Source organism: Stenotrophomonas thermophila, from assembly GCF_001499715.1.
Classification (GTDB): Bacteria; Pseudomonadota; Gammaproteobacteria; order Xanthomonadales; family Xanthomonadaceae; genus Stenotrophomonas; species Stenotrophomonas hibiscicola.
Genome location: NZ_CVIW01000001.1, coordinates 1 through 56,357, shown reverse-complemented (window position 1 = coordinate 56,357; position 56,357 = coordinate 1). Strand labels below are relative to the sequence as shown.

The 56,357-nt window shown below is 67.0% G+C and carries 48 protein-coding genes, 1 tRNA gene and 4 pseudogenes (1 of these 53 running past the window's edge); 30 read left to right on the top strand and 23 right to left on the bottom strand.

Features of this window, described 5'->3' with window-relative positions; translation table 11 throughout:
• The 4 genes and pseudogenes from BN1263_RS20980 to BN1263_RS00245 all read right to left on the bottom strand — a co-directional run.
• Window positions 1–465 carry the 5' portion of a pilin gene (locus BN1263_RS20980; RefSeq protein WP_021203235.1) on the bottom strand. 288 nt of this gene lie to the left of the window's left edge, so the window shows 465 of its 753 coding nt (coding positions 1–465); the start codon lies at window positions 463–465; the stop codon falls past the left edge of the window.
• Window positions 466–504: 39 nt separating this feature from the next.
• Window positions 505–978, bottom strand: coding sequence for a DUF494 family protein (locus BN1263_RS00255; protein WP_005411195.1), 474 nt, complete (start codon window positions 976–978; stop codon window positions 505–507).
• Between the two features lie 43 nt (window positions 979–1,021).
• Window positions 1,022–2,148: pseudogene (gene dprA / locus BN1263_RS00250) on the bottom strand (DNA-processing protein DprA).
• Window positions 2,149–2,314: 166 nt separating this feature from the next.
• Window positions 2,315–3,448, bottom strand: a complete 1,134-nt coding sequence (locus BN1263_RS00245; protein WP_058978742.1) for a LysM peptidoglycan-binding domain-containing protein — start codon at window positions 3,446–3,448, stop codon at window positions 2,315–2,317.
• Window positions 3,449–3,574: 126 nt separating this feature from the next.
• Here BN1263_RS00245 and def point away from each other — a divergent pair, with 126 nt between their 5' ends.
• The 5 genes from def to BN1263_RS00220 all read left to right on the top strand — a co-directional run bounded on the left by def (window position 3,575) and on the right by BN1263_RS00220 (window position 9,607).
• A complete protein-coding gene (gene def / locus BN1263_RS00240) occupies window positions 3,575–4,087 on the top strand; it encodes a peptide deformylase (protein WP_058978741.1) in 513 nt (170 codons plus the stop codon).
• Between the two features lie 120 nt (window positions 4,088–4,207).
• On the top strand, window positions 4,208–5,131 hold the full coding sequence (gene fmt, locus BN1263_RS00235; protein ID WP_010481179.1) for a methionyl-tRNA formyltransferase: 924 nt from the start codon (window positions 4,208–4,210) through the stop codon (window positions 5,129–5,131).
• Window positions 5,132–5,134: 3 nt separating this feature from the next.
• Window positions 5,135–6,466 carry a 16S rRNA (cytosine(967)-C(5))-methyltransferase RsmB gene (gene rsmB, locus BN1263_RS00230; protein ID WP_019660778.1) on the top strand — a complete coding sequence of 444 codons (1,332 nt, stop codon included), beginning with the start codon at window positions 5,135–5,137 and terminating at the stop codon, window positions 6,464–6,466.
• Window positions 6,467–6,489: 23 nt separating this feature from the next.
• On the top strand, window positions 6,490–8,199 hold the full coding sequence (locus tag BN1263_RS00225) for an ArnT family glycosyltransferase (protein ID WP_058978739.1): 1,710 nt from the start codon (window positions 6,490–6,492) through the stop codon (window positions 8,197–8,199).
• Between the two features lie 151 nt (window positions 8,200–8,350).
• Window positions 8,351–9,607 carry an O-antigen ligase family protein gene (locus tag BN1263_RS00220; protein ID WP_058978737.1) on the top strand — a complete coding sequence of 419 codons (1,257 nt, stop codon included), beginning with the start codon at window positions 8,351–8,353 and terminating at the stop codon, window positions 9,605–9,607.
• Window positions 9,608–9,637: 30 nt separating this feature from the next.
• On the opposite strand, the gene BN1263_RS00215 is transcribed toward BN1263_RS00220, so the two are convergent.
• Window positions 9,638–10,444, bottom strand: coding sequence for a glycosyltransferase family 2 protein (locus tag BN1263_RS00215; protein WP_021203241.1), 807 nt, complete (start codon window positions 10,442–10,444; stop codon window positions 9,638–9,640).
• Here BN1263_RS00215 and BN1263_RS00210 point away from each other — a divergent pair.
• The gene (locus BN1263_RS00210; protein WP_058978735.1) at window positions 10,443–11,501 is read left to right on the top strand and encodes a CDP-glycerol glycerophosphotransferase family protein; all 1,059 of its coding nucleotides are present in this window, start codon (window positions 10,443–10,445) and stop codon (window positions 11,499–11,501) included. The genes BN1263_RS00215 and BN1263_RS00210 overlap by 2 nt on opposite strands.
• 130 nt (window positions 11,502–11,631) lie before the next feature.
• Here BN1263_RS00210 and BN1263_RS00205 read toward each other — a convergent pair whose 3' ends face one another.
• From BN1263_RS00205 to BN1263_RS00190, 4 genes are all read right to left on the bottom strand, one after another.
• Window positions 11,632–13,170: a PH domain-containing protein gene (locus tag BN1263_RS00205; protein WP_058978733.1), complete on the bottom strand. Its 1,539-nt coding sequence runs from the start codon at window positions 13,168–13,170 to the stop codon at window positions 11,632–11,634.
• Window positions 13,167–13,667, bottom strand: coding sequence for a PH domain-containing protein (locus BN1263_RS00200; RefSeq protein ID WP_058978731.1), 501 nt, complete (start codon window positions 13,665–13,667; stop codon window positions 13,167–13,169). The genes BN1263_RS00205 and BN1263_RS00200 overlap by 4 nt, the downstream gene beginning before the upstream one ends.
• Before the next feature lie 75 nt (window positions 13,668–13,742).
• Window positions 13,743–14,879: a GTP cyclohydrolase II RibA gene (gene ribA / locus BN1263_RS00195; protein WP_019660771.1), complete on the bottom strand. Its 1,137-nt coding sequence runs from the start codon at window positions 14,877–14,879 to the stop codon at window positions 13,743–13,745.
• A gap of 65 nt (window positions 14,880–14,944) precedes the next feature.
• Window positions 14,945–15,865, bottom strand: coding sequence for a lauroyl acyltransferase (locus BN1263_RS00190; protein ID WP_058978729.1), 921 nt, complete (start codon window positions 15,863–15,865; stop codon window positions 14,945–14,947).
• 60 nt (window positions 15,866–15,925) lie between these two features.
• On the opposite strand from BN1263_RS00190, the gene dtd reads away from it, so the two are divergent.
• From dtd to BN1263_RS00170, 4 genes are all read left to right on the top strand, one after another.
• On the top strand, window positions 15,926–16,366 hold the full coding sequence (dtd, locus tag BN1263_RS00185) for a D-aminoacyl-tRNA deacylase (RefSeq protein WP_019660769.1): 441 nt from the start codon (window positions 15,926–15,928) through the stop codon (window positions 16,364–16,366).
• Window positions 16,367–16,457: 91 nt separating this feature from the next.
• Complete coding sequence (gene rpoD, locus BN1263_RS00180) at window positions 16,458–18,311, top strand: RNA polymerase sigma factor RpoD (RefSeq protein WP_019660768.1); 1,854 nt, start codon at window positions 16,458–16,460, stop codon at window positions 18,309–18,311.
• Between the two features lie 283 nt (window positions 18,312–18,594).
• Window positions 18,595–19,968 carry a type II toxin-antitoxin system HipA family toxin YjjJ gene (yjjJ, locus tag BN1263_RS00175; RefSeq protein WP_260832859.1) on the top strand — a complete coding sequence of 458 codons (1,374 nt, stop codon included), beginning with the start codon at window positions 18,595–18,597 and terminating at the stop codon, window positions 19,966–19,968.
• Between the two features lie 124 nt (window positions 19,969–20,092).
• A tRNA-Ile gene (locus BN1263_RS00170) sits at window positions 20,093–20,168 on the top strand.
• Window positions 20,169–20,276: 108 nt separating this feature from the next.
• Here BN1263_RS00170 and BN1263_RS20640 read toward each other — a convergent pair.
• Together BN1263_RS20640 and BN1263_RS20325 are read right to left on the bottom strand one after the other, a co-directional pair.
• Window positions 20,277–20,789 (bottom strand): hypothetical protein, encoded by a 513-nt coding sequence (locus BN1263_RS20640; RefSeq protein WP_155030172.1) that lies wholly within the window; start codon window positions 20,787–20,789, stop codon window positions 20,277–20,279.
• The gene (locus tag BN1263_RS20325; protein ID WP_019660765.1) at window positions 20,786–21,313 is read right to left on the bottom strand and encodes a hypothetical protein; all 528 of its coding nucleotides are present in this window, start codon (window positions 21,311–21,313) and stop codon (window positions 20,786–20,788) included. Before BN1263_RS20325 ends, BN1263_RS20640 begins: the two co-directional genes overlap by 4 nt.
• 808 nt (window positions 21,314–22,121) lie before the next feature.
• Between BN1263_RS20325 and BN1263_RS00155 the strand changes: the two genes are divergently transcribed.
• Entirely contained in the window at window positions 22,122–23,774 is a 1,653-nt protein-coding gene (locus tag BN1263_RS00155) for a serine hydrolase domain-containing protein (protein WP_260832858.1), read from the top strand.
• An 18-nt stretch (window positions 23,775–23,792) separates the two neighbouring features.
• On the opposite strand, the gene BN1263_RS00150 is transcribed toward BN1263_RS00155, so the two are convergent.
• On the bottom strand, window positions 23,793–24,185 hold the full coding sequence (locus BN1263_RS00150) for a DoxX family protein (protein ID WP_019660763.1): 393 nt from the start codon (window positions 24,183–24,185) through the stop codon (window positions 23,793–23,795).
• A gap of 118 nt (window positions 24,186–24,303) precedes the next feature.
• On the opposite strand from BN1263_RS00150, the gene BN1263_RS00145 reads away from it, so the two are divergent.
• Window positions 24,304–24,723 (top strand): H-NS histone family protein, encoded by a 420-nt coding sequence (locus tag BN1263_RS00145; RefSeq protein WP_021204106.1) that lies wholly within the window; start codon window positions 24,304–24,306, stop codon window positions 24,721–24,723.
• Window positions 24,724–24,772: 49 nt separating this feature from the next.
• Window positions 24,773–25,176 (top strand): annotated as a pseudogene (locus BN1263_RS20975) (hypothetical protein).
• A 23-nt stretch (window positions 25,177–25,199) separates the two neighbouring features.
• Here BN1263_RS20975 and BN1263_RS00135 read toward each other — a convergent pair.
• Window positions 25,200–25,841, bottom strand: coding sequence for a glutathione S-transferase family protein (locus BN1263_RS00135; RefSeq protein ID WP_058978725.1), 642 nt, complete (start codon window positions 25,839–25,841; stop codon window positions 25,200–25,202).
• A gap of 472 nt (window positions 25,842–26,313) precedes the next feature.
• On the opposite strand from BN1263_RS00135, the gene BN1263_RS00130 reads away from it, so the two are divergent.
• A complete protein-coding gene (locus tag BN1263_RS00130) occupies window positions 26,314–26,766 on the top strand; it encodes a PA2169 family four-helix-bundle protein (RefSeq protein ID WP_005419568.1) in 453 nt (150 codons plus the stop codon).
• A 252-nt stretch (window positions 26,767–27,018) separates the two neighbouring features.
• Complete coding sequence (cml, locus tag BN1263_RS00125) at window positions 27,019–28,206, top strand: CmlA/FloR family chloramphenicol efflux MFS transporter (protein WP_058978723.1); 1,188 nt, start codon at window positions 27,019–27,021, stop codon at window positions 28,204–28,206.
• A 64-nt stretch (window positions 28,207–28,270) separates the two neighbouring features.
• Here cml and BN1263_RS00120 read toward each other — a convergent pair whose 3' ends face one another.
• Complete coding sequence (locus tag BN1263_RS00120) at window positions 28,271–31,663, bottom strand: autotransporter domain-containing protein (RefSeq protein WP_058978721.1); 3,393 nt, start codon at window positions 31,661–31,663, stop codon at window positions 28,271–28,273.
• Window positions 31,664–31,852: 189 nt separating this feature from the next.
• Between BN1263_RS00120 and BN1263_RS00115 the strand changes: the two genes are divergently transcribed.
• The gene (locus BN1263_RS00115) at window positions 31,853–32,053 is read left to right on the top strand and encodes a hypothetical protein (protein ID WP_058979285.1); all 201 of its coding nucleotides are present in this window, start codon (window positions 31,853–31,855) and stop codon (window positions 32,051–32,053) included.
• Window positions 32,054–32,157: 104 nt separating this feature from the next.
• Window positions 32,158–32,508: a VOC family protein gene (locus tag BN1263_RS00110; protein WP_058978719.1), complete on the top strand. Its 351-nt coding sequence runs from the start codon at window positions 32,158–32,160 to the stop codon at window positions 32,506–32,508.
• A 259-nt stretch (window positions 32,509–32,767) separates the two neighbouring features.
• Here BN1263_RS00110 and BN1263_RS00105 read toward each other — a convergent pair whose 3' ends face one another.
• Together BN1263_RS00105 and BN1263_RS00100 are read right to left on the bottom strand one after the other, a co-directional pair.
• Entirely contained in the window at window positions 32,768–33,064 is a 297-nt protein-coding gene (locus BN1263_RS00105; RefSeq protein WP_058978718.1) for a KGG domain-containing protein, read from the bottom strand.
• A gap of 196 nt (window positions 33,065–33,260) precedes the next feature.
• Window positions 33,261–33,725 carry a MarR family winged helix-turn-helix transcriptional regulator gene (locus BN1263_RS00100; protein ID WP_058979283.1) on the bottom strand — a complete coding sequence of 155 codons (465 nt, stop codon included), beginning with the start codon at window positions 33,723–33,725 and terminating at the stop codon, window positions 33,261–33,263.
• 52 nt (window positions 33,726–33,777) lie between these two features.
• Here BN1263_RS00100 and BN1263_RS00095 point away from each other — a divergent pair, with 52 nt between their 5' ends.
• From BN1263_RS00095 to BN1263_RS00085, 3 genes are all read left to right on the top strand, one after another.
• Window positions 33,778–34,689: a S41 family peptidase gene (locus BN1263_RS00095; protein ID WP_058978716.1), complete on the top strand. Its 912-nt coding sequence runs from the start codon at window positions 33,778–33,780 to the stop codon at window positions 34,687–34,689.
• 98 nt (window positions 34,690–34,787) lie between these two features.
• Complete coding sequence (locus BN1263_RS00090) at window positions 34,788–35,681, top strand: NAD-dependent epimerase/dehydratase family protein (RefSeq protein WP_058978714.1); 894 nt, start codon at window positions 34,788–34,790, stop codon at window positions 35,679–35,681.
• A gap of 213 nt (window positions 35,682–35,894) precedes the next feature.
• Window positions 35,895–38,426, top strand: coding sequence for a methyl-accepting chemotaxis protein (locus BN1263_RS00085; protein ID WP_058978712.1), 2,532 nt, complete (start codon window positions 35,895–35,897; stop codon window positions 38,424–38,426).
• Between the two features lie 78 nt (window positions 38,427–38,504).
• On the opposite strand, the gene BN1263_RS00080 is transcribed toward BN1263_RS00085, so the two are convergent.
• A complete protein-coding gene (locus BN1263_RS00080) occupies window positions 38,505–38,891 on the bottom strand; it encodes a DUF2628 domain-containing protein (RefSeq protein WP_019660750.1) in 387 nt (128 codons plus the stop codon).
• Between the two features lie 214 nt (window positions 38,892–39,105).
• Between BN1263_RS00080 and BN1263_RS20635 the strand changes: the two genes are divergently transcribed.
• Window positions 39,106–39,276, top strand: coding sequence for a hypothetical protein (locus BN1263_RS20635; protein ID WP_186008938.1), 171 nt, complete (start codon window positions 39,106–39,108; stop codon window positions 39,274–39,276).
• A 57-nt stretch (window positions 39,277–39,333) separates the two neighbouring features.
• Here the strand turns inward: BN1263_RS20635 and BN1263_RS00075 are convergent, their stop codons facing one another.
• Window positions 39,334–41,376, bottom strand: coding sequence for a TonB-dependent receptor domain-containing protein (locus BN1263_RS00075; RefSeq protein WP_058978709.1), 2,043 nt, complete (start codon window positions 41,374–41,376; stop codon window positions 39,334–39,336).
• A gap of 494 nt (window positions 41,377–41,870) precedes the next feature.
• Here BN1263_RS00075 and mdoH point away from each other — a divergent pair, with 494 nt between their 5' ends.
• From mdoH to hemC, 5 genes are all read left to right on the top strand, one after another.
• A complete protein-coding gene (gene mdoH / locus BN1263_RS00070; protein WP_058978707.1) occupies window positions 41,871–43,796 on the top strand; it encodes a glucans biosynthesis glucosyltransferase MdoH in 1,926 nt (641 codons plus the stop codon).
• Window positions 43,797–43,846: 50 nt separating this feature from the next.
• Window positions 43,847–44,506 (top strand): alpha/beta hydrolase, encoded by a 660-nt coding sequence (locus tag BN1263_RS00065; RefSeq protein WP_080398746.1) that lies wholly within the window; start codon window positions 43,847–43,849, stop codon window positions 44,504–44,506.
• A 3-nt stretch (window positions 44,507–44,509) separates the two neighbouring features.
• Window positions 44,510–45,553 (top strand): sensor histidine kinase, encoded by a 1,044-nt coding sequence (locus BN1263_RS00060; RefSeq protein ID WP_058978703.1) that lies wholly within the window; start codon window positions 44,510–44,512, stop codon window positions 45,551–45,553.
• A 10-nt stretch (window positions 45,554–45,563) separates the two neighbouring features.
• Window positions 45,564–46,295: a LytR/AlgR family response regulator transcription factor gene (locus BN1263_RS00055; protein WP_058978702.1), complete on the top strand. Its 732-nt coding sequence runs from the start codon at window positions 45,564–45,566 to the stop codon at window positions 46,293–46,295.
• 591 nt (window positions 46,296–46,886) lie between these two features.
• The gene (gene hemC, locus BN1263_RS00050; RefSeq protein ID WP_058978700.1) at window positions 46,887–47,798 is read left to right on the top strand and encodes a hydroxymethylbilane synthase; all 912 of its coding nucleotides are present in this window, start codon (window positions 46,887–46,889) and stop codon (window positions 47,796–47,798) included.
• A gap of 81 nt (window positions 47,799–47,879) precedes the next feature.
• Here the strand turns inward: hemC and BN1263_RS00045 are convergent, their stop codons facing one another.
• Both BN1263_RS00045 and BN1263_RS00040 read right to left on the bottom strand, forming a co-directional pair.
• A complete protein-coding gene (locus tag BN1263_RS00045) occupies window positions 47,880–48,656 on the bottom strand; it encodes a DUF481 domain-containing protein (RefSeq protein ID WP_019660743.1) in 777 nt (258 codons plus the stop codon).
• Window positions 48,657–48,763: 107 nt separating this feature from the next.
• On the bottom strand, window positions 48,764–49,366 hold the full coding sequence (locus tag BN1263_RS00040; protein ID WP_058978697.1) for a LolA-like protein: 603 nt from the start codon (window positions 49,364–49,366) through the stop codon (window positions 48,764–48,766).
• Between the two features lie 80 nt (window positions 49,367–49,446).
• On the opposite strand from BN1263_RS00040, the gene BN1263_RS00035 reads away from it, so the two are divergent.
• Together BN1263_RS00035 and BN1263_RS00030 are read left to right on the top strand one after the other, a co-directional pair.
• A complete protein-coding gene (locus BN1263_RS00035) occupies window positions 49,447–50,418 on the top strand; it encodes a helix-turn-helix transcriptional regulator (RefSeq protein ID WP_058978695.1) in 972 nt (323 codons plus the stop codon).
• 26 nt (window positions 50,419–50,444) lie between these two features.
• A complete protein-coding gene (locus BN1263_RS00030) occupies window positions 50,445–51,239 on the top strand; it encodes a MetQ/NlpA family ABC transporter substrate-binding protein (RefSeq protein WP_058978693.1) in 795 nt (264 codons plus the stop codon).
• A gap of 96 nt (window positions 51,240–51,335) precedes the next feature.
• On the opposite strand, the pseudogene glpK reads toward BN1263_RS00030, so the two are convergent.
• The 3 genes and pseudogenes from glpK to BN1263_RS00015 all read right to left on the bottom strand — a co-directional run bounded on the left by glpK (window position 51,336) and on the right by BN1263_RS00015 (window position 55,254).
• Window positions 51,336–52,834: pseudogene (glpK, locus tag BN1263_RS00025) on the bottom strand (glycerol kinase GlpK).
• Window positions 52,835–52,937: 103 nt separating this feature from the next.
• A pseudogene (glpD, locus tag BN1263_RS00020) lies at window positions 52,938–54,424 on the bottom strand (glycerol-3-phosphate dehydrogenase).
• Between the two features lie 194 nt (window positions 54,425–54,618).
• The gene (locus BN1263_RS00015; RefSeq protein ID WP_019660737.1) at window positions 54,619–55,254 is read right to left on the bottom strand and encodes an OmpW/AlkL family protein; all 636 of its coding nucleotides are present in this window, start codon (window positions 55,252–55,254) and stop codon (window positions 54,619–54,621) included.
• A gap of 186 nt (window positions 55,255–55,440) precedes the next feature.
• Here BN1263_RS00015 and BN1263_RS00010 point away from each other — a divergent pair, with 186 nt between their 5' ends.
• Complete coding sequence (locus BN1263_RS00010; protein ID WP_058978691.1) at window positions 55,441–55,956, top strand: DNA-deoxyinosine glycosylase; 516 nt, start codon at window positions 55,441–55,443, stop codon at window positions 55,954–55,956.
• 167 nt (window positions 55,957–56,123) lie between these two features.
• Window positions 56,124–56,357: biotin/lipoyl-containing protein (locus BN1263_RS00005; protein WP_080398745.1), on the top strand; the 234-nt coding region annotated here is incomplete at its 3' end.

Sequence of the window (56,357 nt, the reverse complement as noted above, 5' to 3'; positions counted from 1 at the left end):
CAGTGCGGTCACTGCGCCGGCGACCTTGGCGCGAAGGGTGTAGTCGTTGTAGGCGGGCAGCGCGATGGCGGCCAGGATGGCCACGATCGGTACCAGCACCAGCAGCAGGCCGCCGCCGATGATGGCGGTCAGGGCGCAGCCGGACAGCTTCTTCTTCGGCGTCGGCAGGGCGCTGGCCGCTGCGCTGGTGGCGTAGGGCGTGGACGGTGGCAGCACCGGTGGCTGCGGCGGAGGCGGTGCTGCCGGCTCCGGTTCGGGTTCCACGGGCGGTGCAGCGGCGTCCAGCGCCGGCACGATCAGGCCGAGCTCGTCGACCACGGTGCGCAACGGCTGCCATTGCGGCAGGCCGTCGCGCCAGACCAGGGTGTCCAGGGAGATCTGGTTGTTGCGGAACAACTCGACCAACTGTTCCGCCGGCAGCGGGCCTTGCTGCCGGTTGCCTTCTGCATGGAACCACTCGCTCACGGGGACGCTCCTGAATGCGCTATGCCCCCAAGTGTACGGTCAGTGCAGGGGTTCTGGCTCGTCCATGAACATCTGCGTCTCCATCCAGGCATACGCCGCCTCGGAGCCGGGCTGGTTGAACAGCACCATCAGCACGACCCACTTCAGGTCGTCCAGGTCCAGTTCGTCCTGGTCCAGGGCCATTGCCCGGTCCAGCACCAGCTCGCGCTGGTCGGCATCGAGGATGCCGTGCTGTTCCAGGTACAGCAGGAACCCGCGGCATTCCACGTCCAGCTTGTCCAGCTCGGGGCCGTGGTACACGCGCACGGGGCCATCGACCCGAGCCTGGGCCACGCTCGGCCGCTGCGCGGCCAGGGCATCGAGCCAGTCGAACGCCTTGTTGATCTCGGTTGGGCTGAAACCGGCCTGGATCAGGCCGTTCTGAAGCGAATCGCGGTCACGGATCAGGTCCGCATCTTCGCTGAAATAGTGTTCAAACAGGTACAGCAGTACATCCAGGATGCTCTCTTTCATTGCCCCTCGGCCTGCGTCGCGCGACGCTGTGGAGGTGAAGAAACTAGGGAGTTCGACAGTAGCGGCCGTGTACGCACACCACGATTCCCGCCAGTTCCATGGCCAGCAGCATGGAGGACACCTGGGGCGCCGTCAATCCACAGCGTGTGATCAGTGAATCCATACTGCTTGGGTTGTGCTCCAGCGCCCGCCACAAGCACTGGTAGTCAGGGTCGTCGGCCCAGTGCGCCGGCAGGCGTGCAGGCGGTGCCTGTTCAGTGGGGGTGGCCAGCCGTGATTGCAAGCCCGGCAGCTGCTGGCGGAGGGCGGGGGCCAGCAGTTCGAGGACCTCCTCCGGGCGCTCGACCAGTGCGGCACCCTCGCGGATCAGCCTGTGGCAGCCCGCAGCGCGCGGATTGAGCACCGAGCCGGGCAGGGCGCAGACCTCGCGGCCGGCCTCGGCGGCCAGGCGTGCGGTGATCAGGGCACCCGAGCGTTGGGCGGCCTCGACCACCACCGTGGCCAGGGCCAGCCCGGCTACCAGCCGGTTGCGGGCAGGAAAGTGGCCGGGGCGTGCGGGCGTGCCGGGCAGGTACTCGCTGAGCACCACGCCTTCGGCGGCGATTCGCGCCTGCAGCCGGGCGTGGCTGTCCGGATAGGCGCGGTCCGGTCCGGTGCCGATCACCGCCACGGTGCAGCCCCCCGCGTCCAGCGTGGCCTGGTGGGCGGCGGCATCGATGCCCGCCGCCAGGCCGCTGGTCACCGCCAGCCCGGCGTCGACGAAGCAGCCGGCAAACCGGGCTGCCAGCGCGCGTCCGCCCGGCGTTGGCGAGCGGCTGCCGACCAGCGCAACCGATGGGCGCCAGGCCCGGCCGGGGTCGCCGGCGATGAACAGCGCAAGGGGGGGATTGGGGACATCCAGCAGGGGCGGGGGAAGGCCGGATCGGTGAAGGCCAGCAGGTGCTGGTTGTCGTCTTCCAGCCAGCGCCGTGCCACGGCCAAGGCCCGGGCGTCGGGGCGGTCCAGTGCGGCGCACTGCTCTGGCGTGCAACCGTGCGCGCGCCAGTTCGCGGCACCCTGCGCGATCGCGATTTCCGCCCTGCCTGCGGCCTGCAGCAGGGCCCGCCGTGGTGCCAGCGCGCCGCCTGCCATCAACAGGCGCAGCAGCGCCTCGTCAGCTTGGTTGGTCATCCTCCCACTATCGAGCGCATGCAACAAAGGCGCCCTAGGGCGCCTTCGCATGTGGCTGTCAGACTTTGCCGGAGACCGCTCCTGTAGAGTCGACTGTCAGTCGACTACCGCGCGCAGCGCGGGCGCTTTCGGGGGGCGGTGAAGAGCAGTCGACTAACAGTCGACTCTACCGCGCATCCGGGTGCAGTGCGTTGTATCCCACGCGCACCGGCTTCACGCCCTGCATCACCAGTGCGTAGCTGACGTTGTCGAAGGTACGGAACACCATGGCGTGTGCGGCGTATTCGTCCGGCAGCGAGACGCGGCCGGCGCCGGTGCTGAGCGAATCATCCATGCGCGAGGAGTTCGGGTACTTCATGCGGTGCGCCACGTGGCGGCCCGGGCGCCACAGCGAGAACACGGTGCCGTTGTCCACGCCCTGCGCGCGGCCTGCGGAGATCGCGATCACGTCGCGCGGCCCACCAGCGGTGAACATGTCGGCAACGGCCAGCACGCGCACGTCGACGCCCTCGACACCGGCGGCCGGGACATGGGGGATGAACTGCAGGTCGTAGGGCCTGGCCTCGACCGGGACCAGGCGGTCGCCCGCACGTACCTCGCGGCCGCCCTCGTTCTTGTCCAGCACCAGGGTGGACGCCTCCACCTTGCCGCCGGCGACATGGGTGATGGTGCCGGTGGCGACCTGGGCCAGCTCATAGCCGAGCACGCCGCGGCGGTGGTTGGGGGCGTTGTAGGCCCGCCACAGGTTGCCGCTGCCCGGGGTGACGTCGCCGTTGGCGGTCAGGTCCTCGGTCGGCTTGGGCTGGGCATAGCGCACGGTCGGGCGGACCACGGCCCAGCGCTGGCCCAGCTGGGCGTCGGCCAGGCGTACGTACACCGCGCTGCCGCTGGTGACGCGCAGGCGTTCTTCCTCCAGGCCGGCCACGTAGGGCAGTTGCTCGATGCTGTCGACCACGCTCAGCTGCTTCAGGAACGGCTCGACCTGGGCCAGCGGAATGGCATCGATCGGGGCTTCCTGGCGCGGGCCGGGCTTGGCAGCGACGGTCACCCGGTCCAGATAGGCCAGGCTGAGCACGTCACCGGGATAGATCAGGTGCGGATTGGCGATCTGCGGATTGGCCTGCCAGATCTCCGGCCACAGCCACGGCTTCTGCAGGAAACGTGCGGCGATATCCCACAACGTATCCCCTTTTCGGACCACATAGGTGTCCGGGTGCCCGCCATTCACTTCCACGGCGGTAGCATAGGCAGCCACGGTCAGCATCGCCGCGGCGACGACCGTACGAAAACGAAGCAACATAGGTGTGAAGCCCTGATTCCCCAACAGGTCCGCGCACTATAGTCCAGAAACCGGGGCGCAAGGCAAGCGTTGGAGCTAGAATCTGCGACGTATGCCGGCGTGCCGGCCCCCTATCCGGAAACAGCCATGGCCCTTCTCCCCATTCTCGAGTTCCCCGATCCGCGCCTGCGTACCAAGGCTGCGTTGATCGAAGCCGCCGAAGTCACCACGCCGGCCTTCCAGGAACTGATCGACAACATGTTCCAGACCATGTACGACGCCCCGGGCATCGGCCTGGCCGCCACCCAGGTGGACGTGCACAAGCGCTTCATGGTCATCGACGTCAGCGAAGAAAAGAATGAACCGCATGTGTTCATCAACCCGGAGATCGTCGCCAAGGACGGGGGCCGGGTGTACCAGGAAGGCTGCCTGTCGGTTCCGGGCATCTTCGCTGACGTCACCCGTGCCGATACCATCACCGTGAAATACCTGGACCGCAACGGCCAGGAACAGCAGATGGAAGCCGGCGAAGTGCTGGCCACCTGCATCCAGCATGAGATGGATCACCTGGACGGCAAGCTGTTCATCGACTATCTGTCGCCGCTCAAGCGCGAGATGGTGCGCAAGAAGCTGGCCAAGCAGCGCAAGCACGTGGCGTGATCGCCAATCCGGGCCACCCTTCGGGTGGCCCGCGCCTGCGCGGCACGCGCGGGCTGTACGGCGCCGGCCGACGGCGCCGTTTTCTTTCCTGCACGAATCCATCCTGCAAGTGGGGTAGCCATGAGGATTGTCTTTGCCGGTACGCCGGAATTCGCGGTGTCATCGCTGCGCGCGGCTGCGCGCCATCATGAGGTCGTGGCCGTCTACACCCAGCCTGATCGTCCGGCCGGCCGTGGCCGTGGCCTGGCGCCGTCGCCGGTCAAGCTGGAAGCCGTGGCCCGTGGCATTCCGGTCTACCAGCCGGAGTCGCTGAAGGACGCGGCCGCCCAGCAGCAGCTGCGCGACCTGCAGCCGGATCTGATGGTGGTAGTGGCCTATGGCCTGATCCTGCCCAAGGCGGTGCTGGCCATTCCGACCCACGGCTGCTGGAACGTGCATGCCTCGCTGCTGCCGCGCTGGCGCGGTGCCGCGCCGATCCAGCGCGCGATCCAGGCCGGCGACGCCAAGACCGGCGTCTGCCTGATGCAGATGGAGGCCGGCCTGGACACCGGCCCGGTGCTGCTGCACCAGGAACTGCCGATCGCGGCCACCGATACCGGTGGCCAGCTGCATGACAAGCTGGCCGAGCTGGGCGCACAGGTGCTGTCCGATGGCCTGGGCCTGCTGCGTGCCGGCATCAAGCCGATCGCGCGGCCGCAGCCGGAGCAGGGCGTGACCTACGCGCACAAGCTGGACAAGGCCGAAGCGAAGCTGGATTGGGCGCAGGACGCCGGCGCGCTGGCGCGTACCGTGCGCGCGTTCAATCCGTGGCCGATCGCCGAGGCGACGCTGGCCGGTGAACGCGTGCGCATCCATGGTGCGGTGGCGCTGGAGGCGGACCACGGCCAAGCACCGGGCACCGTACTGGCCGCCAGCCGCGATGGCATCGACATCGCCTGTGGCCAGGGCGCGCTGCGCCTGCGAGTGCTGCAGCGGGAAGGTGGCAAGGCGATTACTGCGGCCGACTACCTCAACGCCCGCCGCGATCTGCGCGTGGGGGCATAAGCGGTGTCGAAGCAGAACGATTTCTCCGTCGCCAAGGCGGCGCCGGGCGCGGCCACGCGCATGCTGGCCGCACGTGTGCTGGCACAGGTGTTCACCCGTGGCCGTTCGCTGAAGGCCGAGTTGGCCTGGGCGCTGCCGAAGCTGGCCGACAGCCGCGACCGCGCGCTGCTGGAAGCCCTGTGTTTTGCCGTCCTGCGTCGTCGCAGCACCTATGACGCGGCGCTGCAGTCGTGGATGCAGAAGCCGCTGTCGGCGCGTGATGCCGACCTGCGCACGCTGCTGATGGTCGGGTTCGCCCAACTGGACGTGCTGGCGTTGCCGGCGCACGCGGCGTTGTCGGCCACGGTCGATGCCGCGCGTGCCCTGGGTCGTGAGCGCCAGGCGGGCCTGGTCAATGCGATCCTGCGCCGCGCGCAGCGCGAAGGTTTCCCGGAACAGCCCGCGCGCGATGCCTTCCCGGCGTGGCTGGCCGATGCCGTCGAGCGCGACTGGCCGGCCCAGGCCGAGGCGATCTTTGCCGCCAGCCTGCAGCCGGCGCCGTTGTGGTTGCGCGCCAACCGCCAGCAGGGCGGCCGCGACAAGGCACTGGCGACGCTGGCCGAAGCTGGCATTACCGCGCAAGCCAGTCCGCTCAGCGCCGACGCGTTGCGCCTGGCCTCGCCGGTTGCCGTGAATCAGCTGCCCGGCTTCGCCGAAGGCGCCATCTCGGTGCAGGACCTGTCGGCGCAGTGTGCGGCCGACGCGCTGGCCCCGGCGGCCGGTGCCCGCGTTCTGGACGCCTGTGCGGCCCCCGGTGGCAAGTCGGCGCACCTGCTGGAGCGCGACCCCGGCCTGCGCCTGCTGGCGCTGGATATCGACGTGCGCCGCCTGGCCCGTGCACGTGACACCTACGTTCGCACTGGCGTGGGCGAGCATGCGCAGACCCTGGCTGCCGATGCCAGTGATCCGGGTGCCTGGTGGGATGGCGTGCCGTTCGACGCGATCCTGCTCGATGCCCCGTGCTCGGCCACCGGCGTGATCCGGCGGCAGCCGGATGTGATGTTCCACCGACGTGCCGAGGATATCGATGCGCTGGTCGGTGTGCAGGCCCGCCTGCTGGAGGCCTGCTGGTCGATGCTGCGTCCGGGCGGCGTGCTGCTGTATGCCACCTGCTCGATCCTGCGTGCGGAGAACATCGACCAGGTGCGGGCGTTCCTGAAATGGCACCCGGACGCGGTGGCAGAGCCGCTGGATGACCGATTCGGCCTGGACTGCGAGGGAATCGCGCGCCAGCGACTGCCGGGTGACAGCGATGCTGACGGATTCTTTTACGCGCGTCTGCTAAAAACAGCCTGACCCCCGCTGACGTTCCGAGTCCCATGCTGAATTCCCGCGCGTCGCGCGAGACGTGGTTGTTCGTGGCGATGGCCCTGCTGCTGCTGGGGGCCGGGCTGGGCCTTCGTGATCCGTGGCCATCGGACGAGCCGCGCTTTGCGCTGGTGGCCAAGCAGATGGTCGACAGCGGCCACTGGCTGTTCCCGCACCGCGGTACCGAGTTGTATTCGGACAAGCCGCCGATGCTGATGTGGTGGCAGGCTACGCTGTACGGCCTGGTCGGGCAGTGGCGCGTGGCCTTCCTGCTGCCGTCGCTGCTGGCGGCACTGGGTACGCTGTGGTGCGTGGTCGACCTCGGGCGGCGGCTGTGGACACGGCGGGTGGGGCTTTACGCCGGCTGGGCGCTGCTGTTCGCGCTGCAGTTCACCTTCCAGGCGAAGAAGGCGCAGATCGATCCACTGCTGCTGCTGTTCATCACCCTGGCCAACTACGGCCTGCTGCGCCACCTGTTGCTGGGACCAGGCTGGCGCTGGTGGTGGCTGGGCTGGTTCTTCGCTGGCATCGGCGTGATCACCAAGGGCGTGGGCATGCTGGCGCTGCTGATGATCGTGCCGGCGGTGATCGCTGCGGTACTGCAATGGCCACGGGTGGCACTGCACGCGCGCGATGCCCGCTTCTGGCTGGCGCCGCTGGCCTTCCTGCTGGCGGTGTCGTTGTGGCTGGCGCCGATGCTGCTGGCCGGTTTTGCCACCGGTTCGGACGAATACCGCGCGTACATGGACGACATCCTGTTCCAGCAGACGGCGCGTCGCTATACGCACTCGTGGGACCACCACCAGCCCTGGTGGTACTTCCTGGCGATCATGCCGTCGATGTGGATTCCCGCGTTCCTGCTGCTGCCGTGGGCGCTTCCGGCTTGGTTGCGGCGGCTGCGCCGGCGCGATCCGCGCTATCTGCTGCCGCTGTCCTGGTGGTTGATGGTGGTGCTGTTCTTCTCGATCCCCGACGGCAAGCGCGATGTCTACATCCTGCCGGCGCTGCCGATGTTCTGCCTGGCGCTGGCGCCGTTGCTGCCGGGGCTGCTGAAGCGGCGCGATGTGCAGGCCGTGGTGGGAGTGTTCACCGGCCTGCTGTCACTGGGCCTGGTCCTGGCTGGCGCGATGGCGGTGCTGGGCGACCCGGCCTTCGAGCTGCGCCTGACCCACAGCCGCGGACTGGCGCCCGGCGCCGTCGACGCGCTGGCCTGGACGATCCTGGCGATGGGCGTGTGGGGCGCATTGAGCCTGCTGGCCTGCGGTCGTCGCCGGCATCTGGCGCTGGTGTCGACCCTGGCGATGGTCTGGGTGCTGTACAGCCTGGTCGGCTACCCGCTGCTGAACGATTCCAGTTCCGCCCGCGGCCTGATGCGCACGGTTGGTACACGGCTGGGCCCGGATGCCGAGCTTGGGCTGGTGGCCTGGAAGGAGCAGCATCTGCTGCTGGCCGACCGCCCCGCAGCGACCTTCGGTTTCGAGTCGGACTGGGACGAGCAGCTGATTGCGGCCACGCGCTGGCAGCGGCTTGCGCCCGAACGCCGTTGGTTGCTGGTCCACGAGTACGCAATGCTGTCGTGCGTCGACCGCAGCCGCTCTGAACTGGCCGGCGTAGCCAACCGGCGGCGCTGGTGGCTGGTGCCGGCGGCGGCGGTGAAGGTGCCCTGCGTGGTCACCGCAGCGGAGCGGGAACGTGAACGGCGTCTGCAGGAACATGGCTAGTCCCCCCTTCCTGCTTGTCCAGTCTGCCCAAGCGGGGCCAAAGGCAGTAAAACAGCAGGCCGGGATGGCCTGCACCGCCCCTTCCCGTTCTTTCCAGCCGATTGCAGCGATACTTCCCGACGTGCCAGCTTCACCGGACAACCTGAACCTCATGGCCGGCGATCCGCTGGGCGTTCCCGCCGGCGGACGTCAGCGGGTGGCGCATGGGCTGGCCCAACTGGGCCTGTTCTGCCTGCCGGCACTGGTGCTGACCTTGCCCATCAACCTGTTGCCGTATGGCCTGCTGCTACTGCTGAGCACGCTGCTGGCGCCGGAGCTGCTGTGGCGCGCGCGCGGGATGGCCGGCCAGCCGGTGAAATTGCTGGCCTGGCTGATGCTGGCGGTGCTGGCGCTCGGCCTAATGTCGGTAGTGTTGTTCGAGCAGGGCCTGCGTGACGTCGACAACCGGTCGCGGTTCGTGGTGATCCCGTGGATCGCGCTGTGGGTCTGCGCGCTGCGTCCCGACGTGCGGTGGCTCTGGTACGGATCATTGACCGGCCTGCTCGCCGCCTTCGCGATGTCACTGTGGCAGGTGCTGGGTGGCGCCCCGCGCGCACAGTTGTTCACCAACGCCATCGTGCTGGCCGACATCGTGATGGTTTTGATGGTGCTGCTGGTGTTCTGTCGCCCGTCGCGGCGCTGGTCGCTGGTGATCCTCGGCATGGCGGCCGGCTGCGGCACCATCGTGCTGACCGGCAGCCGCGGTGTGTTCGCCGCCTTGCTGGCGCTGCTGGTGGTGCTGACGTTGAGCCTGCGCTGGCGCACCGGCGCGGCGCGCCTGTCGGTGCTCGCAGGCATGCTGGCGATCGGTGCGACCCTGCTGCTGTCGGTACCGGAACTGCGCCACCAGGTCCGCCTGAGCGAGCTGCACAGTGACGTGCAGCGGATGGAGTTGGGCGACAGTGATTCTTCCGCCGGTGCCCGCGTGGAACGCCTGCAGGTGGCCTGGGAGACCTTCCTCGACCACCCGCTGGTGGGTGTTGGCATCGGTCATTTCGACAGCGCGATGCTGCGCGTGCCGGTCTGCCGTGAGAACCCGGAAGAGTTGCGTTGCCACCTGGGGCATGCGCACAACGATGTTGCCGAATGGGCAGCGACCCAGGGCGTACCGGGCCTGCTGCTGTTGCTGGCGGTGTATGGCATCCCGCTCTGGTTGTTCGTGCGCCTGCATCGCCGCAGCGGACGGTCGACCTTCCGGGGGCCGGCCGCAGCCGGCATCATGCTGGTGATCACCTACGCACTGTGCGGCCTGACCCAGTCGATGTTCGCGCACCAGATGACAGCCAGTTTCTACGTGACCCTGGTCGGCCTGCTGACCGGCCTGTCGATCGTCGAGGGCGCGCGCCACCGGGCAATCACCGGGGCGTGATCCAGCGGCGCCCCGGACAGGGCCGGGCGATCAGGGGTTCGGCGGGTCAGCCACGGCCTGGCCGTTGCCCAGCATCCACAGCATGATGGTTTTCTGCCGCACGTAGTTGGCGCGTACGTAGGCATAGACCAGTCCATGCCAGCCGTCGCGGAAGCCGCCACGGAACAGGAAGCCGCGCCAGAACCGCCAGGCCGGCGCCAGCACCAGCTTGCCCAGCGTGGCCCGCTTGCCGCGTGCGAACTCGTGCTCGGCCATCATCCGCGCGTATTTCTCGGTCTTGGCCAGCTGCTGCTGCAATGAGCGGTAGGGATAGTGGACCAGGTCGCCGCGCAGGGTACCGACGCTGCCGTCGACGCTGGCAGCCTCGTGGATCTCGCGCTTGCCGCGCCAGCCGCCCTGGCGGCGGTCGAACAGGCGCAACACTCGGTCCGGGTAGGCGTTGCCATGGCGCAGGAACCTGCCGAAATACTCCGACAGGCGGGCGAAACGGTAGCCGGCATGGCCGCTGAAGCCACTGTCGCGGGCCTGTTCGATGGCCGCGCGCAGTTCCGGACTGATCCGTTCGTCGGCATCCAGGCACAGTACCCAGTCGTGGCGGGCCTGCTCGACGCAGAATGCCTTCTGGCTGCGGAAACCGTCGAACCGGCGCTGCAGAACACGGGCGCCGGCAGCTTCGGCGATGGCGACGGTGGCATCGGTGGAGTACGAGTCCACCACCACGATCTCATCGCAGAACGCCAGCGAGGCCAGGCAGTCGCCGATGCGCCCGGCCTCGTTGAACGCGATAATGCACGCCGAAATGCGAGGCCGTTCGATGGGAGCGGTCGTGGAGGACATGATGGCCGGGTACCTGTTGTTTGCGACGGAGCGCTATGCGCTGCCTATTCTCGCCCCGTTGGCGCAGGCCTTGCACGCGTCCGGGCAGGAGGTAGCAGCCTGGTTCGAGGATGGCGCGGCCGGCAGCAGCCTGCCGGGGGTGCCCAATCTGGGCCTGAAACAGGCCCTGGCAATGCGTCCGCGGGCGGTATTCAGCGCGGCCAACTGGGTGCCGACGTTCCTTTCGGGGGCCAAGGTGCAGCTGTTCCACGGCTTCAACGTGGAAAAGCGGGACAGTGCGCGCGGCCACTTCCGGGTGCGCGGCATGTTCGACCTGTACTGCACGCAGGGGCCGGCCACCACCGCGCCGTTTCGTGAGATCGCGGCCCTGCAGGGCCACTTCGCGGTGGCCGAGACGGGCTGGCCGAAGCTGGATCCGCTGTTCCGCGACGATGGTGGCGAGAGCGCCGCGCTGCGCGCCGCCGCTGGAGGACGCCCGGTGATCCTGTTCGGTTCGACCTTCACCGAGCGGCTGAGTGCGGCACCGCACCTGCATGCGCAGATCGCCGCCGATATCGCTGCCGGTGGGCGCTACTGGCTGCTGACCCTGCATCCCAAATGTCCGCCGGAACTGTTCGAGCGCTACCGCGCGCTGGCCGGTGCCAATGCCCGCTTCATCGAGCCGGAGCAGGTGATGTCCGCGCAGCGCGCCGCCGACGTGCTGGTGTCGGATACCTCGTCGATCGTTTCGGAGTTCATCGTGCAGCACAAGCCGGTGGTGACCTTCCGCAACCGCGTGCCCAAGCCACACATGATCGACTTCAATAATCCTGCGCAGCTGCAGGCGATGCTGACGCGTGCGATGCACCCGGACGCGGCGCTGCAGGCGGAGATCGTGCGCTATGCCGACGCCATCCACCCGTACCGCGATGGCTTGTCCAGTGAGCGCGTGATCACGGCGACCGAGGATTTCCTGTCTGGTGAAATGGGCGCGCTGCGGCGCAAGCCGTTCGGCAGCTGGATGCGTGATCTGCAGATCCGCAGGGACCTGGGCTATTGGGGCCCGTCGCAGCGGTAAGCCGAGCATTGGCTCGGCTCTAGAGTAGATCCATGCCGTACGTGGATGCGCGCCTCCGCTCGCGGTAGTGCCGGCCGCTGGCCGGCAAGCTCGGGGATGTCTGCGGTTGCCGGCCAGCGACCGGCACTACCTACCAGCGCAGCTTGCGCCGCGCCAGCGCCGCAGCCAGCTGATCCATCACCTGCTGCGCCTGTGCCTGCGGCAGATGGTGCAGGGTCAATGCCACATCGCCATGCGCGCCGGCAGTATCCAGCTGCAGGCTGCTGGTGCCCATCAGCTTGTCCAGCGGCGAGCGCAGCAGGCGCAGGCCCTGTACCTTGTCCAGTTCGGCCCAGCGCCACCAGCGCTTCCACCAACCGCCACGCACTGCCACGTAGTGCTCGTCCAGGTGCCAGGCCATGCGTGCCATCTGCCGATGAGCGACCAGCAGCGCCACCGGCAGCCACGCCAGCACCAGCAGGCCCCATGGCCCCCAGCGCCAGTACGCGGCTGCGGCCAGCAGGGGTACCAGCAGCAGCGTTCCCAGGCACAGCCGCCACCAGCCACGCTGCGGAATGGAGTGCCATTGCGTCGGCGGCCACTGCAGCTGAGGCAACAGGTGCTGCACCAGCTGCTCGCAGCGCGTCGCCTGGGCCAGTGGTGCCAGCTCGCGCAGGGCGCGGTCCTCATCGCGCGCAGGGCCACCGGCAGCGCTGTCGATGCGCAGCTGGCGCAGGCCGAACCAGCGATGCAGGGTGGTTTCTCGCAGCGTCCAGGCCTGGATGCGGCGACGCGCGACACTGCTGCGGGTGCGGCTGAGCAGGCCGGCGGAGACGGTCAGGCGGCGATCCTGCTCGCTGAGGGTAAAGCCGTGATAGCGCAGCAGGGTCAGTACCACCGACAGCACGCGCAGCGCCAGCCAGCCCAGCAGCAGTGCGGCGGCCAGCAGCAGGAAAGCGCCTGCTACGCCGGGGTGCAGGTGGCTGGCGTAACCGAAAGCCTCGCGGCCACCACGTTGGATGGCTTCGTCCATCACCGGCCGCGGCACGGTCTGGAACAGCACGCCGAAGGCGGCAACCGCCAGTGCCCAGCCCCGATTGGAGAGCAGGCCCATGCGCATCACGTCCCAGCTGGACAGGCGCAGCAGGACGTGTTCGGTGTCGGCCACGGTGACCGCAGGCGCGGGGACAGCGTCGGCGGCCTGCGGTGCCTGCCCGCGCTGGCGCACGAGACGTTCCAGCGCCAGCGCCTGGTCCAGCTTCAGCACTCGCATTTCCGCTTCCGGGCGCACGCCGCCGGCCGACTCCAGGCGCAGCTCGGCCACGCCGAACAGCCGGTGCAGCGGATTCTGCCGCACTTCCACGTTGTGGATGCGGGCGAACGGAATCTCGCGCCGGTTGCGCGCAAGCAGACCGCTGCGCACGGTGATCGCATCGCTGCCGATGCGGTAACGGTAGCTGAGGTACTGCAGCACCGAGACCAAGACCAGCGCGGCGATCGCCGACAGTGGGATCAACTGCGCCCACATCGGATCGCGGTCGCCGCGCTGACCGAATACCAGCAGTGCGACCAGCGGCAGGAAGTAGTGGCGCAGCTGCATCAGCAGCACGAACAGCCATGACCACGGGTGCAGGCGGTGGTCCTCGCCACTGGCGCGCAGTGCTGCAGGCAGAGGCGGTGGCAGGCTCACAGGGCGTCAGCGTCCTGGTCGAGCTGGTGCGAAAGGGTGTCGCGCAGGCGCTCGGCGTCGGTTTCATCCAGGCCGCTCACGGTCACCGCGCTCATGCGGGTGCCGGCGGTATGCACGATCAGCGTGGCAAGTCCTGCACGGCGTTCCAGCGGGCCCCTGCGCAGGTCCAGGTGTTGTACGCGCGAAATGGGAATACGGGTTTCCAGCTGCCACATCAGGTCTCGCCGCAGGCCCAGGCCCTGTGCGTCCAGCCGCCAACGGGTGCGGACCAGGCGGCGGTGGCTGAGCCATGCGCCACATGCAGCCCCTGCCAGCAGCCCGAGGGCGGCGACCCACGCGCCGCCGGTTAGATCGAAGAACCACCATGCAGCCGCCAGCGGCAGGCCTGGCACAAACAGGCCGCCGAAAGCGCCTTCCAATGCCGCCAGCCGCGCGGCGCGGCGCGGCAGCGACTGCCACGCGTCGGCGGGCGGAGCGGTCAGGGAGATGTCGGTCACGCGGGCTCCGTCAGGTGGCAGGGCGAGCGGTGGCGGCGGTAGCCGCACCGCGCAGACGGTAGCAGGTCGGCTGCGTTACTGGGCAGCCTGGATCAGCGCATCCACGTCCAGCAGATGTCCTGCGCGATCGGCCTTGGTGCGCAGGTAGTGCTCGTTCTCGGCGGTGATCTCGCCGGTGACCGGAATGCAGTCCAGTACCTCGATGCCGGCATTGCGCAGGCGCTGTGCCTTGGTCGGGTTGTTGCTGAGCAGCGCCACGCGCGAAATGCCAAGGCCGTGCAGCATGGCCACCGCACTGCCGTAGCGGCGCTCGTCGGCGCCGAAGCCGAGCTGCGCATCGGCGTCGATGGTGTCCAGGCCGTCGTGCTGGTAGCCGTAGGCACGCATCTTGGCTGCGATGCCGGTGCCACGGCCTTCCTGGTCCAGGTACAGCAACACGCCGCCGCCCAGCTCCTTCAGCTTGCGCAGGCCGCGCCGCAGCTGGTCACCACAGTCGCACTTGAGCGAACCGAACAGGTCGCCGGTCAGGCATGAGGAGTGCACGCGCACCGGTACCACCGCCGACAGGTCCGGTTCGCCGACGATGATCGCGACCTGGTCGCGCTGGGCCACGCCGCCGCGGAACACCGCGAAGGTGGTCATGCCGACGTCGCGCAGCGGCACCGGCGAACGCGCCACCAGTTCGTAGTCGTGGGCCGCATGTGCTGCGCCTTCGGCCAGGTCGCACAGGGCCACCTCGGCGGCACCCTCGAAGGTGCGGTCATCAACGTCCAGGCGTACCGCCACCATCGCCGGCAGCAACAGGCCCAGGCGGGCCAGCTCCACCGCGCCGGCATCGAAGGCATCGCCCGCCGTCCAGCCGTCGGGCATCGGGCCCGGCTCGCGCAGGTAGCCCAGCGAGGGGAGGGCATCGAAGGCAACGCCGGCCAGCGGCAGGCGTGCGCCTTGCGGGGCCTCCACGCCGAGCACGCGGGCGCGGGTGGCGGTCAGGAACAGGTAATGCCGCTCGCGGGCGGCATTGGCGAAGGCAGCGAAGCTGCTGGCCGTGGCGCTGTCCAGCGCGATCACCGCCAGGCGCTGGCCGTGGCCATCGTGGAGCAGCACCGGGCGACCGGCGCGCAGTTCGGCCACCGCGCGCTCACAGCGGATCGCGGCCGGATCGCCGAACAGGGAAGAAGCAGCAGGCATGGCAGGACCGGGGGAGGCGGACATCGCAGTCTCTATGGGGGCGACGGCGTCGTATTCAACGTGGTGCGGCCAGTGGTCGCAGGCGGCCGTCAGTGGGGGTGTTCCTCAGTTGCGTACGGGTCTTCCTCGCCGCTGCCCGGCGGCCGCAACGTATAGCGCTTGTAGGTCCACTGGTACTGCGCCGGGTCGCGGCGGGCGATGCGCTCGATGCCGGCGTTGAGCGCGGTGGCGGCCACCTGCGGGTCCGGGTCGGCCACGGCCGGGTCGGTCGGTTCGATGTGCAGGGCGAATTGCATGTCCGGCCCGATGCGCTCGCACCAGCCGTACAGCACGGTGGCGCCGGTGCGCTCGGCCAGCCGGTTGACCAGGGTCATGGTCAGCGCCTGCACGCCGAAGAACGGCACGAACACGCCGTCGCCGGCCTTGGGCTGCTGGTCGGGCAGGATGCCGGTGGCACCGCCGTCCTTGAGCACCTTGAACAGCTGGCGTACGGCCGGGCCCTCTGCGCGCACCTGCTGCACGTTCTGGCCGCCGCGCACCAGCTGCAGGAAGGCGTCGCTGGCCTCGTCTTCAGGCGGCTTGTAGACGATGGCGATGTGCCCGCGCGAGGCCAGCCACTGGTTCAGCAGCTCCCAGTTGCCGAAGTGCGGGGCGGCCACGATCACGCCCTTGCCGCTGGCCAGGGCTGCGTCATACAGGGCCTCGCCGTGGCGCTGCTTCAGATGCAGGCGCAGGTTGTCGGCCGGCCTCTGGCTCCACAGCCGCAGGGTCTCGATGGCCTGCAGCGCGGTCGAGCGCAGCAGATCGCGATGCAGGCGGTCCCGCGCGGCACTGTCCAGGTCGGGGTAGGCCAGTTCGAGGTTGCGCCGGGTGACACGGCTCTCACGGGCATTGAGACGGATCCAGGCCCACGCCAGGGTGCGCGCGAACGCCCGCAGCAGCGGCCAGGGCAGGCGGGCGAACAGGGTGGTGGCGCGGTGGACCAGCCGGGCTTTGCGTTGCGGATTCATTGGCGCCAGTTTAGCCAAGGGCGCTGCTATCGTGGCCGGCCCTGTTCATTGGAAGCCCAGATGCTCGTCCTGATCCAGCGTGTCAGCCAGGCTGCTGTCCATGTAGATGATGAAACCGTGGGCCAGATCGGACCAGGCCTGCTGGCGCTGGTGGGCATGGAGCCGGGCGATACCGAGGCCCAGCTGCGACGGATGGCCGAGCGCCTGCTGGGCTACCGGGTGTTCGCCGACGAGGCCGGGAAAATGAACCGGTCGCTGCGTGACACCGGCGGCGGCCTGTTGCTGGTCAGCCAGTTCACCCTGGCCGCTGACACCCGTTCGGGCATGCGGCCGAGCTTCACCAGCGCCGCAGCGCCGGAGGAGGCTGAACGCGGGTTCAATCAATTTGTCGAGATCTGCCGTGAAAATCACGCGCCAGGGGTGGAAACAGGCCGGTTTGGTGCCCATATGGTCGTCAGCCTGGTCAATGACGGTCCTGTGACCTTCCTTCTCCGGCCCTGAGCCTGCGGGACCACCGCCCGGCAGGCGGGGCCCCGGGCTGGTATAATGCTACGTTCCCTATTTCCTACCCAGCCGGTGGCGCGAGCACTACATGGCCAACGAACGTCCTGCCCAATCCGAAATCAAGCAACTGATCAGCAAGGGCCTGGAACAGGGCTACCTGACCTACGCCGAAGTCAATGACCATCTGCCGGACGACATGGTCGACCCGGAACAGATCGAAGACATCATCGGCATGATCAACGGCATGGGCATCGATGTCCATGAAGTTGCGCCGGATGTGGAAACCCTGCTTCTCAACGACGGCAACACCGGCAACCGCGAAGTCGATGACACCGCGGCCGAAGAAGCTGCCGCCGCGCTGAGCGCGCTCGACACCGAAGGTGGCCGTACCACCGACCCGGTGCGCATGTACATGCGCGAAATGGGCACCGTCGAGCTGCTGACCCGCGAAGGCGAAATCGCCATTGCCAAGCGCATCGAGGAAGGCCTCTCCCAGGTCCAGGCCGCGCTCGGCCAGTTCCCGGTGTCGGTCGAGTCGCTGCTGAACGACTACGAAGCCCACAAGGAAGGCAAGAAGCGCCTGGCCGAAGTGATCGTCGGGTTCAATGATCTGGTCGACGAAGAGCCGGCGCCGCCGGCGGTCGCTGCCGATGACAGCAGCGATGCCGACGCCGAAGGCGACGAGGACGAGGACGATGATGTCGAGGGTGGCGAGGAAGAAGCCGCACCGACCGGTCCGGACCCGGAGGAAGTCGCCGCGCGCATGCAGGCGCTGAGCGATGCCTTCAATGCATTCAAGAAAGCCGCGACCAAGGGCGACAAGAAGAACCTGCCGCGCCTGCGCGAAGAGATGTCGGCGGTGTTCGTCACCCTGAAGCTGCCGCTGCCGCTGACCGACGTGCTGACCAAGCAGCTGCGCGACACCATGGCCGACATCAAGTCGCATGAGCGCCGTGTGCTGAACCTGGCCACCGTCACCGCGCGCATGCCGCGCAAGGACTTCATCCGTTCCTGGGAAGGCAACCAGACCAACCTGGAATGGGTGGAAGACGCACTGAAGCGCAAGCAGAAGTGGTCGTCGGCCCTGCGCGAAGTGAAGGACCAGATCATTGCCGAACAGCAGGCGACGATCGACATCGAGAAGCTGACCCAGCTGGACCTGGAAGAGCTGAAGGAAATCAGCCGTGCCATGGCCTACGGTGAAGCCAAGGCGCGCAAGGCCAAGAAGGAAATGGTCGAGGCCAACCTGCGCCTGGTGATCTCGATTGCCAAGAAGTACACCAACCGCGGCCTGCAGTTCCTGGACCTGATCCAGGAAGGCAACATCGGCCTGATGAAGGCGGTGGACAAGTTCGAATACCGCCGCGGCTACAAGTTCTCGACCTACGCCACCTGGTGGATCCGCCAGGCGATCACCCGCTCGATCGCCGACCAGGCGCGCACCATCCGTATCCCGGTGCACATGATCGAGACGATCAACAAGTTGAACCGCATTTCCCGCCAGATGCTCCAGCAGTACGGCCGCGAGGCCACGCCGGAGGAGCTGGCCAAGGAAATGGACATGCCGGAAGACAAGATCCGCAAGGTGATGAAGATCGCCAAGGAGCCGATCTCGATGGAAACCCCGATCGGTGACGACGAGGATTCCCATCTGGGCGACTTCATCGAGGACACCAACGTGGAGTCCCCGATCGAGAACACCACCAACATCAACTTGTCTGAAACCGTGCGCGACGTGCTGGCCGGCCTCACCCCGAGGGAAGCCAAGGTGCTGCGCATGCGCTTCGGCATCGACATGAACACCGACCACACGCTGGAAGAGGTCGGCAAGCAGTTCGACGTGACCCGCGAGCGCATCCGCCAGATCGAAGCGAAGGCCCTGCGCAAGCTGCGTCACCCGAGCCGCTCGGAGCAGTTGCGCAGCTTCCTGGATATCGATTGATATCCGGCGATGGCTGATGTGTTGAGAGAAACCCCGCTTCGGCGGGGTTTTTCTTTGCCCACCACATCCCTGTAACGCCCAGCCTTGCTCGGCTGAGCCATATAATTACGTAACAAATAATGCAACAAAGATCCGCGTCGAAGCTGGCTCTTCGTGAATATGTCCATTATTTTCAAGCTCATAGATGCAAGATCGTGCTTGCAGTCCCGTTTTTTTGATGCTAATTACGTAACAGGCTTCGTATTACGTAATGCACATGCCACGCGCTCAACGCCTACAGGTATTGGATCTGATCGCTCAGCTGGCCCCCGGCCAGCCGCTACCAGCCGCGGCGCTGGCCGAGCGTCTGGGGGTGGACCGGATGGCGCTCAGCCGGCTGGTGGCCGCCAGTGGCCCGCAGGTGGTGCGCATGGGCAGAACGCGGGCAACCGCCTATGCGCTGCGGCGGCCCACCCGGGCAGGCAGCGAATGGCCGCTGTACCGGCTGCGCGAAGATGCGACGCTGGAGGAGCTGGGGCGGGTAATTGCGCTGGTAGGAGGCGGCTTCCATGTCGACGCCGGGCCTGACTGCCCGAACCTGCGACGCGCGCCCGAAGGTGACATTGCTGCCTTCTTTCCTGACTTACCGTGGTACCTGGATGACCTGCGACCGCAGGGATTTCTTGGTCGCAGCTTCGCCCATGGCCGTGGGCAGGCGCTCGGCCTGCCGAAGGACCTCAAGGGCTGGCAACCGGACGATGTGTTGATGGCCCTGGTAACCGCTGGCGGGACTGAAGCGGGCGATCTGCTGCTCGGTATCGCCGCCGTGGAGGCGGCGATGGAGACGTTGCAGGCGCCGATCGATCGGGTTGCGGCCGACGATCGTCTTGCACAGTATCGCGAGCGGGCGCGTGCTGCGCTGGACGGAGAGGACGTGGGCTCCTCGCCGGGTGGCGAGCAACCCAAGTTCACCGCCACCGTGGAGGTCCACGGCAGGCGCCGCTCGGTGCTGGTCAAGTTCGCGCAGCCCGATGAAGGCGCCGCCGCCCAGCGCTGGAGCGATCTGCTGGTCTGCGAACATCTGGCGCTTGAGGCCCTGCGCCAGTCCGGACAAGCCGCGCCGTCCAGTGAACTGCTGCAGTCGCCCACGCACACCTTCCTGGAAATCGAGCGCTTCGACCGCACGCCCGATCTGCTGGGGCGGCGAGGCCTGGTCTCGCTGCTGTCGCTATCGTCCGCGTTCACCGGCGAGGTCACCCCAGCGTGGCCGGTTGCAGGCGCCGAACTGCGTGATCAAGGCTGGCTGACGGCCGACACCGTGCAGGCGATGGGCCGACGCCACGCGTTCGGGCGGCTGATCGGCAACAGCGACATGCACCACGGCAACATCGCCTTCCACTTCGTTGATCGCGGCCCGCTGCCGTTGGCACCGGTCTACGACATGCTGCCGATGTCGCTGGCGCCGTCAAAGCTGGGCGTGTTGCGCGCGGACGAGCCGCTGTCGCCGGTCGCACCGCTGGGCAGTGGTGATCTGCAACATCTGCGCTGGGCGGCACCGGTGGCTGAAGCATTCTGGCAGTGCGTGGCTGTTGACGGGCGGATCCAGTCGCCAGCAATGCGGTCATTGGCGGGGGCGAACGCCGAGCGGGTGCGGGAGATGGGCGCGCGGTTTGGGTGAGCCAGCTGTTGCGCAAGCCTGGGCGCGCGGCGTTGCGCAGCGATGGCTGAGGGTTTTTCAGTGTGTCTTGGCGCCGGCGGGTAGCCGGTTGAGCGCAGGCTCCACTACACTGTGGCGCTGCGCCGGGCCTATAGCTCAACGGTTAGAGCAGGGGACTCATAATCCCTTGGTTCCAGGTTCGAATCCTGGTGGGCCCACCAATTGAACGTCCAGCAAAGTCCAGTGACGGCGCCCCGATGGCGTCTGGCTGGTGCGTCAGGGGCGCCAAGGGCAGCACCTTGCGGCGATGCCCTTTCATTGTGGTGCCCTCAGGATCGTGGCAGATTCTCGATAGGACCAACGCGACCGGGCGGGGGCGGCTGACAGTTGCCGAAGCACCCGCCACCACCAGGGAACCAGCCGCCGATCCCGCCACCACCGCCAGTGCTGCCACCACCACCACCGCCAGACGGGGGTGTCGAGGCGAAGCTGTCCTCGGTGCCACCTGACTCTTCTGCCGACTTCCCGCACGGCTTGCTGACGGTGATCATGCTTGAGCCGGTCATCATCATGATTTTTGTTTTGTACATGACGTTGCCGACGAAGGACGTGTTGCGCCATGCATCCGCACCGAACGTCCTTTCAGCGGTCTCATCCAGCTTCTTCAGGAATGCCCGGTTGGGCGCATCTGCGGATGAGGCACCGGCTTGCTTGGCCGCCGCGATATCCTTCAGGTCGACCGATATCGAGAACGGGAGCATTGGAAGAACGGTGCAGGCCAGAGCAACACCGGTAACGGTGAAAGCAGCGGTGGCCAGGACGAATTTACTTGCAGGTTTCATTGCCATCCTTGCGAGTTGTCAACGGGGAACGGGCGGTAATCGGGAACGAACGGGACGCCGGTTCGTTCCTGGTAGAGCTGGTTGAACGTGGCATTCAGACGAAGCGCTTCGGCCTCCCCCTGCATCCGCTCTTCGATAGTGAGCGGTGCAGAGAACATGATTTCCCTGCCAAGCGCGGCGGAAGGGTCTGCGCGCATCTCCAGGACGCGCGAAACCGCGTATGCGTTGATGTTTCCCGCTCGACCGGTGGATGCGAAATGAGTCGCAAGCAGTTGCAGTGCAAAGTAGTTGCCGTCCACTGCGGACGACATCATCCGGTCCAAGGCGGTTCGATCGGGCAGCTTTCGCGAGTCCAGCATGGTGCGCGCAAGCTTGTCGCCGCCGTGGGCGGCTTGTTCCAGCAACGCATCGGGCGCGCTGGAATAGGAAGCCCACTGCGCGGTATTCGGATAGCCGTGTTCATCCAGCCAGCGTTGCTCCTCGCGGCTACGCCCATCAAATGGATCATCGTCCTTGGGTTCCATTCCATCGCGATTCTGCGGAACACCAGGAAACAGCATGCTCGTGCTGTTGGCAGGCCGTAACGCGGGTGACGCAGCCGAGGGTGTCGGCGCAGAAGGATCCTTGCGCTGCCCGCCCGCCTGTTCAACATTCGGTGCCGTTTGCGAGGACTGTGGCGTGGGGCGAAGGAGGAGAAGGGCCGCCACCGCTCCCGTGGCGAGTACGGCAACGACGAGTGCTGCAGCGAATTTCTGCGATGAACTTCTGTATTCCATGAGGGTGGTGCAGTTTCCTTGCGATTAACACTGGGTCGGGTAGGCGACGCAACAACGTTGGAGCTGCTCGCGCAACTGAAACGGAGTGCATGCAAGTCCCCAGAGATGGACTCGATCGTCTTGTGCACATCTGCATCGCCCGCAGAGAACGGAAAAGTGGTGCAGCCTCCCCCGGTCCGCCTTGGTTCGTATTCAGTCCTTGTTTACGTTCTGGTCCGTCGCGCGCTTCGGACCCGGTGCCGGGCGACCCGTTGCACATCACCGACTACTGGTCACGACCAGAGCTCCGGGAACCGCCACAGGCCTATTGGAGCGAGTGCCGCGCCTTTGTTGCGGCGCAGGGAGTCCGCTTGCCGCTCTCTCCGGGCTGAGGCCTGCGCAGCCGGCGAAGGTTTCAGCACTGTCGATCACCGCACTCTGTGCCGAATGACACATGCCCCGCCATTTCTGCTGGCGGGAAGATGGCGGCATCCCGAAGTGGAGTGATCTGATGCCTGGTACGCTCAGTCGTCGCGCCTTCCTGGCCAACGCTGCTGCCGTTCCGGCGGCCACGCTCATGCCCACCGGCGTTGCTGCGGTGGCGCAGCCAACCGTCACCACCGGGAGCCTGATCGACGCGGAACGCGGCGTGATCCGCTCGGCCATGGACGGCAGCGGCATCGGTGCCGCTGCCGTCTGCCTGGTCGAAGGCGGACAGGTGCGCTGGACTGAAGGCTTCGGTCACGTATCAGGCCAGGGCAGCGCGGCCGTAGACGCCAGCACGATGTTCAGCATCCAGTCCACCTCGAAGAATTTCGCGGCGGTGGCGGTGCTGTTGGCCGTGCAGGACGGCATCCTTGATCTGGACGCGCCCATTACCCGCTATCTGCCGTCGTTCACGGTGCGCAGCCGCTTCGAGCATGATCCACAGGAGCGCATCAGCCTGCGCCTGCTGCTCGCCAATCGCGCGGGATTCACGCACGAGGCGCCACTGGGCAACAACTACGAACCGGTGTCGCCGGGCTTTGATGCGCACGTCCGCAGCATCTCGCAGACATGGCTGCGCTTTCCAGTGGGTACGCGCTATCGCTACTCCAACCTGGGCTTCGACCTTGCCGGTCATGTCATTGAGCAGGTTGCGGGCATCAGCTATCCGGCCTGGCTGCAGCGCCGGATCTTCGAGCCGCTGGGAATGCACGACAGTACGGCCGATGCCTCGATCTACCTGGCAAGCAAGGGGCGGGCACTGGGAACCCAGGAAGGCCATGCGCAGGTACCGCCGGTGACGCCGCTGGTGGTGTCGGGAGGCGTCTGGACCAGTGCCGCCGACATGGCGAAGTATCTTGGCTTCCTGCTCGGTGGCGGTCGATCCGGTGCGCAGCAACTGCTCGAGCCTCACCTTTGGGACGAGATGCATGGTTTCGGCCTGGGCGGTGACTACGGGCTCGGTGTCATGCGCAGCGAACGCCTCTACGGCAGTACATCGGTGAGGCTGCTGCACCACCGCGGCGGGGGCTTCGGATTCGGGTGCGTGTTCACCTACTGCAGGCAGGCAAACGCTGGATTTGCCGCGATGTTCAATCGCGCGACGTCTGCGGGGTACGGCATTGGCGAGCGTCTGCTCGATCAGCTGTTGTCGGCGCGTTTCGGGCCTCGTCAGCCGCGTGTGCCCCTGTCTTCCCTGGCGCCGATCAGGTTGAACCAGGACCAGGTGCAGCGGATGGCGGGGAGCTGGATCGGGCGCAGCGGCAAGGCGAAGATCGTGGTTGCCGGAAGCGGTGAACTGCAACTGCATCGTGGGGCGCAAGCTGTGGGCGGCCGTTTTGCGGCCATCGACGGCGACCAACTGTTCACCGTGGACACCGATGGAGAAGTTGCGACGTACCGCTACCATGCGGCGACGGACATGCTGCCAGCGCACCTGGAATGCAGCAACGGCGAGGACGGCCTGGACCAGAACGATCCCATCGATGGGCCCACCGGGCCGCAGGCGCCCCATTGGCAACCCTGGCTGGGGCGCTATCGCATCGACCAGTGGGGAAAACCGTCGATGTCCGTTGTGCTGGAGCAGCGACAGGGCTGGCTGTACATCGATGGCATCCGCCTGGTCACCGAAGTGGAGCCAGGCTTGTTGTTCACCAGCGATGGCGAAGCGGTGGATTTCCGCAGCTCCCAGCCGACATGGCGAAACCTGCGTCTGCAGCGCGTCCCGCCCGTGGGCCAGGGGTGATGGCGGCATGCCGCCTGCTTATCCGCGCCGCCCACGCCCATCAATGCTGTAGCGCCCGGCTCCGGTGCAGGCCAGCAGCAGGAAGCCACCGGCCAGGCCCAGGTTCTTCAGGAACATGATCTGCTGGGTCTGATCGGCGAAGTTGTGGTGGAAGATGAAAGCGGTGACCAGGCTGAAACCTGCCAGTACGACCGCCACCAGCCGGGTCTGGAAGCCGAGCAGGATGCACAGGCCGCTGCCGATTTCGAAAGCGATGGTCGGCCAGAGCAGGATGCCGGGAACTCCCATTGCCTCCATGTAGCCCTGGGTACCACTGAGATCACCGAGCTTGCCCAGCCCGGAGACCAGGAACAGGGCCATCAGCAGGATGCGTGCAAGCAGGTAGGCGAGCGAATGCGATGAAGTGCTCACGTCGAGGTCCTCGGAGATGGCCGACGCAGGCGATCGGAGCCCACCGGCGGTGAAGCCCGTGTCTACGCGCCGGGCAGGGCGCCTTGACAGCTGCCGCGCTGCAGTAGACCTTTCCCGCATGACGATCGATATTGAATCGCTCAGCCTTCGCGAGCTGGGTGCCCTGGTGGTTGCCGCTGAACGGCGGAAACAGCTGATTTCCAGCCGCCGTCCGGCCAGTGCGGTGCGCCGGATGCTGAAGGCCGCCGCCGCCGAAGCCGGATACACCCTCGAAGAACTCTTTGGCGGCCAAGCCTCGGAAACACCTGCGACCGCCCGCAAACCCGCCCGCCGTAAATCCGGCAAAGTCGCGCCCAAGTATCGCGACCCGGAATACAAGCGCCTGACCTGGACCGGTCGCGGGCGCATGCCGCGCTGGTTGGCGTCCAAGGTGTCGATGGGCCACAAGGTCACCGATTTCCTGATTCCTGGCTTGGCCAGGCCGACCGCTGGCAAGACCAGCACCATCGGCAAGCGGACCGTCATCAAGAAAGGATGAGGCTGCAGCACTGCTACCCTGCCTAAGTCTTTCAACCAAGGAGCACGGGATGGCACACGAGAGTGGCATGATGATCACGCCGAAAGTCCTGCACGCCGCGGCAGGCGCGGCCGTGCTGGTCAGCCTGCTGGCCTGGGCGGTGGAATGGAGCGGGATGGCCTATGTCTGCCCGTACTGCCGCGTGCAGCGCACGGTCATCGGCGTGCTCGGCCTGCTCACGCTGTTCGCGCGCCCGGGAAGCCTCATCGTGCCCTGTCGTACACAGCCGGTGGCTTCGCGTTCGTGGTCGCAGCGATGCAGCACTTCAACGGCTGGAAGCGCATTTCCGCCGGTGATTTCAGTTTCAACGCGCAGTGGTACATCGATCCGTGGCTGCTGTCCGGCTGCGCGATGCTGATCCTAGTGGCGCAGCTGATGCTGGTGCAGGCCGCCTGCCGGCGCAGCTTGCGCTGAGTATTTCCACGCATGGCGCGGAACTACCCGTTCTGGAATACCGCCAGCTGCGCAGCAAACGCGCGCTGATAGGCGGGACGCTGCGTTGCCCGTGCCACATAGGCCACCAGCAGCGGATACTCGTCAAGCAGCCCGCTGCTCTTCAGACGCAGCAGCACCGAAACCATCATCAGGTCGCCCACGCTGAAATCGCCGTCCAGCCACGGCGCGTTGGCCAGCCATGTTGACAGTTGCGCCAATCGCGCCCGAACCCGCTCATCCAGCATCGGCAGCCGCTGTGCGTACCACGGCTGCTCGCGCTCCAGCACCCAGGCCATGGAGCGCTCGACAATCGGCGGCTCTACCGTGTTCAGTGCGGCAAACAGCCACATGACCGCGCGCATGCGGGCATCCGGATCAACCGGGAGCAGGCCGGAATGTTGTTCGGCCAGGTGCAGGACGATCGCGCCGGATTCAAACAGGACCTGGTGGCCCTCCTGCCAGGTGGGAATCTGCCCGAACGGATTGCGTGCCAGGTGCGCGGGCTGCTTCAGCTCGGCAAAGCTGAGCAGCTGCACGTCATAGGGCACGTCCAGCTCTTCCAGCGCCCAGCGAACGCGCATGTCACGGGCCAGGCCCTGGCCGCGGTCGGGAGAGGTGGCGAAGGCGGTGAGGATGGCGGTCATGGCAGCAGTCCGCGTGGTGAGGGAAGGGCTTTGATGATCTGACGAGCGGGCGTCCCGGAAATCGACATCGATGGCGGCGCCCTGCACGTCACCTGCACGCGTCCTGCACGCACGTACCGCCGCCGATCCATCAGTCTGCCGGGGTCATCCGCAGAGACAGGTAGCAGGCATGAATACCCCCGGAAAACCGAAGCCCAGTTGGCGCCAGAGAAACGTACTGATGGGAGCGCTCGCCGCGGTCGTGGTGATCGTGCTGATCATCCTGTTCGTTCCCTGGTGAGGCTGGCCAGCACCGCTCGATGTGAGCCACGCGCCACTGTGGCGTGAAGCAGTCAGTGCGGGTTGGGTGAAGTGATGTGCATATCAATCGCTGCTCACCCGCGAACCACACGAGCATGTCCACAGTGGATCCGCAGGCAGCGCAGTCGAGGCTGCTTTTCTCCCCCTGAAACGAAGATACAGGAGCAAGGCCATGAGCACCCAGTCCACCATCGAACACCGCCTCAACGACCTGATCGAGATCGCCCGCGACGGCAAGTCGTTCTACGAAGAGGCCGCAACCAAGGTGAAGGATGCCGAGCTGTCGGCCTTGTTCACCCGTATCGCCGGCGTCAAGGGCCGCATCGTCGCGGCGCTGAGCGGTTCGGTGGCTGCCAGCGGCGGCAAGCCGGCCGAGCATGGCACCGTGGTGGGTTCGATGCAGCAGTTCTACGGCAAGGTCCGCGCCGCGTTCGGAGATACCAACTATGGCTACGTGGCCGAGCTGGAAGAGTCCGAGGATCGCCTGCTGGGCGCGTTCAAGGATGTGCTGAAGGACAATGAACTGCCGCCGGCGGTGCGCCAGGAAGTCACTCAGCTGTTGCCCGAAGTGCAGGAGTGCCACAACGTGATGCGCGCGCGCAAGCATGCGATGAAGGCGGCCTGACGATCAGCGGCGGCCCACTCCCCAGGGTCGCCGCGGCCGGGGCGGCACCGCTGCCCCGGCCACCCTGAACCGGTCGCTGCTACACTTGCACCGGTTCCGCACCGCCAACGATCAACACCATGAGCAACGGGAACGGTCCGCAGACAGTTCGCTGAGCCGCAACAACGATGCAGACGTTGTTGCGGTGATCATCCCTGCGATGCACGCGAAGTGGATGGATCGCCGCCGGATCACTCCGGGCGGAGACTCCCCATGTTCAATCGAAAGGCCCCGCGTTTGGCCCACCCGTTGCCGTCGGCCATTGTGCTGATGGCGCCGTTCGACCTCCTGGCCTCGCTGGCCATGGATATCTATCTTCCTGTGGTGCCGGTGATGCCGCAGGCACTGCAGACATCCCCGACGCTGGTGCAGCTCACGTTGAGCAGTTACCTGCTGGCGCTCGGGCTGGGCCAGTTGCTGTTTGGCCCATTGTCCGACCGCATCGGGCGACGCCCGGTCCTGTTGCTGGGGGCGTTGCTGTTCGCGCTTTCGTCGTTTGCGCTGGCCCTGTCCGGCAGCGGCGCCGCTTTTCTGGCCTGGCGAACCGTACAGGCGGTGGGAGCGTCGGCGGCATTGGTGGCGACCTTCGCCACGGTCCGTGACGTCTATGCCGATACACCCGAAGGCGCCTCGCTGTATGGGTTGTTCGCTTCGATGCTGGCCTTCGTGCCGGCGCTGGGGCCTGTTCTGGGCGCACTGCTGGCTGGTGCCGTCGGCTGGCGTGCGATCTTCGTTCTGCTCGGCGTACTGGGCACGATCGCCGGCCTGCGCGCGGTGCGGCATTGGCACGAAACCCGCCCGCAGTGCCATGACGGGGCGCGACCGGCGGCACGACGCATCCTCGGCAGCGGCGCGTTCTGGGTCTACACGCTGGGCTTCAGCGCGGGCATGGGCACGTTCTTCGTGTTCTTCTCAGTCGCGCCCCGGTTGCTGGTCGGGCGCATGCAGTACTCGCCGCTGTCGTTCAGCCTGGCCTTCGCGACGGTGGCACTGGTGATGATCGTCACGGCGCGGATGGCGAACGCGTGCATTGGGCGCTGGAACGTGCGCGGTACCTTCCTGCGCGGCCTGTGGGTGATGGTGGCCGGGGCGCTGCTGATGGCGTCGGCCGCCGCGTGGCGTCCCTCGTTGATCGGCGTGGTGCTGCCCATGTGGGGCATCGCGGTGGGGCTGGTGATGGTGGTTTCAGTGGCTGCCAACGGTGCGCTGCGTGATTTCGCCGATGCGTCGGGTGCGGCGGTGGCCCTGTACTACGCAGTGCAGAGCCTTATCGTGGCAGGCATCGGCACGCTGGTGATCCTTGTGCTACCCGGCGATACCGTGTGGCCGCTGGTGGCCTATGGGTTGCTGCTGCCACTTGTCAGCCTGGCAGGTGCCGCCGCCCTGCGCCGTCGCGCATAGCGCTGGGGGTGGGCAAAAAAGGGGCGGCCGCAAGGCCGCCCCAACCCGTCAAGAGAACACGTGTTTAGAAGCGGATGGACCAGCGAGCACTGGCTCCATGGTCGCGGCTTTCACTGCCGAACTGGCCGCTGTAGCCCAGCTCCAGCTGCTGCCGCGGCGTCAGCCACGCCGACAGGCCCAGCTCGGCCACGACAGCGTTCTCGGCAATCGGTGCGCCTTCGACTGCAAAGGGCGTGCTGCTGTTGGCAAACGCCAGGTTGGCCACCTGGCTGCGGTCTCCGAAGGCGCGGCGATAGCCCAGACCACCGCGCAGATGCAGCCAGCTGTCCTGCTGGAATGATGCCTTCAGGCCCTTGTCGAAGCGCAGCCCTGCGGTAGCGGTGGTGGTGCCGGTGTCGTCCACCTCGCCATGCAGCGCCGCCGCGCCACCGCGCTCGTTGATCTGCTTGAGGTCCACTTCCACGCGAGCCACCTGCAGGTAGGGCTCCAACCCGCCTTCCGCGTTGCCGAAGCGATAGCCCGCTTCGATGAACGCTTGGCGCGCATGCGCGTTGTAGCGCGCGCTCAGGCTGTCACTGAAGCCGGCGAAGCCGACATCGCGCGTGCTCTTCACCTTGTGCTTGCTCCATGCGACGCCACCGCGCAGGCCGAAGCCGCCCCAGGCGTGGCTGGCATAGGCGCCGAAGTGCGTGTTGTCGATCTTCGACTTGGCACGGCGCTCCAGCTGCTTCACGTCGGTGCGGCCGGTACCGGCCAGCACGCCGACCTGCCAGCCACCGAACTCGCGGTCGATGCCCACCAGCAGGCCATTGCTGTTGGCATCGGTGCGCGCGGTGTTGCTGTTGCCATCCAGCCTGCTGTTGCCGCCCAGTGCCTGCACCCAGGCACCGGTGGCGTCACCCGTATCGGATCCCGGTGCGGTTGCGCCGGCACGGCGTGACAACGCAGCGTCACGGACATGACGGCTGCCTTCCACCAGCGCCAGCGAGGTGGCTGCGTGCAGCTCGCCGCTGAGGCCATCGAGTACGGCACCGACCTGCTGCGGGAACAGCTGTGTCAGCGGCTTGGGCAGGCCCTGGTTGATCGCCAGGCCATCGGCCGCCGCGGCAACCGCATGCTGGTTGGGCGTAGTGGCCGCACTGGCCAGCGATGCACCACGGGCCACGTCGATGCGTGCTCCGTTGGCACCGTACGCCAGGCTGAACTGCAGGAACGGCGAGAACGCGCTGAAGTCGGTCTTCGCGAACTGCCCGTTGAGACCGCCGTCGGCGCGGATGAAATTGAACTGCTCGCCGAGGTAGTAGGTGCCCGGCTCCGGCAGCGCGAGCAGGGTACCGCCCAGGGTGGCGGTGCCGGTCACGTGCAACTGGTCACTGCGCCCGCCTGGAGCAAGTTCGGCGGCATAGACGCCGGTTGCGCCCTGCACGTAGTTGCCGTTGATGGTCAGCGTGCCGATTGAATTGCCGGGCGCGATGATGCCGTCGACTTGGGTGGTGCCGAGCGTACCGACACCCTTCAGCAGGCCGTTGGCACCGACCGTGGTGGTGCCGCCGGTCTGCGTGCCGTTGAAGGACACCACGCCGCCGTTGACGCTCAGGTTGCTGTCCTTCAGCACGGCGCTGGCGCTGACCGTACTCACGCCACCGGTAGTGGTCAGTGCGGTGGAGAACAGGCTGCCGTTGAGCAGGAACTGGCCGCCCTGCACTTCGACCGCCGCGGTAAGCGCGTTGGCGCCGTTCAGTTCCAGCGTACCATCCTGCAGTACCGCGCCGTTGAAGCTGTTGTCACCGCTCAGGCGCAACCAGCCGATGCCGGACTTGGTCAGCTTGCCGGGGCCGCCGATGTCATTGGTCCAGTCATCCCATGCGTCGCCTTCCCACACCTTCAGGCCACCGGCCTTCTGGTTCATCACCACGTTGGTATCCACGCGCAGCGAGCCGTAGCCTTCGATGGCCTTGCGCAGGTCCATCAGTCCCCAGCCGTAGATCTCGTCGATGCCGGGTGCGCCAAGATCACGCGCGGTGGTCAGCAGCACGTCGCGGACCTGCGCGCTGTCCAGATAGGGGAAGCGTTCGAACAACAGGCCCAGCGCACCGGTGACGTGCGGTGCAGCCATCGACGTGCCGCTGAGCAGCCCGTAGCTGTAGGTTGGCACGCGCTGGGTGACGTCGAGCGACAGGTTGCCGTTGGCATCAACGCCCAACGACGCCGCAACGGCGGAGTCATCGCCGTAGACCGTGGAGTTGATGTTGGAACCCGGGGCCGCCAGGCACCAGTTGGCGCTGAGCCCGCACTTGTTGGAGGTCAGGCTGAGGGTGAAATCCTGTCCAACGTTGACGACGCTGAGCCAGTATTTTTCGATGTCGGCGAAGGCACGCGGCAGGGTGGCGTACATGCCGGCGATCGGGCTGGCTGATACAGGAGCCGCAGCACCGCGCGCCGGCGAATTGCCTGCCGCCCAGACCTGGATCATTCCCCTGGCGCGTGATCCGTCTGCATAAGTGGCAAGGTAGTCGCGATAATCGGGATCGTTGTAGATCCGGTCCATCAGCGCCGCATCGGGTTCCTTGCTCAGGCCCCAGCTGTGGTTGACCGCGCGCACGCCCTGGGCATTCATCTGCGCATACATGTCGACCACGGCGGACGAATCCGGCCCGACGCTGCCCAGCGAGACTACGGAATACCCGGTCGCCGTACGCTGCCATTCGCTGGCGCTGTTGAAGAACAGGCGGGCCACACTGAGATCGGCGCCGAAGGCCACGCCATGCATGCCGTTGCCATCACGGTTGGCAGCGATGGTGCCGGCAACATGGGTGCCGTGCACTTCGTAGCCGATACCGGGCTGTACATAGGGCCCCGCCAGGATCAGATCGCGGATGTTCTGCGGGACGTTTGCGTTGAACCCGACGTAGCTGACCTGCACGTCGTCGCCGTCACTTGAGAAGCAGGCGCCGGGGCCAGTGAGCTGTGCAGTGTTGGTGCAGCGCGTGCCATCGGCGAGCACGTCGGCGATGTGGATGCTGCGATGGTTCTTGCCAGCGAATTCCGGATGGTCCAGGCCGGTGCCACTGTCGAACACGCCAAGGCGGATGCCGGTGCCCGTCAGGCCACGCGCATAGGCGTCGTCGGCGTGGGTCGCCGCCAGGCCCCAGTCGGCGTTGAATTCCTCCGTGTGCCAACTGGCCGGATCACCTGCGTTACCGAGGAGCGACGTGCTGCTGGCTCCTGCCGTGGGTGTTGCGGCCGCTGCGTTGGCGCCGGCCGACGCGCTCGCCATCGACGTGGGCTGCGCCCATGCGGCCTGCAGTTGGCGCTGCTGCTGCCAAGCGTCGAGTGACTCGCTGGCCATGGCGGGAAGCGCTGCAGCCAGCAACAGCGAACTGGCCACGGCCAACGCCAGGCGGCTGTGCAGCGGGAAGCGGGAGTGGGACGAACAGCCGTGCTGCGGGTGATTCATCGGACAACATTCCTTGGTTGACGGACAACAACGCCGTTAACCCCGCAGCGCGCCAATCACCCCCAGTAGTGTGAAGGAATTTTTATGAACGCGTTAAGGTGGCGTGACGCCGGTGTTCACGTTGCCTCCCGGCTCTCCCGCTACCGTGAGCCGGCCTGGGCTCACCAGGCTTATCAGGGAGTGATGGTGATGCGTACTGTCAGGAAAGTGATCGTGGCGGCGCTGTTCGCGCTGGCGTGTACCGGTTCGGTGGCGGTGGCGGGCCCTGTCGAGCCTTGCGACGCGCCCTGCTGGCGGGTCTACCAGATGTGCCTGGCCAGTGGCGCCGACGCTGGGGAATGCCAGCAGGCGTACAGCACCTGCGTGGTCGATCTGTGCATGGGCGTGTGAGTCGCGCCGATTGAGCCGTGTGGGAGCCCTGTCACTGACGGGGCTCTTCTGTTTCCGTGGAAGGTCGGGCAGTCTGGATGGGCCCTGTCCAACGGAAGCATGCCATGGCCGTCAAACGCGTCGTCGCCAACATCGCCACGGCTGAGCCGGAACGGGCCGCTGCCTTCTATGGCGAGCTGCTTGGCATGCCCGTGGTGATGGACCATGGCTGGATCGTCACCCATGGCGGGCAGGGCAGTGCGCTGGCGCAGGTCAGCTTTGCCAGTGAAGGCGGTTCCGGCGCCGCGGTGCCGGACCTGTCGATCGAGGTGGACGACCTGCAGCAGGTGCTGGAGCGCATGCGTAAGGCCGGCATCGCGCTGGAGTATGGGCCGGTCGATGAACCCTGGGGCGTGCGCCGCTTCTTTGTCCGCGATCCATTCGGGCGGCTGTTGAACATCCTCGTGCACACCTGAGCAGGACGGTTCCGACGCCGCCTGCTACCCCGTGGCAGGCCGACCCTGCGTGGCAATCGATATCACAGGGGCTGGCAGGACACGCGCGTGCGCTCATCGCGCAACCGGGCGCGATGCACGCCGCGCCGCGGATGCTCACGTGGTACCGCAGTGGCACGGCCGTCAGCGTCGGCTGGGCGATGGGATCGGCCGGTATCCCGGCCCAGCTTGTGGCTGCAGGATGGCACCGCCGACGGGAAACGGCCTGGCCGCGTGATGATCACTTCTGCTGGCGGTGTGGGGCCTCTCCACCATGCTCGATCTGCTGCTGCTGCTGCTGGCGCGCGTTGGCGTGGCGCGCGTGCCCACCCTCGCGCCCGATCGCGGCCATGTGCTGCCGATCACGGCTGATCGCCTCGCCGCCCTTGCGGCCTGCCGCACGTGCCTCATCGCGGCTGAACTCATGCGCATTGCCGGAGGCATGCGCCGCACGTCCGCCTTTGGCAGCGATCGCGCGCTGCTTGGCCTGGTCCATCGAGGCGAAGCCCCGGTTGGAGCGGTGATTCTGCTCAGTCATGGGAAGTATCCTTCTGCATGGGCGGCGCCGTGGGCGGCGACAGCGCCAATGCTTGGCCAGTGCGTGCTAAGCCGAGGTCGCCATCCCCGCCGTGGTCTTCACCCGGCATGCGCACGTGGTTGATGAGTCCGCCATTCAGGCGAATGCCAGGACCACCACCACCGGCGAACACGCGGGGTGTCGCCGACGCACTGCATCAGCGCAGGCGGGCGTCGCGCAGGCGTTGCGCGAACGGTCGTTGCTCCAGCGCCTTCAATGCCTCACGCAGCACCTGTTCCAACGACTGTCCAAGATCGGCGTCGAGACTGCTGGCCGCTAGCGCCGTCGCCTGCCACTGCGCCTGCAACGCCGGCAATGCCTGCAGGGCGTGCGGGCTCAACTGCAGGATGCGTTCGCGGCTGTCCTCGCCCACCGCAGCGTGCAGCCAGCCGTCGCGCACCATCGCTGAAACCGTCTGGCTGAGCGCGGAGTGGCTGAGCCCGCAGGCCAGTGCCAGATCCTTGATGCGGCAGGGGCCCTGCACCATCAGCGTGCGCAGCACCGGGGTGTAGCGGGGCCGGTAGTCCAGTTGCAGATCCCGGTAGGCCTGCTCGACCGCCGGGTCGAGCTGGTCGAGCAGGGCACGCAGCAGCGTTCCCAGAGTTGCACGTTGGAGATCCATGATGACAATGATATATAAGCACTTATATATCATCAAGGCGACGGAGGCGATCATGACGGTTTCGTGGATGCTTGGCGCGTTGCTGGCGGCCGCCTGCCCGGCGCAGGACGCCGTGCTGCAGGCAGCGGCCACGGCGATAGAGGCGCAGTACCTGGATGCGGCCGAAGGCGCACGCATTGCCGAAGCCGTGCGCGGCTGGTCCACCCAGCAGCGCTATGTGGACAGCTGCTCGGATCCGAAGGCTTTCAGCGCACGCCTGAACCAGGACCTGGACACGTTCGATGGCCACTTCCATGTAGAGCGCGTGGACGCAACGGCCGGCCAGGACGACTGGCTGATGGCATGGCGCGCGGATGCGCGCAGCAATGGCGCTGGCGTGCGCGAGGTACGGGTGCTGGAGGGCAACATCGGTTACCTGCGGCTGAGTACATTCTATCCGCTGGATCTGGCCCGGCCGAAACTCGCCGCCGCCCTCGAGCTGCTGGCCGACACCGATGGCCTGGTGTTGGATCTGCGCCAGAACGGCGGCGGGGATGACGGCAGTGCCGACCTGCTGGTGCGCACGCTGTTGGACGCGAAGATCGAAGCGGTGCAGCAGTTGGACCAGCGCGGGCGGCGCACGCTGGCACCACTGCCGCCGGCAAGCCTGCCCACTTACCTGAAGCCGCTGGTCGTGCTGATCGATCGCCGCACCGCGTCGGCTGCCGAGTTCGTCGCCTACTCGCTGCAGGCGCTGGGCCGTGCACGCATTGTCGGCACGCGCAGCGGCGGCGCTGCACACATGGTCGATGATCCTGTGCTGCTGCCGGATGGCTATCAGATCAGCATTCCCGATCGGCAGCCGATCAATCTACATACCGGAACCAACTGGGAACGCACCGGTGTCACGCCCGACGCGGCAGGCGGTGACGATCCGCTGTTCGTCGCGCGGCAGCTGCTGGCCCGATCGGCCTCGCGGGAATGAACGCACAATTGCAATTGCGCCCTATCGCAGACGACATGCAGCGTGCCTAGAATCGAAGCATCCCGGTAGTTCCCGGGCGCTTCGAGTGAATGGACTCAATGAAGATTCTGCTGACCGGCAGTTCCGGGCGGATCGGGCGCGCGATCTTCGGCGCATTGGCGGCCTCCCACGAAGTGGTGGGGCTGGATCGCAGCCCATTCGCCACCACCCGCATCATTGCCGATGTCACTGATCACCAGGCTGTCGCACGGGCGGTGCAGGGCGTTGACGCCGTGATCCATACCGCCGCCCTGCACGCACCCCATGTCGGCCTGGTGCCGGACGCGGTGTTCCACCAGATCAACGTGGAGGCGACCGCGCACCTGCTGCAGGCCGCACGCGAAGCCGGGGCGCGGCGATTCGTGCTGACCAGTACAACCGCGCTGTACGGCCACGCTGTGGTCGCCGGTGGCTGCCGTTGGATCGATGAAGACACCGAGCCGTTGCCGCGCACGATCTACCACCGCACCAAGCTGCAGGCCGAAGCACTGGCCGAAGCCGCTGCGGCGCCGGCCTTCAGCGTGCGCGTGCTGCGCATGGCCCGCTGCTTCCCCGAGCCGCCCGAACGCATGGCGATGTTCCGCCTGCACCGCGGTATCGACGCACGTGATGGAGCCAGCGCGCATGCTGCACTGCTGCTGGACGAAGGCGCCGCTTTCGCGCGTTACATCGCGTGCGCTCCGACGCCGTTCCGGCGTGAGGATTGCCTGGAGCTGGCCACCCACCCGCGCAGCGTGCTGGCACGCCGCGCGCCACAGCTGCTGGCCGAGTTCGAACGACGGGGCTGGCCGCTGCCGTTGAGCATCGATCGCGTCTACGACAGTGCCCGCCTGCGCAGCGTGCTGGGCTGGCAGCCGCGCTTCGGCCCGGACGACGTGCTGCAGCAGTACGCCGCCGGCAGCATCGAGGTGCTGCCAAGGGCGGAGTGGATCAAGGATCGGGTCGCCGAATGAGATGGTCGCAGGGGGCGGGGCACCGAGCCCACCCTGAGCAGGTTCAGGAATGTGCAGGCCGCTGGCCTCAATCTCGATGGCGGCCGGCCGCTAAATCCGGTGTGCCTCGTGCACCGGGCGCGGCCCGGCGGCCGGTGGCCTGCGCGACGGATCGCGCGCCTGCGCGGTGTCCTCGTGACGCCGGTCGTCCTGAATTGCCTTGCGGACCCTCCCATGCCCTCTTCCCGCTCCGCCACTGCCCATCGCCCGGGCAGCATCGCCCACAAGCTGATGCTGGGCACCGCTGTGATCGCGCTGCTGTGCTTCGGCCTGACCGCGTTCCTGATCTACCGGCAGGCCAGCGCCAGTCTGATCAGCGCCTCGCGCCAGACCATGACCAGCGAGGCCAACGCCGAGGCGCGCCAGGTGGCGGCTGATCTGGGCACCGCCTTTGCCAGCAACGATGCCATGGTTGAAAGCGTGCTGGCCCAGCGTGCCCGTGGCGACGTGCCCGACCGCGCCAGCCTGGCGGCGGTGCTCGGCGAACAGCTGCGTGCTCATCCGCAATGGCTCGGCAAGAGCACCATGTGGGAGGCCGATGCCTTCGACGGCAAGGATGCGGAGTTCGTCAATACCGAAGCACACGATGCCACCGGCCGTTACATGAGCTACTGGGCCTGGCAGGACGGCAAGCCGCAGCAGTCGGTGATGACCGATTACACCGAGACCGCCAGCGGATCAGGCGACTGGTACATGGGGCCCAGCCGTGACAAGCTGCCCAAGGTCAGCGAACCCTACGCCTATGACATCGCCGGCCAGAAGGTGCTCATGAGCACCCTGAGCACGCCGATCATCGAGAACGGCAGATTCCTGGGCGTGTTCACCGTGGACTTCTCGCTGGCGGCGTTGCAGAAGCACCTGGCCACGCTGAAGCCGATGGGGGCCGGTCGTGTCGAACTGCTGTCGCCGAAGGGTGTGGTGCTGGCCTCGGCCAATGCCGCCGAGATCGGCAAGCCGCGCAGCGACGCGCAGACCCGCAGCATGCTGGCCGACATTGCCGCCGACCGTCCGTTCGAGGCCTTCACTCCGGATGCGGCCGGCAATGTGCGGGTGTATGTACCGCTGCGGGTCGGCGACGCGCCGCAGCGTTTTGCCTTGGGCGTGGTGATGCCGCACGCGGTGATCGTGGCTGAGGCACGCCAGCTGCTGTGGCTGACCCTGCTGGTCGGCGTGATCGCCGCGCTGAGCCTCAGCGCCGGTGTCCATGTACTGCTGCGCCGCCTGGCGATCCGTCCGTTGGCCGAAGCGGTGCGCGTGGCCGGTGATGTCGCCGCCGGCAAGCTGGACAGCACGCTGCCGGCGCGCAGCAACGACGAAGTGGGGCGCCTGCTGGACGCGATGCAGGGCATGCGTGGGCAGTTGCAGTCAGTGATGGCTGCGCAGGCCGAAATGGCGCGCCGCCACGATGCCGGGGAACTCAGCTACCGCATGGATGCTGCGGCGTTCCCGGGCGAGTACGGCCGCATGGTGGCCGACAGCAACCAGCTGGTGGCCTCCAGCAATGCGGTCACCCAGCGCCTGGTCGAAGTGATGCAGCGCTACGCCGTGGGCGACCTCAGCGTGGACATGGAAGCGCTGCCGGGCGAGAAGGCGGCATTCACCGCCGCGATGGCAACCACCAAGGGCAACCTGGCCGCGATCAACGAGCAGATCCAGCAGCTGGCCGCCGCCGCCGCTGCCGGCGATTTCGCCGTGCGTGGTGATGCGCTGCGCTTCGAGCATGATTTCCGCCGCATGGTGGAGACCCTGAACACAATGATGCAGGTCAGCGACCACAACCTGGCTGCACTGTCTACGCTGCTGCGCGCGATCGCCGCCGGCGACCTCACTGCGCGCATGCAGGGTGAGTTCCACGGGGTGTTCGCGGTGATGCGCGACGATGCCAACAGCACCGTGCAGCAGCTGACTCAGATCGTCGGACAGATCCAGCAGTCGGCGGCCAGCATCCGCCTGGCCGCTGGCGAGATCGCGGCCGGCAACAGCGACCTGTCGCGCCGCACCGAACAGCAGGCCGCCAACCTGGAAGAAACCGCCGCGTCGATGGAGGAACTGACCTCCACCGTGCGCCAGAATGCCGACCACGCGCTGCAGGCCAACATGCTGGCCGGTTCCGCAGCGGGCGTGGCCAGCGAAGGGGGCGAGGTGGTCAGCCAGGTGGTGCAGACGATGCAGCAGATCGAAGCCTCGTCGCAGCGCATCGCCGAGATCATCTCGGTGATCGATGGCATTGCGTTCCAGACCAACATCCTGGCATTGAACGCGGCGGTGGAAGCCGCGCGCGCCGGCGAGCAGGGCCGTGGCTTCGCCGTGGTCGCCAGCGAAGTCCGTGCGCTGGCGCAGCGCTCAGCGGGTGCCGCCAAGGAGATCAAGGAGCTGATCGACGCTTCGGTGGCACAGGTCGGAGCCGGTGCGCAGCTGGTGCACGGTGCCGGACGCACCATGCAGGACATCGTCGGTCAGGTCGGCCGCGTCAATGAGATCATGGCCGAGATCTCGGCCGCCTCGCGCGAACAGTCGGCCGGCATCGAGCAGGTCAACCAGACCGTGGTGCAGATGGACGAAACCACCCAGCAGAATGCTGCACTGGTGGAGGAAGCCAGTGCAGCAGCCCGCGCGATGGAGGAACAGGCCGAGCAGCTGGCGGTGGCGGTGTCGCGCTTCCGCCTGCAGGCCGGGCCGATGGCCGCGGCACGCCGCGCGGCCTGAGCCAGAAAACGAAGACGCCCGGCGGGGGCCGGGCGTCGCTTGCATCCTTGCCGCGCATCCCTGCGCAGGTCTGATGGCTCAGAACATGCCTTCAAACGGGTTCCAGCTGGTGCGCCCTTCCACCTTCTCCAGGTAGTAGCTGTAGTTGGTGCTGGAGGCGACCAGCAGGTTCATGGCGATGAACAGCATGCGCCCGACAACGTCGGGAAGGAACATGGTGATGATGGCCAGCACGATGTTGATGCCGATCACCACCAGTGCCTTGCGCCACATGCCAAGGATCAGCAGGTAGATGGCGCCGAAGAACAGCGCGAAGAAGTTCAGGTTGATCTTCAGGCGGTCACCAAAGGACAGCGCCTTCCAAGCCTGCTTGAAGCCGGGGTTCTTGGGGGCGCCGTGCTGGCGGAAGAAGTTGAAGCGGAACTGCCACTTCGGGCTGAACTGGGACAGGTCAGTGGTATTCATTGGGGAAACATCCCTGTGAGAAAACGTTTTCATGATAGGACAAGTCCTATTCAGGATCCAAGCGCTGCCGTCAAAAATGTGACGCCTGCCTTGTTCCGACGGCTGCGGCCCGGCGCCGCACCGTCACCCGCCCGCCTTGTTTTTAGGTTAGGGTGCGCAGTTCCGCTGCCGCCGCGGTTGACCCCGGCGGCGGCGGGATGTCCATGGAGGTTGCATGACCACAGCTGCTACACCGGAAAACGCACCGGGGCCGGTGCTCCTGCCGACACCTGAAGTGGTGCAGGCACAACAACTGCTCGCGCGCCAGCAACTGGCGGTGGCGATGGACCGTGCGCGCACGACCGCCACGCGGGACGCGGCGCCGGCCGCGCTGGAAAGCGAGTAATCCGCCACCGTTGATCGCGCTGGCATCACGCCAGCGCGATCATGGCGCGCGCGGGGCTCAGAACCGTGCGGTCATGCTGAGGAAGTAGCTGCGCCCAGCGACGAAGTAGTCGGTGGAGCCTTCGGCATACAGCGTCTTGTCGGCCAGGTTGCTGATGCCACCGCGCAGGGTCAGCACCTCGTTGACGTTAAGCGCTGTGGTCAGGTCATACAGCGTGTAGGCCTTGAGGAAGGTCGTCGCCGTGCCGGTCTGCCTGCCGGTGTACTGCGCCGACAGGCTGCTGGAAAACACCGTGTTGGGCGTCCAGTCCAGCGACGAATAGCCGGAGAATTCCGGCGTATCGATCAGGTTGCGGCCGGTAGTCAGGTTCCTGGCTTCCTTCATCCAGGTTGCCGAGGTGCGCCAGCGCCAGTGCTCGCCGAAGCGGAAATTGAGGTTGCCTTCCATGCCGCTGGTGCGTGCGCGCTGCACGTTGCTCATCCGTGTCCACCAGATGCCGTTGAACCTGCCCAGCGGTGCGTACTCGATCTTGTTCCTGAAGTCGGTGTGGAAGTAGGTCAGGCCGGCATCGACCAGGTCGTTGTCAAAGCTGATGCCGATCTCGCGGTTGGTGCTGGTTTCCGGGTCCAGGTCCGGGTTTCCGGCCATGTAGCAGCCGCCGCGGGTATAGCCCAGCGGGATCAGCGAGGTGCAGCCACGGCCCCCGGACTGGGTGGCGGCGCTGGGCGAGTTCTCGGTCAGGCTGGGCGCGCGGAAGCCCTTGGAAACGCCACCGCGGATGGTCCATTGCTCGGCCGGATGCCAGACCAGGTAGGCGCGCGGGCTGACGTGGCCACCGAACTTCTCATGGTGGTCCAGGCGCGCGCCCACGGTCAGTGCCAGGGTGCGGTGCAGCTTCAGTTCGTCTTCTACGAACAGGGCCCAGATATCCACTTCCAGATCGGAACCGCTGACGGCATTGCCGGCATAGTCGATCGGCGCGCGGCCGATGGTATCGGTGTTGGTCAGTTCCTGGCGCTTCCACTGGCCGCCCACGGCAAACTGGTGTTCAACGCCGAGGGTGAACGGCGTGGTCAGGTTGCCCTCGATGATCGTATCTGTTGCTTCGGAACGGCCGGTAGCACCGATGTTGTTCCTGTACTCGGTCCAGTACGCACTGATCTTCGAATTGCCGAAGCTCCACTTGCCATCGTGGTTGAGCGCCAGCGAGCTGCGCTTGAGCTCACTGGCACCCCACGCGCTTTCATCCTGCTTTTCCAGCGACGCATCGATGAAGGCCTGCTGCACGCCATGGCCGGCTTCCAGCGACAGCGCCTGTGCGTCGCTCAGGTTCCACTGCAGCAGCGCGTCGACATTGCGGTCCTTCTCGCCGGCATAGGCGTTGCCGTAGACACCGCCGTTGGAGCGGTCCGAATCGCGGCGCATGCTGTTGGCGCCGATGCGCAGGCCAAAGCGCTCGCCGAGCGGGCCGGAGAACGTTGCGCCGATCTGCTGGGTATCGCCGCGCTTGCCGTCAGCGGGGCGGGTGTAGCTGTGGGTGGCGCTGCCGCTCCAGTCATCACCGATGCGCTTGGTGATGATGTTGATCACCCCGCCCATTGCATCGGAGCCATACAGCGACGACATCGGCCCGCGCACCACTTCGATGCGTTCGATCTGCTCCGGCGGGATCCAGTTCAGATCCTGACGGCCGAGGTCGGGGCGGTAGTTGGTCGACGCCGAGCTGCCCATGCGCTTGCCGTCCACCAGCACCAGCGTGTAGTTGGACGGCATGCCGCGCAGCTTGATCTTGGACTGCTCGCCGACCGCGCTGAGGCCACCGGTCACGCCCGGCACACGGCTGAGCAGGGTGGCCAGGTCGTGCACCGGCTGACGTTCGATGTCCTCGCGGCTGATTACGCTGATGCTGGCCGGGGCATCCTTGATCCATTGCTGGTTGCCCGAGGCGGTAACCACCACGGTATCCAGATTCGTGGTGGAGGCATCGGCGCTGGCCTCTGCGGCAGCCATGCCGGGCAGGCCAAGCAGGCAGGCGGCGGCCAGGGCGCTGGCCAAGCGGGTGCGCGGCGGGCGCGCGGGACGGGAACGGGACAGGGGCATGATGGCTTCCATCGGAGGAGGGAGACCCGATGGAGGCAGCAGGCGCACGCAGACAGCGGGCAGCTCCCTTCCATGGGGCGTACGGCGCCGGGGCTGGAACCGGCGCAGCTGGGTGGGTTTTGACCGTGCGGACAACGGCAACCTGCCTAGTTCATGAAATGATAACCGTTCGCATTTGTTACGATCCAGTACAGGAGGCGACGAGGTGACATCCGATACCTGGCTGCCAGACTCGCCTGCTGTTTGCTGAATGGGGAGAAATCCCGGCGTAGGCCTTCGCACCCGGCTTACATCCGGCGCCCTAGACTGGGCCGCATTTTCGATTCCGCCCCGTTGGAGATCGTGTGGGTTCCGGTAGTGACAGACAGCGACTGCGCGGCGTGAGGCCGACGCAGCCAGGACAAGTGCGGGCGCCGGGAAAGCGCGCCGGGAACCTTGGTGCATGCAGCCCGGCCGGGATGGCCGGCCGTGCCGACCGCGCGGAGTAGGCGGCAATGGGGGTGCAGACCATCCATGCGGAAGCGGATACGCCCCGGCTTGATGCCGGCTGGGCGCTGCTGCCGGTGGAATCGCCGTTGCAGATGCCCGAGCAGACCCTGCGCGAGGGCCATCTGAAGGTTCGACGCCACCGCACCTCGCCGCGGCTGATCGGCCTGCGCCGGTTCTACATCTTCGGCGGCACGCTGGCGATGACCGCCATCGCTACCCGGATGATGTGGCGGGTGCTGTCGGCCAATGGCATCAGCGTGCTTGAAGCCTGCCTGCTGGTGCTGTTCGTCGGCCTGTTCGCCTGGATTGCGCTGTCGTTCGCCAGTGCCGTGGCCGGCTTCCTGACGGCGGTGTTCGACCGGGGTTACCGGCTGGGCATCGATCCGGACAAGCCGCTGCCTACGGTACACAGCCGCACCGCGCTGCTGATGCCAACCTACAACGAAGACCCGCGCCGCCTGCTGGCGGGCCTGCAGGCGATCTACGAGTCGGTGGCGGCCACCGGCCAGCTCGACCGCTTCGACTTCTTCGTGCTCAGCGACACCCGCCGCGAGGACATCGCCGGTGCCGAGGAACAGGTGTTTGCCGAACTGCGCGAGCGTGTACCTGATGGCCGGGTGCGGCTGTTCTACCGCCGCCGTGGCGACAACAGCGGGCGCAAGGCCGGCAACATCGCCGACTGGGTGCGCCGCTTCGGCGGCGCCTACCCGCAGATGCTGATCCTGGACGCCGACAGCCTGATGACCGGCGACAGCATCGTGCGCCTGGTGGCCGGCATGGAACACAACGCCGACGTCGGCCTGATCCAGACCCTGCCGTCGGTCATCGGTGGCCGTACCCTGTTCGCGCGCATGCAGCAGTTCGGTGGCCGCGTGTACGGGCCGGTGATTGCGCGTGGCGTGGCCTGGTGGCATGGCGCCGAGAGCAACTATTGGGGCCACAATGCCATCATCCGCACCCGCGCCTTCGCAGACCACGCCGGCCTGCCAGCGCTACCAGGACGCAAGCCGTTCGGCGGCCATGTGCTCAGCCATGACTTCGTCGAAGCGGCGCTGATGCGGCGTGGTGGCTGGGCCGCGCACATGGTGCCCTACCTGGGTGGCAGCTACGAGGAAGGCCCTCCGACACTGACTGACCTGCTGGTGCGCGACCGCCGCTGGTGCCAGGGCAACCTGCAACACGGCAAGGTGGTCGGCAGCCGTGGCCTGCACTGGATCAGCCGCACGCACATGCTGATCGGCATCGGCCATTACTTCACCGCGCCGATGTGGGCGATGCTGATGCTGATCGGCATCGCCATTCCATTGTTCCAGGAAGGCATTGATTTCAACGCCCTGCTGCACCTGTCGCCCAGCGTTTACTGGCGCGCACAGGACGAAGAACAGGTGGTTCGCCTGTTCGCTGCCACCATGGCCGTGCTGCTGCTGCCCAAGGTGCTGGGGTACCTGGCAATGCTTCTGGAGCCGGTCGACCGTCGTGGCTGTGGTGGCGCGATCCGCGCGTTCGTTTCGATGCTGGTGGAAACCGTACTGGCCGCGCTGATGGCGCCGGTGGTGATGTACGTGCAGTCGCGCGGCGTCGCCGAAGTGCTGTCCGGGCGCGATTCCGGCTGGGACGCGCAGCAGCGTGACGACGGTGGTATCTCGTGGCTGGCGCTGATCCGCGGCTATGGCGGCCTCGGCGTATTCGGTGCCTTCATGGGCGTGCTGGCCTGGGCCGTATCGCCGTCGCTGGCCGCGTGGATGGCGCCGGTGGTGATCGGCATGGTGCTGGCGGTCCCGGTGGTGGCGCTGACGTCATCGCGCGGGCCGGGTGCCTTCCTGCATCGGCTTGGCCTGCTCGATATCCCCGAAGAGAACATCCCGCCGCCGGTGCTGGTACGCGCTGCACAGCTGCGCCGGGAAGCGGCCGAACAACCGCCGCTGTACTGATCGCCCCGCGGCAGCGGCATAATGCGGCTCGAACTTGAAGGAGCCACATCATGCTGCAAACGGCGGAACAGGAAACCGGCGCCTCGCCGCAGTGGTCGGTGATCTGGCTGCACGGCCTTGGCGCCGACGGTCACGACTTCGCGCCGATCGTGCCGGAGCTGGTGCGTCCGCACTGGCCAGCGCTGCGCTTCGTGTTCCCGCATGCGCCGGTGCGGCCGATCACGATCAACAACGGCGTGCCGATGCGCGGCTGGTACGACATCGTCGGCATGGATTTCCGCTCGCGCGCCGACATGGCCGGCGTGCAGGACTCGGTACTGCAGCTGGATGCGCTGATCGCGCGTGAGATCGAGCGCGGCATCGCTCCGGAGAAGATCTTCCTGGCCGGTTTCTCGCAGGGTGGCGCGATCATCCTGACCGCCGCACTGTCACGCACGGCGCCACTGGCCGGCCTGATTGCACTGTCCACCTACCTGCCCGAGGCCGAGAGCGCCAAGTGCGCTGACGGTGCGGTGCAGGTGCCGGTGTTCATGGCCCATGGCAGCAACGACCCGGTGATTCCGCAGGCGGTGGCCGTACACAGCGCGCAGGCCCTGCAGGCGATGGGCCTGGAGGTGGAGTGGCACAGCTATCCGATGGCCCACCAGGTCTGCGCCGAAGAAATCCAGGCGCTGGGTGACTGGTTGCAGGAACGCCTGGGCGCTGCCTGAGCCATGTCACCGGCCAGCGCCCCGCCGTGGATGCCGGAACTGTGCCGCCTGCCGCGGCTGGCGGCGATGCTCGGCCTGGCCGAGCTGGTGGTGGTGGTACTGGCGCTGGCGCCCGACGGTAGCCGTCACTGGACCTTCGGCGAACTGCTGTCGGCCAGCGGCTTCGCGTTGTGGCTTGCGCTGGCGGTGACCGCCAGCCTGTGCCTGCTGCGGCAGGCGCTGTCGAGGCTGCCGCAGGTGCTTGGGGCTGTGGCGGCCATCGCACTGGCGACACTGATCGCCGTGGTCTGCGCCGGCATCGTGCATGCGCTGTACGCGGTGCTGGGCGACAACTTCGCCCGCGGCATCAGCTTCTGGCGCTTCACGCTGGGCAGCGCGGCCACCACCGCGCTGATCACCGCGCTGGCCCTGCGCTATTTCTACGTGAGTGACCGCTGGGCCGCGCAGGTGCAGGCCAACGCACGCGCACAGGCCGATGCGCTGCAGGCGCGGATCCGCCCCCATTTCCTGTTCAACAGCATGAACCTGATCGCCAGCCTGCTGCATCGCGATCCGGCGGTGGCCGAGCGTGCGGTGCTGGACCTGTCCGATCTGTTCCGTGCTGCCCTAGGCGCGGGCGAGGGCGATTCCACCCTGCGTGACGAATGCGAGCTGGCCGAGCGCTACCTGTCGATTGAATCACTGCGCCTGGGCGAGCGTCTGCAGGTGCGCTGGCAGCGCGATGAGCCGCTGCCCTGGAATCTTCCCCTGCCTCGCCTGGTACTGCAGCCGCTGGTGGAGAACGCCGTGCTGCATGGCATCTCGCGGCTGCCCGAGGGCGGCACCATCGAGCTGCAGCTGGTGCGCGAGGGCAACGAGCTGCAGATCTGCGTGCGCAACCCGGCGCCCGACCCGCAGGCGCCCGGACTGGCCCTGGCGCGCGGTGCCGGCCATGCCCAGCACAGCATCGGCCATCGGCTGGCCTGGCGTTTCGGCAGCGCCGCGCGGATGACGGCTGGCTGGAGCGAGGGCTACTATGCCTGCCAGGTGACAGTGCCGATCCAGTGAGGGAGCGATCGTGAGGGTAGTCATCGCCGATGACGAACCGCTGGCGCGCGAGCGCCTGCGCAGCCTGTTGGCCGCGCAGGACGGCGTGGTCGTGGTGGCCGAGGCCGGTAACGGCGAGCAGGCCCTGCACGCGTGCGCGGAGCTGCAGCCGGACCTGGTCCTTCTGGATATCGCCATGCCCGGGCTGGATGGCCTGGAAGCGGCCCGTCATCTGGCCAGCTTCGAACCCCGGCCGGCGGTGGTGTTCTGCACCGCCTACGATGCGCATGCGCTGTCGGCGTTCGAGGCTGCGGCGATCGACTATCTGATGAAACCAGTGCGCGCCGAACGCCTGGCGGCGGCGATTGCACGCGCACGCACGTTCCTGGCCGGCCGTGATGGCCAGCCGCAGGACCGTCGTGGGCAACAGGCACGGAGCATGCTGTGCGCACGCCTGCGCGGCAGCCTGCGCCTGATTCCGCTGGACGACATCCACTACCTGCAGGCCGAAGAGAAGTACGTGGTGGTGCACCACGCACGTGGAGAAGACTTGATCGAAGAGTCACTGAAGTCGCTGGAAGAGGAGTTCGCCAGCCGCTTCATCCGCATCCATCGCAACTGCCTGGTGGCACGCCATGAGCTGGTGGAGCTGCGTCGTGGCACGGGCGGCCAGGTGCAGGCGATGCTGCGCCATGGCAAGCAACCGCTGGAAGTCAGCCGCCGCTGCGTGGCGACGCTGAAGCAGGAACTGCGGCATCTGTGAGTGGTCCGCGCGGCCTGCGGCCGCGACTGCTTACGAGCAACGTCTGGAGCAACGGCAACTGCAACGGCAACTGCAACGGCAACTGCAACGGCAACTGCAACGGCGGTTGGTCGGCTCGTTGGTGCTACGTACTGGGTCGGGCCGGGGTGGGGTGGCGGGACACGCTGCAAGTACATCCCTGTAGCTCGATGGCGCCATCCATGGCGCCAACGGTCCCGCCACCCCACCCCGGCCCAACCCTCTCGTTTTTCCCGCGTCGGACGGCAAAGGCATTGTTGTTATCGGGTGGGGAAAGAGGGGTCAGATCCCTTTTCCTGCGGAAAAGGGATCTGACCCCGGAAGCAATCGGCTTTTGATTCTTTCTTTTGATCTTCCGTGGCTGATGCACACGGAAACTGTCAGAGGCCGGGCGGGGCGGGTTCGCGGGGGTGTCCGCGGCATGGATGCCGCGGCCAAGCCTCCACGGACGGATTCACGGCGTCCCCCGCGAACCCGCCCCGCCCGGCCTAGTGCAATGATCCAGCAGTTCGCTCCAGCCACGAGGGGCTCCGCCGTTGGCCGTATCCGCGCCGGAGGCGCGATAATGACCGGATGGAAACCGTCCGCATCGCCACCCGCAAGAGCCCGCTCGCCCTCTGGCAGAGCGAACACGTCGCCGACCGCCTGCGCCAGGCCCATCCCGGCCTGCATGTGGAACTGGTGCCGATGAGCACCCGCGGTGACGAGGTGCTCGACCGCTCGCTGGCCGCGATCGGTGGCAAGGGCCTGTTCCTGAAGGAACTGGAGCTGGCCATGCTGCGCGGTGAGGCCGACTGCGCCGTGCATTCTTTGAAGGACGTGCCGATGGAACTGGACGAGCCCTTCGCGCTGCCGGCAATCCTGCCCCGACACGATCCGGCCGATGGCTTCGTCTCCAACCTGTACGCCTCGCTGGACGCGCTGCCGATCGGTGCGCGGGTCGGGACCTCGTCGCTGCGTCGCCAGGCGCAGCTGCGCGCGCTGCGCCCGGACCTGGAACTGCTGGACCTGCGCGGCAACGTCAACACCCGCCTGGCCAAGCTCGACAATGGTGGCTACGACGCCATCGTGCTGGCCGTGGCCGGCCTGGAGCGTCTGGGCCTGGGTGAGCGCATCGTCGCGCGCCTGCAGCCGCCGCAGTGGTTGCCGGCCCCGGCGCAGGGCGCGGTGGCGGTGGAGTGCGATGGCGGCAATGCGCACCTGAGGGCGCTGTTCGGCCAGCTTGATGACGCGGCTACCCGTGCCTGCGTGGAAGCCGAGCGGGCAATGAACCGTGCGCTGCATGGCAGCTGCCATGTGCCGGTGGCGGCCATCGCGCAGTGGCAGGGCGACGACCTGCACCTGCAGGGGCTGGTTGGCAGCGCCAGCGATGGCCGTGCGGTGCGTGCCGAGGCGGTGGGCCCGGCCAATGCCCCGGAAGCGCTGGGCCAGCGCGTGGCGAACATGCTGCTGGATGCCGGTGCCGGCGAACTGCTGAACGTCTGAACCATCGCAGGTAGTGCCGGCCGCTGGCCGGCAACCTCGTGCCCCGATTGAATGCAGTTGCCGGCCAGCGGCCCGTTCTGCTTATTTGAACTTGTAGACCACGTTCATCGTGGTCAGCGTATCGGTCTTGCGCTTGTCGACAGCGACGTCGCTGTTGTAACGCGCCTGCCAGCCGGCCTTCAGCGCCAAGTGCTCGTTCATGCTCACCGAGACGCCGAAGTCGTTCTGGCCGAAGGTGTTGTACGAACCGGACTCGACCAGCAGCGTGTTCACCAGATCGGTGTTGTCGGTCAGCGAGTACTTCATGTCGAACAGGCCGCGGCCGATCATGCCGGTGCGGGTGCGGTCGTCCTCGGTGCTGTGGGTGCGGCGCACACCGGGACCGATCTGCGCGTCGAACGAGAAGCGCTCGGTGTTCCACAGGCGGGTGCCGTAACCCAGGCCGAACGAGCTCTGGCGGTCGTAGGTGGCGAAGTCGTCGCGCTCGGTACGCACCGTGGCCGTCAGCTGGCGGTGCTCGCCCAGCTGCAGCGCGCTGCCGGCACTGCCGGTGTAGCGATTGGCCGTGGTGTTGTTGCGGCGGGTGGTGGTGCCGTCATCGCGGGTCTCGGTCACCTTGGAGCTGGAGCGCAGGCCGGCCAGGTCCATGCTGTGAACCCAGTCGCCGTCGGTGTAGCGAAGGCGCAGGCGGCCGTTGAAGCTCTCGGTGCTGCTGTTGCCGCGTGCCGAAGCGAAGCCGAGCTCGCCGCCACTGCCGCTCCACGGCGAAGACATCGCCGCCAGTTCGGAGGCATCCTGTGCGTACGCGAGCGGCGCGCACAGCAGCAGGGGGATCAGCAGGGACACGCGCAGGAACATCGGGACTACTCCGAAGCGGTTGACAGCCGGTGATGATACTGGAAGCGTGATGGCGGTCCGAATCGATCCAAACGCCCGCTTCAGCAGACGTTGCCGCGACCGCCCATTCAGGGCAGATTGACGCGCAACGCCGGGTCGTTGAAGCGCGAATAGCGCAGCCGCAGCTGGAAACTGCGGCCATTGCTGCTGCCGCTGCGCACGATCTGGCGTGGCAGGCCCTGGGCATCCACCCAGTACTCCAGGCGTTCACCGGGCTGGCTGCCGCGCAGTCGGTAGTGACGGGTCTCGACCCCGTCCAGCGCCTGGCTGCCGAGGTCCTCGGCCTGCAGGTCGGCGGGCAGGGCGTCGGCCGGCAGCGGGTTGCGCCACTGCTCGAGCAGGCCGGGCGGGGCCGGCACCTGGCGGATCGCACCGTCGGCCTGCAGGAACAGGGTGTCGCCGATGATGGTCTGCGGACCGGCCGGCGTCTCCACCCGGAAGCGGTCGGGGGCGACGAAGTCCATGGCGCTGCGTACCCGCTGCGGCGCGCCCAGCACCTCCAGTTCGGCGTGGAAGCTGCGCAGGGCCGCAAAGCGTTGGCTGGCGCCCAGTACGACCTGGGCCGGATCGGCCGCGGGCACGGGGGCTTCGGTACTGGCCGGCGCCGGCGCGCGATCACAGGCGGCCAGCAGCAGGCAGGCCAGCAGGGACAGGGCAGACAACCGGCGCATCGGGCATTCCATGGGGTGGGGGCGACCACGATAGCCCAAACGTCCCACACAAGACCCGCGACTCGGACATAATCGGGGGCATGGACCGATACGAACGCATCACCGCCCTGCATCGTCTGCTCAAGTCCGCACGCTATCCGGTGACGGTGGCGACCCTGCAGGACAAGCTCGGTTGTTCCCGTGCCACCGTCTACCGCGACCTGGCCTTCCTGCGCGATGCGCTGATGGCACCGATCGAGGGCGACGGCGAGGCAGGCTTCCGTTACCAGGCCGACGAGAGCGACCGCTTCGAACTGCCTGGCCTATGGCTCAGCTCGGAGGAGCTGCATGCCCTGCTGGCTTCGCAACACCTGCTGGCGCGCACCGGCGGTGGCGTGCTGTCTTCGGTGCTGGCGCCGCTGCAGCAGCGCATCGAGAGCCTGCTGGCGGCCCAGGCGGGCGTGTCCAGCTGGCCGGTGGACCGCGTGCGGGTGATTCCGCACCGTGGCCGCAAGTTTGACGAAGGCAGCTTCCGCAGCGTCGCATCGGCCGTGCTGGAGCGCCGCCAGCTGGCGTTCGAGTACCGTGCCCGTTCCACCGACGAGCCGACCAAGCGTACCGTCTCGCCGCAGCGCCTGACCCATTATCGCGACAACTGGTACCTGGATGCCTGGGACCATGACCGCGAGGCGCTGCGCAGTTTCGCCGTGGACCGCATCCACAAGGCACGGGTGATCGACAGCACCGCCCGCGATGTCGCCGACAGCGAGCTGGACGAGCAGCTCGGCGCCAGCTATGGCATTTTTTCGGGTGCGCCGAAGGGCTGGGCGACCATCCTGTTCAGCGCCAAGGCCGCGCGCTGGGTGGCCGACGAGCACTGGCATTCCAAGCAGCAGGGCCGCTTCCTGGCCGATGGCCGCTACGAACTGAAGGTGCCGTACAGCGTCTCGCGCGAGCTGCTGATGGACGTGCTGCACTATGGTTCGGATGCCGAGATCATCGAGCCGATCATGCTGCGCGAGCAGGCCAAGGCGCTGCTTGAGCTCGCCCTGAGCAACTACGACAACTCCTGACATTCCCCCCGAGAACCCTTCCGCCCATGAAGAAGACCCTGTTGCTGCCCCTGCTCGCCGCTGCGCTGGCCCTGACCGCCTGCGGCACGTCCGGCGAGCCCTCGCAGAAGCTGGTGGTGGCCGCCACGGCCGTGCCGCATGCCGAGATCCTCGAGGTGGTCAAGCCGATCCTCAAGCAGGAAGGCGTGGACCTGGACGTGCGCGTGTTCAATGACTACGTGCAGCCCAACGACCAGCTGGTGCAGAAGCAGGTGGACGCCAACTACTTCCAGACCGAGCCGTACCTGGATGCCTACAACCGCGATCGCAAGACCGATCTGGTGAAGGTGATCGGCGTGCACATCGAGCCGTTCGGCGCCTATTCGCGCAAGGTCAAGTCGCTGGCCGAGCTGCGCGAAGGCGCAGATGTGGTGATCCCGAACGACCCGAGCAACAACAGCCGCGCGCTGATCCTGCTGCACAAGGCCGGCGTGATCGAGCTGAAGGATCCGGCCAACGCGCTGTCGACCCTGCGTGACATCACCGCCAACCCGAAGAACCTGAAGTTCCGCGAACTCGACTCGGCGATGCTGCCGCGCGTGCTGGACCAGGTGGACCTGGCACTGATCAACACCAACTACGCGCTGGATGCCGGCCTCAACCCGACCAAGGACGCTCTGGCGATCGAGAGCAAGGATTCGCCCTACGTGAACTTCCTGGTCGCGCGCCCGGACAACAAGGACGACGCCCGTGTGCAGAAACTGGCCAAGGCCCTGACCAGTCCGCAGGTGAAGGCCTTCATCGAGACCAAGTACAAGGGCGCGGTGCTGCCGGCGTTCTGACCGTGTACTGACCGTGTGGTAGTGCCGGCCGCTGGCCGGCAATCTGCAAACGCCACCAGAGATCATGGGGTTGCCGGCCAGCGGCCGGCACTACCTTCAATCCACGTGGAAGGCGAGGGTGGCGGCAACCGCCTGCTGCCATCCCGCATACAGCTTCTCGCGCCGGGCCACGTCTATCTGTGGCTCGAAGCGCCGGTCCAGGCCCCACTGCGCGGCGATCTGTTCGCGGCTGGACCAGAACCCGACGGCCAGGCCGGCCAGATAGGCCGCACCGAGCGCGGTGGTTTCGGTCAACCGCGGCCGCAGCAGCGGCACACCGAGGATGTCTGCCTGGAAGCTGGCCAGGAAGTCGTTGCCGATCGCACCGCCATCGGCGCGCAGTTCGGTCAGCGCGATACCGGCATCGGACTGCATTGCATCGAGCACGTCGCGGGTCTGGTAGGCCATCGCTTCCAGCGCGGCGCGCACGAAGTGCGCCTTGCGCGTGCCACGGGTCAATCCAAACATCGCACCGCGCACATCACTGCGCCAATAGGGCGCACCCAGGCCGACAAACGCCGGCACCAGGTAGGCGCCGCCACTGTCGGGTACCTGTGCGGCCAGCGCTTGGCTGTCACCGGCGCGTTCGATCATGCGCAGCCCATCGCGCAGCCACTGCACGACAGAACCGGCGACGAAGATCGACCCCTCCAGCGCATATTCGACGCGCCCGTCCAGTCCCCAGGCGATGGTGGTCAGCAGGCCGTTGCGCGAGCGTACCGCCTGCGTGCCGGTGTGCATCAGCATGAAGCAACCGGTGCCGTAGGTGTTCTTGACCATGCCCGGCTGGAAGCAGGCCTGGCCGAACAGCGCCGCCTGCTGGTCACCGGCGATGCCGGCGATCGGGATCGGGTGGTCGAAGAAGAACTGCGGCCGGGTGTGTGCGTACACCGCACTGGAGTCGCGCACCTGCGGCAGCATCGCGCGCGGGATGTCCAGCAGCGCCAGCAGGTCTTCATCCCAGTCCAGCGTGTGGATGTTGAACAGCAGGGTGCGCGCGGCATTGCTGTAATCGGTCACGTGCGCCTGGCCACCGCTGAGGTTCACACCAGCCAGCTGTCGATGGTGCCGAACAGGAGCTCGCCACGCTCGGCGCGCTGCTGCGCACCTTCCACGTGGTCGAGGATCCAGCGCACCTTGGTCGCGGAGAAATAGGCGTCGATCAGCAGGCCGGTCCGCTCGCGGGCCAGCGCTTCATGCCCGTCGGACTTCAGCCGCTCGCAGATGGCGTGGCTCTGCCGCGATTGCCAGACGATCGCATTATGGATGGGCTGGCCGCTGGCGCGGTCCCAGACCACGGTGGTTTCGCGCTGGTTGGTGATGCCCAGCGCAGCAATATGGCGCGGATCGATCTGTTCGCGGCTGAGCAGTTCGGTCAGCGTGGCGTAGACGCTGGTAAGGATCTCGCGCGGGTCATGCTCGACCCAGCCGGGCTGGGGGAAGATCTGTGCGAATTCGCGCTGTGCACTGCCGACGATGTCGCCGGCACGGTCGAACAGGATCGCGCGCGAACTGGTGGTGCCCTGGTCGATGGCCAGCACGTAGCGGGGCGTCATGCAGCGTCTCCGGTAGAGCGGTCGGGGTAAGGTACCTCAGCTTCCTGCAGAGCCGGGCCATGCTCGGCTGTGTTGTGCGGATGCAACCGAGCATGGCCCGGCTCTACACGCTGGCTTGCCCCATCCACGCCTGCAGCCGCGCCACCTGCGCCGCATCCAGCCGCAACCCCAGCTTGCTCCGCCGCCACAGCACGTCCTCGGCATTCGAGGCCCGTTCGCGCTCACGCAGGAAAGCGACTTCCCGCGCGTGCAGGCCGCCGCCAAAGTCTTCGCCAAGATCGTTCACACCCTGCAGGCCATGCAGCAGCTCCGCGCTGCGGCTGCCGTAGGCGTCGGCCCAGCGGCGTGCGATTTCCTCGGGCAACCACGGTGCCAGCAACTGCAGGCGCGAGCACGCCTGCGTGGCGTCGCCCCAGTCGCTGCCAGGCAGCGGGTCTCCGCCTGCCGTCCACGCCGGGCCCATCTGCGGCAGCGCCGGCCGCAGCAGCTCCAGCGCTTCCTCGGCCAGCACCCGGTAGGTGGTGAGCTTGCCTCCCAGCACGTGCAGCGCCGGTGCCGGGTGGGACTGCAACTGCAGGCGGTAATCACGGCTGAGTCGTGCCGCACGCGGATCGGGATCGGCCAGCAACGGGCGTACGCCAGCGAACCGCCAGGCCACCTCCTCCGCTGCGATGGGATCACGCAGGTAGCGATTGGCCGCATCACACAGGTACGTCACCTCCGCAGGGACCCGCTGCAGCGCGCCGGGTCACCGCGATAGTCGGTGTCGGTGGTGCCGACCAGCAGGTGGTCGTGGGCGAAGGGCAGAAGGAACACCACGCGCCCATCGGGCTGCTGCAGCAGGCAGGCGCTGTCGCTGGGCCAGGGGCGGCGCAGCACGATGTGGCTGCCCTGCACCAGGCGCAGCGCGGGGCCATCGCCGCGCCCCTGCATCTGTTCCAGCAGGCCGCCGGCCCACGGACCAGCCGCATTGGCAACGGCGCGCGCAGTCACCGGGTGCGGCTGGCCATCGGCGGATTCCAGAACGGCCTGCCATCGGCCGTGAACGGGGCGCAGGTCGATGCAGCGGCTGGGGACCCGCACCTGTGCGCCGCGCTGCGCGGCATCCAGGGCGTTGAGCAGCACCAGCCGCGCGTCATCGACCTGCGCATCGGCGTAGCTGAAGCCGATGCGCAGCGAGGGGGAGAGCCAGCGACCCAGCGGATCGCGTTGCAGGTCCAGTGCGTGCGATGCGGGAAACGCAGGGCTGCGCCGGCCCAGATGGTCGTACAGCCACAGTCCCGCGCGCAGCATCCAGCGCGGGCGCAGGTGCGGTTCCCAGGGCAGGACGAATCGCAGAGGATGGACCAGGTGAGGGGCTTGCCGGCGTACCGTCTCACGCTCACCCAGCGCTTTGCGCACCAGGCCGAATTCGCCCTGTTCGAGGTAGCGAAGGCCGCCGTGGACCAGTTTGCTGCTGGCACTGGAGGTATGCGCGGCCAGGTCATGCTGTTCGCACAGCAGGACGCGCAGTCCGCGTCCGCTGGCATCACGGGCGATGCCGGCGCCGTTGATGCCGCCACCGATCACCAGCAGGTCGACTTCCTCCATCGCGCCTTCGCACCCTGTTTGTCTAGAGCCGAGCCCATGCTCGGCTGCTTTCCCGATAGTCGAGCATGGGCTCGACTCTACATAAAAGCAGCCGAGCATGGGCTCGGCTCTACAGGTGGAACGCGGGTGACGGAAACGACGACGGGCCCCGAAGGGCCCGTCGCGTTACATCAGTGAAGCAGGTGCAGCCTGGATCAGAAGCGGGCGCCGATGCCGAAGCCGACGGTCCACGGATCCATCTTGGCTTCGCCGATCTTTTCGCCGCCAACCTTCACGTCCGGGCGGGCGCGCATGTAGCGGGCGTCGGCACGGGCGAACCAGGTGGAGTTGATGTTCATGTCCACGCCGACGGTACCGATCACGCCCTTGGCATCCTTGAAGCGGATGTCGGTGTCAGCGCCGTTGCCCAGCTTCTCGTTGCTGAAGCTCGACTGGTAGTAGCCCACGCCCACGAACGGGCGGAACACGTTGTCAGCCTGGCCGAAGTGGTACTGGCCGCTCAGCGCGACCGGCTGCTGCTCGACCGAGCCCAGGCGGGCGTTGTTCGGGCCCTTGAACTTGTTTTCGAACTTGTCGGCAGCGCCCCACAGTTCAACGGCCCAGTTATCGTTGATGTAGTAGCTGAAGCTGACGGTCGGCGCCGGGCCGCCATCGGTCTTCTTCACGCCGGTGATCGGGTCGTTCTTCGGTTCCAGCAGCGAGATGCCGCCAACCACGGCAAAATGCTTGCCCGAGGCAGTGTCGGTGCTGCTGCTGTCCTGGGCGAAAGCGGCCGGTGCAAAGGCGGCGGAGGTCAGCAGGGCGAGACTCAGGATACGGATGGAGCGCATGGGGGTATCTCCTAATGTTTCTTGTTTTGGGCCCCCGGTTGCGGGGCGAGCACACCGTAGTCGCACCAACATGAATCGAATCCGACGCACGTTAAAAAATAGTTTTCCTTGTTCAGCGACGGGTGCGGAATGCCTGTATTCATGGGGTTTTCGGCCCTCGCTGACATTCATGCAGTTGGAGAAGATGTGAGCGAAGCAACGTTGTGCATTGGCCTGCAAGCGCAGGTGAACGTGCAGTGCCGCGTGCTGCTGCTGGGCTCGATGCCAGGCGTGGCGTCGCTGCAGGAGCAGCGCTACTACGCGCATCCGCGCAACCGTTTCTGGCCGTTGATGGCCGATATCTGTGGCTTCAGTGCGGATCTGCCCTATGCAGCGCGGCTGCAGGCGTTGAACGCCGCAGGCATCGGCCTGTGGGATGTGATCGGCCGCTGTGAGCGCCGGGGCAGTCTGGATGCGGACATCGTGCGTGGCACGGAAGTGCCCAATGCACTGCCGGAACTGATCGCCGCGTTGCCCGAGCTGAAGCTGGTCGGCTGCAATGGCGCCGCGTCAGCGCAGGCATTCCAGCGTTGGGTGCTGCCACGGTTGGAGGCCCCGCCGAAACGGGTGGTACTGCCGTCGACCAGCCCGGCCAATGCGGCCTGGTCGCTGCCGCGCCTGCGCCAGGCCTGGCAGCCGGTGGCAGACGCACTGGCGACATGAAGCGGACATCGTAGGGACAATACGCTACCGACTGGTGGCAGGCGCAACCCATGGGCAACAGCGTGTCCCGGCTGCGTGCGTACTGAAAACACCTGTAACGGTTGGCGCTGGACCCCGCTGGCCGCACAATAGACGTTTCCCTACACCAGATTGCCGGAGTTATCCCCATGGCCGAAATCAAGGAAGCACTTGTCCCCGATATCGGTGACTACAGCGATATCCCGGTAATCGAGGTGCTTGTCGCCGTCGGCGACACGGTCAAGAAGGACCAGGGGCTGGTGACGCTGGAAAGCGACAAGGCGACCATGGAAGTGCCGTCCTCGGTGGCTGGCGTGGTCAAGGAGCTGAAGGTCAAGGTGGGCGACAGCCTGTCCGAAGGCAAGGTCGTGGCCCTGATCGAA

Coding starts and splice junctions, on each gene's coding strand:
- BN1263_RS00030 (WP_058978693.1), top strand. CDS start 50,445: ATGAAGAAGACCCTGTTGCTGCCCCTGCTCGCCGCTGCGCTGGCCCTG.
- BN1263_RS00245 (WP_058978742.1), bottom strand. CDS start 3,448: ATGTTGCTTCGTTTTCGTACGGTCGTCGCCGCGGCGATGCTGACCGTG.
- BN1263_RS00065 (WP_080398746.1), top strand. CDS start 43,847: ATGCTGCAAACGGCGGAACAGGAAACCGGCGCCTCGCCGCAGTGGTCG.
- ribA (WP_019660771.1), bottom strand. CDS start 14,879: ATGTCCGCCTCCCCCGGTCCTGCCATGCCTGCTGCTTCTTCCCTGTTC.
- BN1263_RS00220 (WP_058978737.1), top strand. CDS start 8,351: ATGGCCGGCGATCCGCTGGGCGTTCCCGCCGGCGGACGTCAGCGGGTG.
- BN1263_RS00095 (WP_058978716.1), top strand. CDS start 33,778: ATGACGGTTTCGTGGATGCTTGGCGCGTTGCTGGCGGCCGCCTGCCCG.
- fmt (WP_010481179.1), top strand. CDS start 4,208: ATGAGGATTGTCTTTGCCGGTACGCCGGAATTCGCGGTGTCATCGCTG.
- hemC (WP_058978700.1), top strand. CDS start 46,887: ATGGAAACCGTCCGCATCGCCACCCGCAAGAGCCCGCTCGCCCTCTGG.
- BN1263_RS00190 (WP_058978729.1), bottom strand. CDS start 15,865: ATGAATCCGCAACGCAAAGCCCGGCTGGTCCACCGCGCCACCACCCTG.
- BN1263_RS00100 (WP_058979283.1), bottom strand. CDS start 33,725: ATGGATCTCCAACGTGCAACTCTGGGAACGCTGCTGCGTGCCCTGCTC.
- BN1263_RS00215 (WP_021203241.1), bottom strand. CDS start 10,444: ATGTCCTCCACGACCGCTCCCATCGAACGGCCTCGCATTTCGGCGTGC.
- BN1263_RS00155 (WP_260832858.1), top strand. CDS start 22,122: ATGCCCACCGGCGTTGCTGCGGTGGCGCAGCCAACCGTCACCACCGGG.
- BN1263_RS00135 (WP_058978725.1), bottom strand. CDS start 25,841: ATGACCGCCATCCTCACCGCCTTCGCCACCTCTCCCGACCGCGGCCAG.
- BN1263_RS00145 (WP_021204106.1), top strand. CDS start 24,304: ATGACGATCGATATTGAATCGCTCAGCCTTCGCGAGCTGGGTGCCCTG.
- BN1263_RS00040 (WP_058978697.1), bottom strand. CDS start 49,366: ATGCGCCGGTTGTCTGCCCTGTCCCTGCTGGCCTGCCTGCTGCTGGCC.
- BN1263_RS00255 (WP_005411195.1), bottom strand. CDS start 978: ATGAAAGAGAGCATCCTGGATGTACTGCTGTACCTGTTTGAACACTAT.
- BN1263_RS20635 (WP_186008938.1), top strand. CDS start 39,106: ATGACCACAGCTGCTACACCGGAAAACGCACCGGGGCCGGTGCTCCTG.
- BN1263_RS00130 (WP_005419568.1), top strand. CDS start 26,314: ATGAGCACCCAGTCCACCATCGAACACCGCCTCAACGACCTGATCGAG.
- BN1263_RS00225 (WP_058978739.1), top strand. CDS start 6,490: ATGCTGAATTCCCGCGCGTCGCGCGAGACGTGGTTGTTCGTGGCGATG.
- BN1263_RS00115 (WP_058979285.1), top strand. CDS start 31,853: ATGCGTACTGTCAGGAAAGTGATCGTGGCGGCGCTGTTCGCGCTGGCG.
- BN1263_RS00075 (WP_058978709.1), bottom strand. CDS start 41,376: ATGCCCCTGTCCCGTTCCCGTCCCGCGCGCCCGCCGCGCACCCGCTTG.
- BN1263_RS20325 (WP_019660765.1), bottom strand. CDS start 21,313: ATGGAACCCAAGGACGATGATCCATTTGATGGGCGTAGCCGCGAGGAG.
- BN1263_RS00090 (WP_058978714.1), top strand. CDS start 34,788: ATGAAGATTCTGCTGACCGGCAGTTCCGGGCGGATCGGGCGCGCGATC.
- BN1263_RS00035 (WP_058978695.1), top strand. CDS start 49,447: ATGGACCGATACGAACGCATCACCGCCCTGCATCGTCTGCTCAAGTCC.
- BN1263_RS00105 (WP_058978718.1), bottom strand. CDS start 33,064: ATGACTGAGCAGAATCACCGCTCCAACCGGGGCTTCGCCTCGATGGAC.
- rpoD (WP_019660768.1), top strand. CDS start 16,458: ATGGCCAACGAACGTCCTGCCCAATCCGAAATCAAGCAACTGATCAGC.
- dtd (WP_019660769.1), top strand. CDS start 15,926: ATGCTCGTCCTGATCCAGCGTGTCAGCCAGGCTGCTGTCCATGTAGAT.
- mdoH (WP_058978707.1), top strand. CDS start 41,871: ATGGGGGTGCAGACCATCCATGCGGAAGCGGATACGCCCCGGCTTGAT.
- BN1263_RS00110 (WP_058978719.1), top strand. CDS start 32,158: ATGGCCGTCAAACGCGTCGTCGCCAACATCGCCACGGCTGAGCCGGAA.
- BN1263_RS00210 (WP_058978735.1), top strand. CDS start 10,443: ATGATGGCCGGGTACCTGTTGTTTGCGACGGAGCGCTATGCGCTGCCT.
- BN1263_RS00120 (WP_058978721.1), bottom strand. CDS start 31,663: ATGAATCACCCGCAGCACGGCTGTTCGTCCCACTCCCGCTTCCCGCTG.
- BN1263_RS20640 (WP_155030172.1), bottom strand. CDS start 20,789: ATGAAACCTGCAAGTAAATTCGTCCTGGCCACCGCTGCTTTCACCGTT.
- def (WP_058978741.1), top strand. CDS start 3,575: ATGGCCCTTCTCCCCATTCTCGAGTTCCCCGATCCGCGCCTGCGTACC.
- BN1263_RS00060 (WP_058978703.1), top strand. CDS start 44,510: ATGTCACCGGCCAGCGCCCCGCCGTGGATGCCGGAACTGTGCCGCCTG.
- BN1263_RS00045 (WP_019660743.1), bottom strand. CDS start 48,656: ATGTTCCTGCGCGTGTCCCTGCTGATCCCCCTGCTGCTGTGCGCGCCG.
- BN1263_RS00085 (WP_058978712.1), top strand. CDS start 35,895: ATGCCCTCTTCCCGCTCCGCCACTGCCCATCGCCCGGGCAGCATCGCC.
- BN1263_RS00080 (WP_019660750.1), bottom strand. CDS start 38,891: ATGAATACCACTGACCTGTCCCAGTTCAGCCCGAAGTGGCAGTTCCGC.
- BN1263_RS00015 (WP_019660737.1), bottom strand. CDS start 55,254: ATGCGCTCCATCCGTATCCTGAGTCTCGCCCTGCTGACCTCCGCCGCC.
- cml (WP_058978723.1), top strand. CDS start 27,019: ATGTTCAATCGAAAGGCCCCGCGTTTGGCCCACCCGTTGCCGTCGGCC.